This window comes from Hymenobacter sublimis (assembly GCF_023101345.1).
GTDB classification, from domain to species: Bacteria; Bacteroidota; Bacteroidia; order Cytophagales; family Hymenobacteraceae; genus Hymenobacter; species Hymenobacter sublimis.
This window is the reverse complement of sequence record NZ_CP095848.1, coordinates 4488612-4544982: the sequence shown is the minus strand read 5'-3', so window position 1 is coordinate 4544982 and position 56371 is coordinate 4488612. Positions and strand designations below refer to the sequence as shown.

Here is a 56371-nt window from a genome sequence, read left to right as displayed (position 1 = left end):
CGGAGCAGGCCGTGCGCCTGACCCCGCTGGCCAAGGTAGCCGAGGAAGACGAGCGCCACGAGCGGTTTGCCAACGGACAAGCTCCTCGCCCCGCGCTGCGTATCTCGCGCACCGAGCAGAAACTCCGCGCCTTCTGGAACAGCCACCGCGCCACCATGATGGTAGCCGCTTCAGTGGCAGTAATGGCTGTGTTTGCTACCCTTCTGGGGTTGGAGTGGTGGCGGGCTTCTCAAAAGTCGTCCCTGTACGGCTACACGGTCCTGCGCCGCGAGGTAGAGCGCATCAAGCGTACCCAACGGTCTATGAACCGGACGCTCACCCAGATTGAGTCGCAGCCGGAGCGCAGCAACCCCGGCAAGTTCAGCGGCACGGGCTTCGCCCTGACGGCCGACGGCTACTTGGTAACCAGTTACCACGTTATTCAGGGAGCTGACTCCTTACTGATAGAAGGCCACGACCGGCAGCGTTTCCGGGCCGAGCCGGTATTTACTGATGTGGCCCACGATTTGGCCATTCTGCAGATCAAGGATAAGGGGTTCAAGGGCTTTGGCCGTTTGCCCTACGCCTTCAAGCGGGGCCAGTCGGATTTGGGCGAGAAGGTGTATACCCTGGGCTACCCCCGCGAGGACCTAGTATTTAACGACGGTTCCTTGAGCGCCCGCTCCGGGTTTGAAGGCGACACAGGTTTTTATCAAATCAGCATTCCAGTAAACCCAGGCAACTCGGGCGGCCCACTCCTGGATGATAAGGGTAACCTGATTGGGGTTATTAGCGGCCGGCAGATGGACGTGCAAAGTGCTGCTTTTGCCACTAAATCATCGTATTTGATGCGGTTGGTTGACTCGTTGGGTGCTGCCGGTGCGGGTGAGCCTTACAATATGCCCCGCACTAATCAACTCACCGGTACCTCGCGGCCCCAGCAAATCCGGAAGCTGCAAGACTACGTGTTTGTAGTTAAGGTGTACGAATAAGCAGTTACCTCCTGATAAGGTGTTCCAAGGCCTCGCCAAACTGGCGAGGCCTTTTTTGTGGCCTTCAGAGGTAGGTATATATTGCGGGCAGGGGCGATGAAAAGCTTGCGCAGGAAATTACGGGCTATAACTAGCTCACTGGCTTTGCGTTACTACCGAACTCCTAACGGGGTAAGCTGCTATTGTTGGCTCAGCTATATCAAAAATGCACGGTCTTGCGTACAGATTTTTCGGTGGTCACCCCACTGCTCTCCAAGCTTCTTCCTTAACCCGTTTCCTACTTGCCCGCTATGAGCACTCAACTCGCCAAAGACATCGAAAAAATTGCCCCCGAAGATATCATCAACACCCTGCAGAGCGCTTACAAGGTGTTTCAAGGGGAACATGACCAACTAGACGACCTGCTCAAGCACGGTGGACAGCTCATGCGCAAAGTAACGCAACGCTTCACTCCCACGCAGCTAATTGTAGGCATTGCCGTGGTAGCCAGCATCGCCGTTGTTGCCGTGGCAAAAGCTACTGAGCCAGACGAGCACGCCGAATAAGCTTACGCATCTCTATTTTGAAAGCTCCCTACCTAGTAGGGAGCTTTTTTTGTCTTATCTATTTATATGGTTTTTTAAATAAATAATTCAACATATACTTGCAACACGTCAACCAAACATTTCTTTCGTTATGAAAATCTCTACTTTCGCCGTGTTGGGAGCCGTGTTGCTGCTGGGTACTGATGTGGTAGCTGCTACTGCCCCGCTGGAAGAAACTGTCACACCCGTTACCATTATTCCTTCCCTGAGCTCGAGCACCGATGCTGCCTCGCACAGAGGCTGGATTAAGCGCAAGAAGCGCCGCGTTACGCCGGCCTACCGGCGGACTATGCGTCGGCGGTAACGCACGCCAATTGCTAGTAGCGTAGCCTGGAAACCAGAAAAGCCCTGAGTTACCCCTACTGGTAGTAGTGGATGGCTCAGGGCTTTTTATGGATTCAGCATTTAAATGGCACTGATAAGCCCGTTTGCGCTGGGAGCAGTATACAACTCCGTGAGAAGCTGAACAGTTACTTGAGCGTGCAACTTTTCAAGCTTAGATAGTAGCGGTGCATTACATCATTATATTTTATATGGTATAAATAAAATATTTTATTTACCATTGCATATAAGTTCAACTTTATACCTGCAAAGTTCCATGAGAAACCTGTTTACTTCGCTCGTCGTTCTGGTGACCTTTAGCATCATCGCCCCCGATGCAGCCCAAGCAGCGCCGGCTAGGCCTACTCCGGGCGGTGGACAGCGCGTAAGAACTGGTTTATTTGGCAAGGCACTGAAAAAACGCCGTCCGCCAGTCTTGCCTTACGAGCGGGCTTTGCGCCGGAACGAGCTGTTCCGCTAGCCACTGCCTTTTACCTGGTTAGTTCAACCAGTAGCGTTATTGGTCTTAGGCAGCGGGCTCCAATACGGCAGGCTCGTTGTGGGCCGGAGAGTTTACCAGGGTGCTTACCACGTATTCCCGCATGGCCTCAGGAGCGTACGGGCGTAGTAGTTCCTGGTGCGCGGCTACCCCTGCTCCATCGTCGAGCCAAGCTAGCTCCGCCGAGCGGTCCGGCAGCAACACAGGCATACGGTTATGAATCGGCTCCATTAGGCTGTTGGGCGCCGTGGTGATGATAGTGAAAGTAGGTAGTACTTCTCCCGTCTGCCGATCCAGCCACTCATCCCAGAGGCCGGCGAATGCAAAGGGCTCCTGGGAGGTAAGCAGGATGCGGTGCGGCACCTTACCATGGTCGGTTACCTGCCATTCATAAAAGCTATCAGCTAGCACCAGGGCCCGCCGACGTTGCAGCAGCGTCCGGAAGGACGGCTTCTCGCTGAGCGTTTCGGCGCGAGCATTAATGGGCCGGGGAGCTTTCTTTACATCCTTCACCCAGCCCGGTAGCAAACCCCACTGCATCAGCTGAATGCGGCCAGGGTCGGTGTTCAGAATTACGGGTAGCTGTTGGGAGGGCGCCGCGTTGTAAGTGGGTGCCGAAGGACCGGCAAAAGTGGCTTCGAAACGGGCTTCCAGCGCCGCTGCGGGCGGGGTGACAGTATAACGACCGCACATACACTACGTTGGGGTTGGTGAAACCTGTTTTACGTAGGCCGCCCCGCAATAGCCATCAAAAAGCCCCGGCTAACCCAAAGCCGACGGTTTGCATAGAAAATCCGGGTTTTGCTAGGCGTTTACGTCGCGTAGCGGGCGAGCAGGCTAGGCCGACTCCTGCCGGGGCAAGCGGATGAAGAAGGTGGTTCCTTTCCCCTCCTCGCTCTCAAACCAAATGTGGCCCCGGTGTAGCTCCACAATCACCTTGATAATGGACATGCCCAGGCCCGTGGTCTTCTCCCCGCGCAGGCCCGGCCGCCGGGCCGGCGTGAACCGCTCGAACAGCCGGTCCTGAAACTTCTGCGGAATTCCGATACCAGTATCTACCACCGTAAGCAGTACCTCACTACCCTGATCCTGAAGCCGGACGTGGATGTGGCCGCCATCGGGCGTGAACTTCAAAGAGTTGCTAAGCAAGTTGTTAACCACCTGCATAAACTTGTTACGGTCGAGGTGGAGGTAGCAGGTTTCCGGGCTTTCAAAGGAAACGTGCTTATTTATCTCGGCTTCGGATTTCTGAAACTCTTGCACTATCTCCCCAACCTCAGCGGCCAAGTCTACGCGTTCCAGCTTTAGATTGACACCCGAGGACTCCAAAAATTCATTGTCTACGAAGTCCCGAATCAAGTTTACGCTGTCCTGGCAGGTAGTCTGCATGGTGAGCAGTAGTTCAGAGAGCTGCTCGTCGTGCAGGGTTTCAATCCGCTCACTGACGTAGCCCGCGACCTGCTTTATCATGATGAAGGGACCGGCCAGGTCGTGAGACAGGATTTCGAGGGTAGTGTTCTTCTTCTTGTTGAAACGGTCGGCGTTGTCCATGTACTCGCGGGTGCGGGTGGTATCCTGCACGGTGCCGCTGAGGTAGGTTTGGCCCGGAGCCTGCTCCACGCGGCCCACCGTCAGGCAAAGCCACTGGGGCCGGCCTTCAGTACCGGGCGGGGGTAGCAGGCGCACCTCCACGTCTTCCACAAACTTGCCGTTGAGCAAATGATTCAGCCGGGCGGCGGCGTACTCCTGGTCCTCGGGGTGCAGGCGGGCCAGTAGCTGCGGCAGTTCTTCATTAACGGCCTCGGGCTGGTGCCCCAGGATGGCTTCGTAGGCCGCACTCACGTACTCTACCTTTTTCGCCTCCACGTGGTATACGAAGTATAGCGACTGGCTACGCTCAAACAACGGACGAAATAGAGCAACAAAATCAAGCATAGCTTTGCGGGAATATTTAATTACACATACGCAGGCGGAAGCGGGGCGTTTCCAACGGTTCTCCAGGTCGGCTACATCCTACTAAACCCTGCTTGCGTGCGCATGATCCAAGAAGGGAGGGCTCGGTTTCTTGCTCCGGGCCCAGGCGAAGGTACTCGGCTTGGGGTAAAGCAGTTCTCACGCTTCCTTCAGCCCCTGATAGTGCCATCACACACCATTCAGCAGGTAGCGTGACCAGGGCAAGGGTAGGTAGGGAAATGAGTAGGGGCAGCACAGAGTCAGCAGCAGAAAAAACTAGCGCCGCTTGGGCACAGCCCAGCGTATGCGCCTGCTGGTTAGTACGGCGAAAAGCGCCTGGGGGCTGCTGTTGAGCTAGCTTAGGGGCCTACGGACTGCCTCTCTTCGGCATCTATCAAGAGCCGTGTCCCGTACTCAAATGAGCTGGCTTTTCAGCTTACGCTTGCTGCCTTTGCTTACGATGAAAAACCGTTCCGTAGTTTTCCTGGCCGGCCTGGCCCTGGTAGTAGTTGGCAGTGCGTACCTGCTGCCCCACCTAGCAGCGGCTCCGCGCCAGACAAGCCCCCTTATTGCCCCGCAGGCCACGCCGCGACTGGTAGCCAAGCAGTTCAAGTTTACGGAAGGCCCCGCCGTGGACAAGGCAGGCAACGTGTTCTTCACCGACCAGCCCAACAACAAAATCTGGAAGTACGGCACCGATGGGAAGCTGTCGGTTTTTTTGGAGCCGGCCGGACGTGCCAACGGTCTTTATTTCGACAAGCAGGGCAACTTGCTGGCCTGTGCCGATGAGAACAACCAGCTCTGGTCCATCAATCCGCAGGGCCAGGCCACGGTGCTACTGCAAGACGTGCACGGCCACCGCCTCAACGGCCCGAATGACTTGTGGATCAGCCCCCAGAGTGAGGGTATTTACTTCACGGACCCGTACTACCAGCGCACATATTGGGCCCGTACTACCCCGGATGCCGGCCTGGGCGGGCAGAACGTGTACTACCTAGCCAAAGGCCAGCGCCAGCCCGTGGTGGTAGACGACCAACTACAAAAACCCAACGGTATTATTGGCACGCCCGACGGCAAACAGCTATACGTGGCTGACATTGACGCCAACAAAACCTACCGTTACCAAATCGGACCCGATGGGAAACTGACCAACCGCCAGCTATTCGTGGAGCAGGGTTCCGATGGTATGACCATTGATAACCAGGGCAACATCTACCTGACGGGCAAGGGTGTAACGGTGTACAGTCCGGCCGGGCAGCAGCTCACGCACATTCCTATTCCGGCCGAGTGGACCGGCAACGTGTGCTTCGGGGGCCCGGACCGCCGCACCTTGTTTATTACAGCATCCGAGGCAGTATATACCCTGGCCATGCGCGTGCAAGGCGTGCAGTAACCCGAGCACGTAAACGAAAGCGGCCCCGCAGGTAGTAGCTAGCCGCATCCAGCCTAGCACCGCTAGGGGTTTCGGGCTGGCACGCGGGGTTTCTCAGCAGTACGTTACCCGGCATTCCGCCAGCCACGCCATAGCGGGCTGCTCATCCGCGAAGCGACGGATATGATACGGTAGGTTGTCGAAGTAGGTGAGAGGCGGCACGGAAGCATCGGCTTCCAACTCTGCCAGATGATTGGGCACGAACAGATAAGCCATAAATACTTGGCCTCCCAGGCGCGCCATTACCAGGGGCAAAAATGTTTCCATCATCCAGGCCACGCCCTGCTGGTTGGCATTGGTACGGCGGCGCCCATCTACCAGCCAGTAGCGACAACCCGGCTGCTGGGCTATGGCTAGCACGGCGCGGTAGCCTTCGTGCAGTTCCTGGGAGGTAGGCTGCCGGAGCCAGCGCACAATAAGCACGTCCAGGTCAACACGGTGCGTCACCTGCAGGTAATCGGAAATAGCCGGAGACACCATAGGACAGAAGCAAGTGAGGACCAGACAAGATAACCTATCAGCCGGCGCTTTGCAACCGCCCGGCTAGGCACCAACGCGGTGCCTAGCCGGGCGGGCCACGTAGCATTGCACGCACGAAACCACACGCAGCAACCTTCTCGCCTTCAACAAGAACTGAGCTTAACTGAGTAGATCTACTGACCGGGCCAGGCGTAGGGCCGCTTGTCCGGCCTCATAGTCGAGGGCATCAATGCGCAGCTCCAGCAGGGCCTGCGCGGCCGGCCCGCTCCGCTCAATTTCCCGCAAAGATTCTTCCTCCCGCAACGCCAGCCACGCCGCATCTTTAGGCGCACCGCTGGCTGCTGCCAGTGGGCGCAACAGCGGTAGCAGCTCCCCTAGCACCGCCTGATGCCGGACAGCGCGGGCCCGCAGCTGTACCAGCTCCTGCCGCAGCCGAGTTGCCTCGTGCGTGCAGTCGCGCAAGCGGCCTTGCAGGGCCACCCGACTGGTTGCATCAAGGGCAGTAGCAGCCGCGGTGGCGGCAGCTGGGTTCTCCAGCACAGCCATAAGAGGTAGTAGCTTGGCCCACATGGCGGCGGGCAATACCCGGCGGCCCTGCTCAGCCATGGAAACCTGGGCGCGGGAAACCGAAAGATATTCCGCTAATTGCGCCTGCGACAGGCCATAGCGCGCCCGCAATGCTTGCAGCGTAAGTGGAGTAGGATCAGAAGCCATAAACTGGCTAACGAGAATAAGGCTTGTTTTGTGTCACACAATTATAAATTACAGCAAAATGACACGAGCATTTGTGTCGCATGCTGGTAATTATTTTAAGTTTGACACAAACTCGATTGTCATTGATATCCAGGTTTTTAGTCCTGTGTCATTAATAAGGCAGCAAGTAAGTTGGCTGGAGTCCACTGCATTTCACTTATCATACCAGAGTATATTCGCAAGGGCACTGCCTATCTGGCCAGGGGCTAAGTAAAAGGATGACGGCGGTGGTAGTGGAATGCAGGCGCCCGCATAGCAAAGCGTTTCGGCTAGGCCTTTTGCACTAGCGGCTGCTTTCCGTGTGCTATTTAGGAGGCCAACGTGGGTTAGTCGGGTAGGCAGGGGTAGGGGCATAAAAAAGCCGCTGCCCGAGGCAGCGGCCTTTTCCGTCGCATTGGCCGGCAATTATCATTCATCCACCCTACTCCTTTTGCCGGAGCCAACACTACGCGGTACGAGTCTTCCTTTCCATAAACCCTACGCGCGCTGAATACTTAATGAGTCAAAGGTATGGCTGTGTCCAGGCCCGCGCTGTAGTATTGGACCAATGGAGTCTGCGCCCAGGCCAACGCACTGATCTACACGGCGGAAGCGAAAAACTACAGCATAGCGTCATGAGTTGCGGGTGCAGAGCAAGGCGGTCCGTAACGCAATGAAAATGAAACAGCGCAGATTCTGAGCAGCATTCGTGTTATTCACTTTCTTCTTAAGCTTAAAGCAAGCTTCTGTGCCGAGCTACGCTGCTTCACTTACACGATAAAAGCCCTTAGGGTATGCTGGTTGGCTGCGTTCAAACAGTTTTATAACTGCCCGTCCTAACTCATTATAAGTTGTCATTCGCACGCTACTCAGTATAGTTCGCAGGTCGGCCTGTTTCGGGCTGGCTCTGACTAGCGCTTTGAGTTTACTGGAACACTACCTGATATGTGAAGTAGCAGAACGTCTATCCCGCTATACGCGCACCTGAGTGTGCGGCTAGTTACGGCTAGGAATAGTGCTGTTTCATTTGCTCACATACCATAAGATATGGCTATATAAACGGTATTGTTCAACTCATTAACTATAACCTTCTACTTTTGCGTAGCAATCCGGCTAGGTAATGAGCCAATTTGCTTAGAAGGCAGTTTTCAAATTTTTACCAAACATTGCACTAATTCTACTTTTTTTTAACTATATTCAACTTTCCTCGTTTAATACCACACGTTCTATTACGTCACTACCCATACCCACCGCTTATGCGCTCTACCTTACTCTTCTCTTCCCTTGTTGCCCTGCTAACCTTTTCCTTTACCGCATCGGCTCAGACCACGGAGCCTGCAACGGAGCGCTTAGCCCTGGCAACAACCACTGCCACCGCTGCACCGGCTGCCCGGCTGGAATGCACCCAGTTTACCGGCCAAGTGCTCAACGACGAGGGCAAGCCTCTGATTGGAGCTACCGTGCAGCTGGTGGGCAGCCGCATTCCGCAGATTACGAACTCAGAAGGCAGATTTGTAATTAAGGACCCCGTTTATCGGGGCCAGGTGCTGCATGTGGCCGCCGCTGGTTACGTCGACCGGGACTTCCCGCTTACTACCTGCGAAGCGCCGGTAGTAGGATTGGAGCTGGCTGAAGGCACCCGTATTAAGCGTAACGGCAAGCATGCGGGTCAGATTATTCGCTCGGGCCAAGCATACCGTCAGTAGCCCAACGCCCCAACTATTGTGCTGTTGGTGCAGCCGAAATTAGCGGAATAGCTACCTCTTCCAGAATTCTACCTGGCTCACGGAATAAGGTGAGTTTATAAAGTCGAAAAGCCGCCTTAGCCTGGGCGGCTTTTTGCGTTCTTCACAAGACTTACTATACTTTATATAGAAAGCTGTTCCTCAGAACTTTGACTTAGGCTGCCAGGCTGAGTGAGATTAGACAGTCGGGGTAATTGCCACTAGGCAAACGTAGTTCTCCTACCCTACTCAGGATGCTAGCCCAAAGCGCTACTAAGCGCGGGCCGTCTGAACCATAAGCTTCGCGGTTTTGGCTTGTTACGCCCAATCAAGCGAGCGAGCCGGACGCTTTGTGGCGGGGCCGCAATTCGGTAGCAAGCATTCTTATAAGAAGGATGTGATATTGCTGCTGCATTCATACCTGCTCTTTCATGCACGACAACGCACTACACGGAAATATTCTGCTGGTTCTGGGGTTGCTGTTTGCCATGCTGCTGCTCGTTATGCTGGGCCAGAAGCTGCGCATCTCCTACCCTATTTTTCTGGTGCTGGCCGGGCTAGCGCTCAGCTTTGTGCCCGGACTGCCGATCATTGTTATCAATCCGGACCTGATTTTTCTGATTTTTCTGCCGCCTCTGCTCTACCAGGCCGCCTGGGATACTTCGTGGCAGGATTTCTGGCGGTGGAAACGACCCATCGGACTATTGGCCTTCGGGCTGGTGTTTTTCACTTCTACTATTGTTGCCTACGTGTCCAGGGCCATGATTCCGGGCTTCACCCTACCGCTGGGGTTCCTGCTGGGTGGCATCATCTCGCCCCCCGACGCGGTAGCGGCTACTTCCGTGCTGAAAGGTATCAAAGTGCCGCGCCGCGTAACCAGCATTCTGGAGGGAGAAAGCCTGATTAATGACGCCAGCAGCCTGATTGTGTTTCGGTTTGCACTGGCTGCTGTGGTCTCGGGGACGTTTTCCTGGCACGAGGCCGTTGCCAGCTTTGTGTTGGTCAGCGGTATGGGCCTGGTGGTGGGGCTGGCCGTAGCCTACGGCTTCTACCTGATTCACCGCTACCTACCCACTACGCCTAGCATCAATACGCTGCTCACCTTTCTGGCGCCCTACGTTATGTACTTGCTGGCCGAGGAGTTTCACTTCTCGGGGGTGCTGGCTGTGGTCAGTGGCGGGCTGCTGCTTTCTCACCTCTCTCACCGCGTATTCGATGCCGACACCCGCCTGCAGGCCACCAGCGTGTGGGCCAGCGTGGGTTTTGCCCTCAATGGGCTGGTGTTTATTCTCATTGGTCTGGAGCTGCCCGTGGCCGTGGAAGGTCTGGGCTCCTACTCCTTGCAGCAAGCCATCACTTACGGACTGATTATCAGCGTCATGGTAATTATCATTCGACTAGTGTGGATGTATCCGGCGGCCTTTATTCCGCGTTGGCTTAGCCCCCGCATCCGCGCCACAGAAACCAGTCCGGGCTGGCAGGGGACGCTTATTTTGGGGTGGGCGGGCATGCGGGGGGTAGTATCCCTGGCCTCAGCCCTATCGGTGCCGCTGCTGCTAAACAACGGGCAGGCCTTTCCCCAGCGCAACCTGATCCTGTTCATCACCTTCGTGGTTATTCTGGTGACCCTGGTGTTTCAGGGCCTGACCCTGCCGGCTCTTATTCGCTTTACGGGGGTAGCGGAGCAGGAGGAGCGCATGCCGCCCGAAGAGCAGGAAGCTGGCATTCGGCTGCGCCTGCGGCGGGTAGCCCTGGCCCACCTGGCCCAGCAGTACGCCCCCGATATCGAGAACAACGAGCTCATCAGTGCCCTGCAGCACCGCATGCAGGCCGAAGCCCAGCGCACCGGCAACCTGCTCGAAGCCCTCGACTACGACGAGACAAAGCGCCGGGCCCTGCAGCGCTACCACCAAGTGCTGCTGGATGTGCTGCACGTGCAGCGGGAGGAGCTATTTGTGCTGCGCCGCGAGGATGTATTTGAGGAAGAAATGCTGCGGCACCAGGAGGCCCAGCTAGACCTGGACGAGGCCAAGATCAGTCACATGCCGCACTAGGCGCGACCCTGCTCATCAGGTCCATTCTTGGTACTCCCGGCCACCAAGCTCAGTAGCACGAAACACACGATGCGTGAAGCTGATCAGTGCGGCTGAGGTATTTAATCGGAAGAAATTGGAAGTGGCCCGAAAGACTGCTCAACCATTAACTACCTGGCTTACAACCCGTATAGACAAACTGGTTTTTCCTTTCCGCTTCTTCACCTACCCTCTTGCTATGGATCAGAACGAGCATAACCGCACCCAGGCCCAGGCTGCCAACGACGGCACCGCTGCCTCCCGCCCCGAAAACGCGCACGGCGTAAGCGGCCAGCAGCAGGGCGCTGCCAATCAAAACACGGACAAGCCCAACGATACCAGCGGCCGCCACGGCGGAAACCACGGCGGAAACCACGGCAACGACGGCGGCGAAACTGTTCGGGATGCCAAAGGCAGCAGCCACCGCGGCGACGAGCCCAACGCCGAATCGGAAAACACGGGCGGCGGCGACGATAACCAGGGCAAGCACCACACCCAGCATAATACCAAGGACCAAACCAGCTACGGCACCGGCAACGCCGCTCCCAGCACCGCCAACGACGGCGGCAAAATAGACGACGCAAACAACCAGTAGCCCAGCCAACTCGCTTTTTAGCTCATTACATACCCCGGCCCCACGGATACGTATTCGTGGGGCCGGGGCGGTTTTATTAGGGTGCGTCTCCGAACAAAAAAGTCCGTTCTGCCGCGTGTAAGGAGGCATTTCGCTCGAATCATTGGGCAGGAACTTCAACGTCAGCACGCGAGATACTGCATTGCGCTCAGCATGACGAGCAGCTAGCCTACTGTCTGCGTAACTGCGAACTTGGGGCGCCGCGTTGCTTACCCCGCCACGCTCGTTTCGCGGTGGTACTTGCTGCGGTATTGCTTGGGTGAGAGGCCGGTTACGCGCTTAAAGGTGAGACGGAAGGCTTTCGGATCGGTGTAGCCCACGTTGTACATCACCTCGTTCACGTTTTCCCGCGTCGATTCCAGGCTGCTTTTGGCAACTTCTATTTTCACCCGCTGAATATACTCGACCACGGAGTTTGAAGTAGCTTTCTTGAACCGGCGCTCCAGGTTGCGCCGGCCCAGCGCCAGCATAGACGCCAGCTGATCCACGGTTATTTTCTCGCGGTAATTTTCCTCGATGTAAGTCTGGGCTCTTTTGATGGGCTCATCTTCGTGCGCCTTCTGCCCATTGAACACCACGAAGGCGGACTGGCTAACCCGTTCAATATCAATCTGAAACACTTTAGCGCAGAACACGGCCATTTCCCGGCCGGCGTACTTCTCAATCAGGTACAGCACCAAGTTGAGGTAGGAGAAAGCGCCCCCGCTAGAATAGATGCCGTGCTCGTCGGTAATCAGCCGGTCTTCCCGCAGCTCCACTTCCGGAAACATGCGCCGAAACTCGTTGGCAGCCGCCCAGTGAGTGGTGCACTGCCGCCCCGCCAGCAGGAAAGCGCCCATGCACAGGCTGGCTACTTCCGCGCCGCGTTGGTACTGCTGCACAATCCAGGGCAGGAACTCTCGGTTCATTTCCAGGGCCTGGGCTAGGTCCCCATCCACGGCCGGAATAACAACCAGATCAGTACGGGCAACTTCCGATAGGAGCAGATCAGCCGCTACGGTGTAGCGGCCGCCGCATACGCGCGTATCGTGGCTGAGCCCCACTAGTTGAATTTGGAACAGCGCCGGCCGGCCCATGCGCTGTAGTAGCGCATTTACCTCGGCAAACACCAGTCGGGGCCCCTCAATGCTGCCCAGAATGGCCCCTTGAGGAACCAGAATTGAGATGTGCTTCATGGTAGGGAAAGCTAAGAAAACGGGATGTCGCAATCAACCCTGAATTAGTCGGAATCAGCCCTGCTAAAGCAAACGCGGCTTTGCTAATTTTGTTGGCGAACAAAGATAGCCAGGGGCCAATATTACTACATTCATTAGTAGCAACACCCCGCTAGCTAGCCCGCTTTTTCTCACTTTTTTCTTACTACCTACTCATGAGCACGTTCCACCTCACCCCCTACCTTACCTTTCCCGGCACCTGCCGCGAAGCCATGACCTTTTACCAAGCCTGCCTGGGCGGCGAGCTAATGATTCAGCCGTTTGCCGGCTCGCCCGCCGCCGAGCACGTAGGCGAGGAAGCCCAAAATGGTGTTCTGCATTCCAGCCTAACCCGCGAAGGTTTCACGCTGATGGCCTCCGATGAGGGCATGCATAAGGTGGTGAAAGGCACTATGGTGTCGCTGTCCTTGAATTGCACCAGCGAGGAAGAAATCCGGCAGTACTTTGATCGGCTTTCCGAAGGCGGTACCGTCACAATGCCCTTGCAAGACACTTTCTGGGGCGCCACCTTCGGCATGTTCACCGACCGGTTCAGCATCGACTGGCTACTCAACTACGACAAGCAACCCCAGCAATAACCGCCTCATCCCTACCCGAATAGCGCATGAGTAAGCTAACAGTTGCCATGTACCTGACCCTGGACGGCGTGATGGAAAACCCGGCCTGGACTAGCCCCTATTTCAACGAGGAAGTGGGCCAATTGCAGCAAGAGTTGCTTTTCGCTAGCGACGCCCTGCTGCTGGGTCGCGTAACCTATCAGGGCTTTGCCGCCGCCTGGCCCACCATGCAGGACGAGGATGGCTTCGCCGACCGCATGAACCGCTTGCCCAAATTTGTGGCCTCTACTACCCTGGAAACGGCGGCGTGGAACGCTACCTTGCTGCGGGGCGACGTCGTGCAAGAGGTAGCCAACCTAAAGCAGCAGCCTAACCAGAACCTGCTGCTGTATGGCAGCGCCGAGTTGGTGCGCACGCTGCTACCTCATCACCTGATAGACGAGTTTCGGCTGATGGTGCACCCCGTGGTACTAGGCCAGGGCAAAAAGCTTTTCACCGAAGAAAGCCAGGCCACCCTTACCCTCATTGACAGCACAACTACCCGCTCCGGCGTGCTGCTGCTCACCTACCGGCCCGTCCGTTCCTGAGCCCACCGCCGGGGTAGCGTCCGGGCAGGCGTAATTCACTGCCAGCAAGTCGATTGTCATTTTTTAGCACGCCTGCGTCATGGTCGAAGTGTTTAAAACCAACGTCAGAGCCCGGCGTCACGCCCGGCTGATTCTGGATCAGATTCACCAGAACTTTCAGGACTACCACGCGAATTTCGACCTAGAGGACTGCGACAATATTCTGCGGGTAGAATGCCGGGGCAGTTTTATTCAGCCTTCCCTCCTGATTCAGCTGCTGGCTGCAGCTGGTTTTCGGGCGGAAGTGCTGGCCGACGAAGCGTAACCAGCGCCCACCAACACGCCCCAAGCCCCACCTTCAGAAGCGGCTCTGAAGGTGGGGCTTGGGGCGTGCCCCGCTGCAGATGAGGCCTGTGGTTAGTAGGGCAGTTGGCTGCCTTTGTTCTAGGGCTGTATAGGCGCGGGCGGCGGCAGATTACCCGGCCACGGACAGGGGTAACTCTATAAAAAAGGTGGTGCCTCTACCCTCCTCGCTTTCAAACCAAATGCGTCCTTGGTGCAGCTCAACAATGGTTTTGATGATGGACATGCCCAGGCCCGTGCTCTTCTCCCCGCGCAGGCCCGGCCGCCGGGCCGGCGTGAACCGCTCAAATAGCTCCGGCTGCACATCCCGGGGAATTCCGATGCCGGTATCAGTAACGGTAATTACTAAGCGCGTGGGCTGCTGACGTAGCGTCACGCGCAGCAAGCCACCATCGGGCGTGAACTTCAGCGAGTTACTGAGCAGGTTGTTGATGGCCTGCAGAAACTTGTTTTCATCAATTTCGGCGTAGATGCTCGGGTGGGAAGTCTCGAAGGAAAAGTGCCGGGCCGTGGCCTGCTCCCGCTCCTGGTAGTTTGCAACCAGTATGCGTAAGCGCTCCGCTAAATCAATGCGGGTTAGGTGCAGATCTACCTGGCTGGACTCCATAAACTCCTGATCCACAAAATCCCGAATCAGGTTTACACCCTGCTGGCAAATGAGGTGCATCTCCTCCAGCATCACGTTAAGTTGCTCATCGTGCAGGCCCTCCACCTTCTCCTTAATGTAGCCCGACATTTGCTGCACCAGCACCATGGGCGCGGCCAGGTCGTGAGACAGGATTTCGAGCATGGAGTTTTTCTTGACCTGGTAGCGGTTGGCTAGTTCTACCATGGCACGGGCAGCCGTTACGTCGCGCAGGTGGCCACTAATGAGCATCCCGCCCGTTGCGTTGCCGCCTCCGGGCAGGTAGCCAACTGCCGTCAGGCACAGCCACTGCGTTTTGTTGTCGGAAGTATGTAGCCGCAGCTCCAGATCCTGCACCAGCTGACCGGTAGCCGCGTGGCACAATTGCTCTGTTAAGTAGGTATAGTCGTCGGGGTGCAGGCGGGCCAGCCACCCGGGTAATTCTTCATTAACGGCCGCCACCTGGCCGCCCAACTCTCGTTCATAGGCTTCACTCACGTATAGCACCCGCTGCTGGGTAGGGCAATAGCAAAAGTAGACCACGGAATCGTGCGCGGCCAGAGGCGCGAACAGGTGGGCATAATCAATCATGGAGAGAGTACAGAAAAACGTAGTGTTCAGCTATACAACGACTAGTTCTATTTCGTTGCAAGGAACAACTACCCGAATACAGCATTAGAACTTTGCCCAACGCAAAAGCGCCGCCAGAAGAATTTCCGGCGGCGCCACTTAGCTGAAATACACCAACTTCAGAAGTACTTACCCCAGGCTGCGGTAGCGCACGCGCTTGGGCTCCACGTCGCCGAGACGCTTGCGCTTGGCTTCCTCGTAGTCGGTGAAGTTGCCCTCGAACCACACTACTTGCGAGTCGCCTTCAAAAGCCAGAATGTGGGTAGCGAGGCGGTCGAGGAACCACCGGTCGTGGCTGATGATAACGGCGCAACCAGCGAAGTTCTCCAAGGCGTCTTCCAGGGCCCGGATGGCATTCACGTCCAGGTCGTTGGTCGGTTCGTCGAGCAGGAGCAGGTTGGCACCCTGCTTGAGGGTAGTGGCCAGGTGCACGCGGTTCCGCTCCCCACCGGAGAGGCTACCGACTTTCTTTTCCTGGTCGCCGCCGCGGAAGTTGAAGTTGCTCACGAAGGCGCGGGAGTTTACCTGTCGGCCGGCCAGCAGCATGGTTTCCGTACCGCCCGAAATGGTTTCGAACACCGTTTTGTTGGGCTCCAGCGTATCGTGCTGCTGGTCTACGTAGGCGGTTTGCACCGTGGGGCCCACCACAAAGGTGCCCGCATCAGGCTGCAGCTGATCGGTGATGAGGCGGAACAGGGTGGTTTTACCGGCGCCGTTCGGACCGATAATGCCCACGATACCGCCCTGAGGTAGGCTGAACGAGAGATTCTCAAACAACAGCTTGTCGCCGAAGGCCTTGGTCAGCCCCTCAGCCTCAATCACTTGGGAACCCAGGCGCGGCCCGTCCGGAATGAACAGTTCCAGCTTCTGCTCCTTCTCGCGGGAGTCTTCGTTCACCATTTTGTCGTAGCCGGCCAGGCGGGCCTTGCTCTTGGCCTGGCGGGCTTTCGGGGCCATGCGCACCCATTCCAGCTCGCGCTGCAGGGTTTTCTGGCGCTTGCTCTCAGTTTTCTCTTCCTGGGCCAGGCGCGACGCTTTCTGCTCTAGCCACGAGCTATAGTTGCCTTTCCACGGAATGCCTTCACCGCGGTCCAGCTCCAGAATCCAGCCGGCTACGTTGTCGAGGAAGTACCGGTCGTGGGTTACGGCAATGACGGTGCCTTTGTACTGCTGCAGGTGCTGCTCCAGCCACAGCACGCTTTCGGCATCCAAGTGGTTGGTAGGTTCGTCCAGGAGTAGTACGTCGGGCTCTTGCAGCAGCAGGCGGCAGAGGGCCACGCGGCGCTTTTCCCCACCCGACAGGTTGCCAATGATGGCGTCGGCCGGGGGCGTGCGCAGGGCGTCCATGGCGCGCTCCAGCTTGCTGTCTAGGTTCCAGGCGTCGAGCTGGTCGAGGCGCTCCTGCACGGTGCCCTGGCGTTCCAGCAGCTTGTCAAAGTCAGCATCTTCGGCCCCGAAGGCTTCATTGATTTCGTCGAATTCCTTGAGCAGGGCTACCGTTTCGGCGGTACCTTCCTGCACTACCTCCAGTACGGTTTTGGTAGCATCAAGCTGGGGCTCCTGCTCCAGGTAGCCCACGGAGTAGCCCGGCGACCACACCACGTCGCCCTGAATCTGCTTATCAACGCCGGCAATAATCTTGAGCAACGACGATTTGCCCGAGCCGTTGAGACCGAGCACGCCAATTTTGGCTCCGTAGAAAAACGAGAGGTAGATGTTCTTAAGAACCTGCTTCTGGGGAGGGTATACCTTGGTTACCCCCGCCATGGAGAAGATGATAGTGGGTTGGTCGCTCATGGTTGAGTTAGAGTAGGGCAGAATCATGATGGGCCGGAGCCCGTGAGAAGAGCGCAGAGGCCGGCCGCTTGCCAAGCTGCTTGCTAGTTCAGCAGAGGTTTCTATTTTGCGCAACAATACGGCAGCGGGCCGTATAGGCAGCTCGGGCCCAGTAGGACCCTGCTCCCTGTTGATTTTCACGCGTAATAACCACGCTGGCTGTCCGTTCGTAGCATCTCCCGGCGAGCTGCTACCGCTCGGTTCCGGCCAGTAACACGTGCGTTGCCGACCGGAGTGCCAAAGGTAGGCAGCTCCCGCAAACATTCCGCAGCCTGAGCCGGGCGGCGGAATTAGTCAGCAACCCGTAAACTTGTACAGTCTTTTGGCCTAAATTCCGACCTTTCCACCTATTCGCTCCCCGCTATCTGATTATGGAACAACAAGACCACTTGCTGGCCGAAGCCCGCCGTTATGGCTACATTGAGGGCGACCAGGTGTGGCTTCGCCCGCTATTAGACCTGCCCGCCCGCCACGTGGGCCAGGTCAAGGAATCCGCCGATGCTTCGCTGCTTTATTTCGCCCAACGCTTTACCTTATTCCGCACCAAAGTAGAAGACCTGCTCCAGAAAATTGAGGAGTCGGACAACAAAGGCTCTTTCCTGATGAAGGCCCTGCACCTCAAAGAGCAGGTAGGCAGCTACGACGCCCTCGGCGACTTTGAGAGCCTCTACCGCCGCCTGACGGAGGCGGAGGAATCCATTAAAGTAACGATTAACCGCAACCGCGAGAAAAATCTGGCCACCAAAATCAGCCTGATTCAGGAAGCGGAGGCCCTCCACGATACCATTGACTGGCAGGCTGGCAGCGAAAAGCTGAAAGACCTGCGCCAGGGTTGGATTAAAACCGGCCCGGTAGAAAAGCACCTCACCGACGAGCTGGAAGTGCGCTTCCAGGCTGCCGTGGACGCTTTCTTTGCTCGCAAGAAGGACTTCCTGGCCGAGAAGAAGGCCATGACCAATCGGGTGTACGACCAATACAAAGACCTGATTCACAAGTCGGAAGCTCTGCAGAATTCCAACGACTTCGAGGAAACTACCCGCAAGCTCAAGCAGCTGCAGCAGGCCTGGAAGGAAATTGAGGGCACCCTACCCCGCAAGCAGGCCAACGACCTGTGGACGCGCTTCCGGGCCGCCCACAACCACTTCTTTGAGCGCCTGAAGGTGCACATTGAAAGCAAGCGCCAGGAGCCGGCCGTTTCCACCGGCGGCGAGGACAACCTGAGCCGCAAACGCGCCCTGGTAGCCGAGGCCCAAGCCCTACTCAGCCAGCCCATGTCGCAGGCTGTGGCCCGGGCCAAGGAGCTGCAGGCCGCCTGGAAAAAGGTGGGCCCCGTGCGCGGTGAGGAATCGGATAGGGTGTGGGAGCAGTTTATCCTGGCCTGCGACAAGGTGTTCGAAATGAGCGCCTTAGAGCACTATGTGCGCAAGCGCCAACCCACCGGCCCGGAGGCCAACTCCCCCCGCGACCAAGCCAATGTGCGGATTCAGGCCCTGCGCGACTTTATCAAGTATGACAAGCAGGAGCAGGAAGTGCTGGAAGAAAACCTGGGCAAGCTCAACGACTCGCCCGGCAACGACGCCTTTCGTACCATGCTGCAGGGCAAGATCCGGGCGTTTGAGCGGAAAATCCGGACCAAGAACGAGCTGATTGCCATGTTTCAGCAGCGCGTAACGGGCTAGCCCAACTTTACTGCCTATTTTACGTTGTCGTCAGCAAAGTGCAACCCCGGGCCGGTAATGGTGTCATGCCCCCACCATCGGCCGGGTTTTTGCTGCCGCGAACTTACTTTTCGACCACTTTTTTTCAGTAGCACACACGACTATGTATTGGACCCTGGAACTTGCTTCGTACCTGGAAGATGCACCCTGGCCTGCCACCAAGGATGAGCTGATTGATTACTCTATCCGCTCGGGTGCCCCGATGGAGGTAGTAGAAAACCTGCAGGCTCTGGAGGATGATGGTCAGCCCTACGAGAACATCGAAGAAGTATGGCCGGACTACCCGACCAAGGAAGACTTCATGTTCAACGAAGACGAGTATTAAAAAAGAAGCTAGAAGATTGGAGGTGGAATAAAGCTGATGCCGAACAAATCTGCAGAACGGCCTACTTTAGTTTCTAGCTCTCAGCCTCTGGCTCCTTTGCTGATAAACAACCTAATTGCGGGGTATGGACAGCGCGTCCTGCTCCGCAATTTGTGTTTTACGGTACCTGAACCCGCCTTTGTAGCTGTGGTAGGCCACAACGGTTGCGGCAAAACTACCCTGTTTCGGGCCCTAACGGGGCAGTTGGCCTACCAGGGCCAAGCTCAGGTGCTAGGGCAGGATTTGCGCACCATTCGGCGGCCGGCGGCTAGTGGCCTGCTGGCTCACCTACCCCAGCGCGGCAGCGTGGAGTTTGCCATTCCCGTGCGGGAGCTAGTGGTGATGGGGCGCTTTCGGCACCACCGTTTTCTGGGCGCTTATTCAACCCAGGATTACGCCCTAGCAGAAGCGGCCTTGGCCCGCGTGGGGGCGGCTCATCTGGCCCAGCAAGACTTCACGCTTCTTTCCGGCGGGGAGCAGCAGTTGGTCTGGTTGGCCCAACTTAGCCTCCAGGATGCGGCCCTCTACTTACTTGATGAGCCCACTCAGCAGTTGGATGTGTACTACCGTCGTCGAGTGTTCGACTTGCTGCACGCCTGGGTCACGGAGCAGCGCAAAACCATTCTCTGTATCACCCACGACCTCGACAACCTAACCACCTTGCCCGGCTATCTGCTCAACCTTTCCGCTCCTACCCCCACGTTAGAGCCGTTAACAGCAGATACCGTGCGCAAGGCAAGAGAGTACTTGGAAAGTGAGGAAAGCCTGACGGTGAAGTGGTGATTGAGAAATTTAGCTCACCAGTTCATTACTTCACCGCTTTCCCGGCCGGTCCCGGAGTACGTGCCCGATGGAACGCAGGAAGGGCCAGGGCGACACGGAATTCATGATTTGCAGGTTTTCCCAGGGCGAAGTTCGCTCGTCCAGAAAATCGAAGATGCGTTCTACCGGATTATGACGAAACAGGTCCGTGAAAATGTCGCGGGTGATTTCGCCTTGTCGCTGCATTATGTCGAGCAGCAGCGTGTCGAACAAGCCAAACTGCCACCGGTCGCCGGTCAGGTCCTGGGGCAGGTGACCCGTAGCAGCCAAACCCTGAACCAGCCGGGCTGAGTGCGCCTGGATGCGCTTGAAGGCGTAGCCCGTGCTAGGCTTGGCCCGCCCCGCCCGGGTGCCCAGGTTGATAATGTGCTGTCCGGCGCGGGCGGGCAATGGGTGGTCAGTCATAGGAATAGCCCCGACCTCTTCCGCTTCCACCCGAAATTCCCGCACTCCTAACCGCTGCCGCAGGTACTGCCGGATTTCAGTTTCGTATGCTTCCTTAGGCAGCACTTCGGCCGAAAAGAGCGTGTACTCCACCAGGGCCCGACGGGTGCTAAAGGGTAGCACGTATATAAAGCGCGCTTCCTGGTGCTGCTCGCCCCGAAAATCCATGAACTCCACCGTGCTAGGGTCGAACACATCCTGGTCCGTGACTACCTCCCACCCAACGAAGTGCTGAAGCAAGTAGCGGTGCTTTTCTGGTTGCCGGAGCTGCTGCAGCTCCGGCGGCCGACTATCAAAGGCGTAACGAGCCGTGAACGAGCCGACCGGCGTACTAGCTTTTACGCCGCCTTGGGGCATGTTTTCCAGCGCATCCACGGTGGTTTGCACCCTAGTGAACTGCGGATTCTGATGCAGAGCCGCGTGCACGAACTGGTAGAAGTCCAGGCCCCGAATCATCTTGTAGCGGTGACGGGTCAAATTGAACACCCGCTCAAACCCCGGGCTGCGAAAGGCCAGCCGGTCCCACTCGTGGGCAACAATACTGTCGAACAGCGAAGGCTCATCAGCCCAAAACGACCAGGTACGGTCGTTTTGATCTTTGGCGGCCGGCTCCAGCACCAGCACCCGCTTGCCAGCCAAGCGCGGCTCCTGGCTGATATGGTAGGCCAGGCTTAGCCCCGCTGCCCCGCCGCCCGCAATGAGGTAGTCGAAATCGGGAAGTGTATTCATAAAAAGCGGCGGCCCGAGAGGAGCCGCCGCCACAAGATAGGACCTGAAGTCTGATTACTGCTTAGTAGCTGGCCATGGGCGAGAGGGCACCGGCCAAGTCGCGCACGGCATCGCGCACGTCAAAGTCGAGCTGGGCGCTGAAGTGCTGGCGGCCCGGCAGAATACTTACGCGGGAGCGTAGGCGCTCTACCCACAGCCGCTCGTTGTCTTGGTAGCCAGAGGTGTACGGATCATCATCGGAAAGCAACACAATGAGCTTGTCCTCCGGAATTAGACGACGGGCGGCTTCGTAATTAATGGGAGCATCCATCCAGTTTAGGATATCCTGCCACGGGCTATCTACTGAAAACCAGCCGGCTACGCACAGCACTCCACCTACCGGCTTGGCTTCCGGGTGTTGTTCGGCTAGCCGGGCTAGGTAGTGCAGAATAGCCAGGCAGCCTACGCTGTGCCCCACCAAGTACACGTCAGGTCCCACTTTCTCGGGCGGCAGTATGGTCATCAAATAGTCTACTGCTCGCTCAATAACTGGCAGGTCCCAGGCGGGCATGGCCAGCGTGTGCACGTTATAGGTGTGGCCATCTTCCTGGGCTACGGCACGCAGCTGCTCCCCTAACCAGGGGTACCAATCGTCGTGGGGGGCACCGGCCCAGCGGGGTACAATAAAGATTTGCTTTTCCTGAAGGTGGGGTAGGGCTGCGTGCATATTTCAATGGTTATCTTGAACTGTATCCAATGTACAGCGCCTCTTTTGGATATATCAATGATTCTTTAACTATTTTTCTAAGCTCAACCATAGAAAAGCCCCTGACCTCTCCTCTTAAAGGAGGTAGCCAGGGGCCAATCAAGTATTTATCAGCGCCTTAGAAGTTGGGCGAAAGCAGATATTTGCTGTAGAAGTCGTCAATAATTTTTACCGCTGACTCGGCATCATCCACCAGCTGCACCAGGTTCATATCCTCGGGCGAAATGTTCTTCTCGTCTTCCAGCATTACCTGCTGAATCCAGTCGAACATGCCCTGCCAGTAGCGCGTGCCCACCAGCACGATGGGGAAACGGCCGATTTTCTTGGTCTGAATCAGGGTAATAGCTTCGAATAGCTCGTCGAGGGTGCCAAAGCCGCCGGGCATGCCAATGAAACCCTGGGCGTACTTCACGAACATCACCTTCCGCACGAAGAAGTAGTCGAAGTTGATGATCTTATCGGGGTCGATGTAGATGTTGTTGAATTGCTCGAAGGGTAGCTCAATGTTGAGGCCCACGGAGCGGCCCCCCTCGGAGTGGGCGCCTTTGTTACCGGCTTCCATAATGCCGGGACCACCGCCCGTAATGACACCGTAGCCGTGGCGCACCAGCTTGGCCGCAATTTCCTCGGCCATTTGGTAGTAGGGGTTATCGGGCTTGGTGCGGGCCGAGCCGAAGATGGACACGCAGGGCCCAATCTTGCTCATCTTCTCGAAGCCCTCCACAAACTCAGCCATTACTTTAAAGATCTGCCAGGAGTCGGCAATCTTGATTTCATTCCAGTCCTTATCCACAAAGGCGCGCCGGATGCGCTGCTCGTCGTCGAGCTGCACGGTCCGCTCCCCGTGGGTCTGCTCGCGGATATCACTGATGGTCTTGACCTTGTTATCGTTGATGTTAGGCTGAACGATGGTTTGGCCGCTGCCGGCGTTCAAGACTTCATCGGCAACTTTGGTGCGACTGGTTTTTTTAAGCTTTGACATAACAAGCTACGCTAGAAATGGGCGCGGATAGCCGGCTGACCCGCGGGCCGCCGACCAAGGTGGGAATCATCCGCACCCGGGTAAAAAATTAAGAAAAGGGCAAAAAGAAAGCCGCCCTCACGGAAGGAAGGGCGACCCAAGGTAGCGACCGGCAAGTTAACAATTTGTTAACATTACGCTAAGAATATAATGTAACTGAAGCGTAGGGCGGAGTTACTGCTTACCTTCTCGTCTTCTTTCCTACTTCGCCCGAATGGCAATAACTGGATCGAGGTTAGCAGCCAGCACGGCCGGAATGATACCGGCTAGGACACCAATTACCACCGACACGGTGAGGCCCAAGGAAATATTGCCCCAAGATAGGAACAGCGGCAAGGCATCCTGCGGAATGAAAGCAATTAACCACACCAGGAAAATACCGGCGGCTCCGCCCAACAGGCACAGAAACACGGCCTCAAACAAAAACTGAAACAGGATAAAGTAGTTTTTGGCCCCCAATGACTTCTGAATGCCGATGATGTTGGTGCGCTCTTTCACGGACACGAACATGATGTTGGCAATGCCAAAGCCACCCACGAGCATGGCAAAGGAGCCGATAACCGCTCCGGCAATGCCAATCACGGAGAACAGCTGCGTAATGGCATTGGCCAGCATTTCGGGGCGGTTCAGCGCAAAGTTGTCCTCGTCGCGGGGTTTTAACCCCCGGATGTTCCGCATGGTGCCCTTTAGCTCATACTCTAGGTCCAGCAAGCCGGGGTCCTCGTCGGTGCCCTTCACGGCAATAGTGGGCGATACGCCGCCCATGCCGTTGGTGCTCAAGGCAAACATCTTGGTAAACATCCCGAAGGGAATCAGACAGTTGGTGTCGTTGCTGGGAGTGTCCAGCAGCTTCTTGCCTTCTTTCTGCATCACCCCAATCACCACAAACTTTTGGCCACGGGTTTTAAACTCCTGCCCCAGTGCCGAACCGTTTGGGAACAGGTTTTCGGCTATGTCAGCCCCAATAATGGCTACGTTGCGGGAGGCGTCTATTTCCTGGGAAGTGAAGTAGCGGCCTTGCACTACTGGCACGTCCGATACCTGGCGAAAATCAAAGCTCACCCCCTGCAGGTTGCAGCCTTCCATGCTGTTATTGGCCGCCTGAAACAGGTTGCCGCTGGTATTAGCGAAAATGGCAATGCCGTTGTTGTTAGGCCCCAGGTTGCGCTGCAACTCCCGAAACTCGCGTACCGTGGGTACCGGCCGCTTGAAGTATTTCCACCAGGCAAAATCTCGCTCAAACACCCAGGGCCACTTATTTACATAAATCACCTTATCGCCCACAAAGCTCATGCTTTGGCGCACGTTGGCTTCCAGGGAGTCAACAACCGTGAATACGGCAATAATGGCAAAGATGCCTACCGTCACGCCCAGCAGCGAGAGAATAGTACGGAGGAGGTTGGCTTTCAGGGCTTGCCACGCAAAGCGAAAACTCTCCAGGGTCAAACGCAGCGCTTTCATGCGGAAGGGGGTTCAGCGAGGGACGTAGCAGGGGCAATAAGCAGATTTCAGGCGAAAAGTAAGGATTAATCCGGCGGTAATACGTACTTTTGCGGTTCGATTTTTTACACTAGGTTACCCTCCTACTGCCCTGTCTGGCCCATGAAACTGTCTGAGTTCAAATTTGACTTGCCCGAAAGCCTGCTGGCGCAGCACCCTGCCAAGAACCGCGACGAGTCGCGCCTGATGGTGCTGCACCGCGACAGCGGCAAGATTGAGCACCGCGTGTTCAAGGACATCATCGAGTATTTCAACGACGGCGACGTGTTCGTGGTCAACGACACGAAAGTATTTCCGGCCCGCCTCTATGGTAACAAAGAAAAGACTGGCGCTCAGATTGAAGTGTTTCTGCTGCGGGAGCTAAACAAGGAAATTCACCTGTGGGATGTGCTCGTGGATCCCGCCCGTAAGATTCGGGTAGGCAACAAGCTCTACTTCGGCGAGTCGGATATGGTAGCGGAGGTAATTGATAACACGACCTCCCGGGGCCGTACTATCAAATTCCTGTTTGATGGCTCCGACGAGGAGTTCTACAAGGCTCTGCACGATTTGGGCGAAACTCCCATTCCGAAGGAGTTTATTTCCCGCGAAACCGAGGCCGCTGATAAGGAGCGGTACCAGACGATTTATGCCAAGCACACAGGTGCCGTGGCCGCCCCTTCGGCCGGCCTGCACTTCACGCGCGAGGTAATGAAGCGCCTGGAAATCAAAGGAGTAGACGTGGTACCAGTAACCCTGCACGTAGGTTTGGGCACGTTCCGGCCGGTAGACGTAGAGGACCTGACCAAGCACAAAATGGACTCGGAGAACTTCATTGTGCCGGCTGACTCCGCAACGGTAGTAAACCGGGCCCTGGACGCTAAAAAGCGGGTATGCGCCATCGGTACTACCTCCATGCGTGCCATGGAATCGTCGGTGTCGGCTCACGCCCGCCTGAAGCCTACTGAGGGCTGGACCGACAAGTTTATTTTCCCTCCCTACGAGTTCAAAATCTCCAACGCTCTGCTGACCAACTTCCACACGCCGGAAAGCACGTTGATGATGATGGCTTCCGCCTTTGCTGGTCACGAGCTTCTAATTGAAGCCTACCAACTGGCTATTAAGGAGAAGTATAAGTTTTTCAGCTACGGCGACGCCATGCTGATTCTCTAAGCTAATTCAGCCCGTCAACAGGCTGCCTATATTCTTGGAAGTCCGGCCGTTTTTAAACGGCCGGACTTTTATTTTTGCCCGCGTCTTTCCCTTCAATCCGTTTGCTTATGTCAGCTGCTGCGTCGTCCTCTGTTTCCCGGTTTGTTATTCTCGTGGCGGGCGGTAGCGGCACGCGCATGGGCACCGACCGGCCCAAGCAGTTCCTGCCCCTGGCCGGCGAGCCAGTGCTGTTGCATACCCTGCGCCGCTTCGCCGAGCCAGCCTTACGCGTGCAGGAATGCATTCTGGTGCTGCCGCCGGATCAGTTGGAAGCCTGGCAACAGTTGTGCGCGCAGTACGCCATAACCCTGCCCCATACGGTAGTGATAGGGGGCGCTACCCGGTGGGCTTCCGTGCGCAATGGGTTGGCCGCCCTGGCCGCTCACCCCGCGGGAGTAGTAGCCGTGCACGATGGCGTCCGGCCACTTACCCCAGCTAGCGTCATCGAAGCTACGTACCAAGCGGCCTACAACCATGGCGCGGCGGTAGCGGCAGTGGTGCCCAAGGACTCCGTTCGGAACTTGAGTCAGCAAGGCTCCTACGCCCTAAACCGGTCACGGCTGCGGCTAGTACAAACGCCTCAGTGCTTTGAAATTGAGTTGCTACGCCGGGCCTACCAATTGCCCGAGCTTTCCACTTTCACGGACGACGCCAGCGTAGTTGAAGACCTGCACCCCATTCACTTGGTGGAAGGTGACTACCGCAACCTGAAAATCACGACTCCGGAAGATCTGCTGGTTGCCGAGGCCATTCTGACTACCTTCCCTACGTAGCGAGAAGGCAGTCAGAACACGCCGGCAACCAACCCCACCCCCTTGCTTACAGCCTACAAGCCGCGGCCTACGCGAATGGTGCGGGTGGCACCGTTGATGGTAATAGAGGCGAAGTTGTCGCAGGCTTGGGTGCCCGTGGGGTCGTAGTTCAGTAGCAGTTCCTTTTCCTTGGCAGTCTTGATCCGGACGGTTCCAGCCACGAACGTGCGGGCGCAGCCAGCCTGAATCTTCTTAAGCAAAGGCTGCTCGATGGTAGCGGTATAGCTCACGTTTTTACGGTTCGTGCCGCTGGCCTGGCCTGTCACGGTGTACTCGTCGTCGAGGATGGTGCGGGTGCCGAAGCCGGCGGTACGGGTGTACTGGCGCTGGGCAACCCAGGAATGCGTACCCGCGGCCGTGGTGACACTAGCGTTCTGGACCTCTAGCTTCCAGGAGCCACTCCCTAAGTTGGTAATGGTGCGGGTGCCAGTGTGCAGATTATCGTTGCGGTGATAGTTTACTAGCGTAATGGTTACGGTGGCGCCTGCCTGCCGGTACGGGCCACTGAACACGGCCACGATTTTACCCCGGCGCGCTACTCCATTGGAACCCACGCAATTCGTTGGTCCGAAGTCGAGGGTGAGCGTGCGGGTAGCCGCCTCATATGTGCGGGTAAAGCAGGCCCCGGCTATTCGGGCTAGGTCGGCGGACTCGGCCGCGGGGCTTCCTGTTACGCTAGCATCCGTTGGGGACCCGGCTTCTACTAGGTCAGCAACGGTAGCGTTTTCATCTTCCGCGAGGCTCTGGTCTTCAGCAGATACGGCCACTTCCGTGGCAGCCTGCGGATCGGCATTTTTGGTGCAGGCGGCGGAGAGCAAAGCAGCGCCCACAACGGCAGTGACACCTAAAGTGCGCAGTACATGAGTTTTCATGGGAAGATGAAGTAGTGGTGGGTAGAAGTTTTCGGCGGTTAGAGCTCCACAATAAAAGATAGTTTAATCAGACGGGGAACTTTTTTCCGAAATGGTAATCCAAACCTGAACCACTGCTGCGCGTATAGCCCAGCACCCCCTTCCAATTAACTGATCCTATGTTGTTTCCTACCCGGTTCTTTGCGCCGTTGCTTCTGCTCCTGACAGCAGCCTGCTCATCGGGTGAAAGCAACAAAGACCCCATCTTCAGCGCCAAGTTTCAAAATGAAAAGCGCATTGACGAAGAGGCCGTTACCAAGCGCCAACTGCGCGACGCGGAGTTTCTGGTGGATGCGGCCAGCCGGAAGATGCAGCTACTGGAAATCAGCCAGATTGCCCAGCGCAAAGCCGCTTCGCCCGATACCCGCTTCGTAGCTCAAAATTTGGCGGCCACCACGGCCCCGCTGCTGCGGGAACTGCAAGCCTTGGCCCAACAGAAAGAGCTAGTGCTGCCCACTGGCCTGGGCGAGGAACAGGGCAAGCAGGTAGGCGAGCTAACTGCCCTAAACGGTGCAGCCTTCGACCAGAAGTTCGTGGACTTGCTTGGCAGCATCAGCAACGAAGATGCTGAGGCGTATGATGATATGGGCGAAGAGGCCTACGATGGCGACATCCGGGCCTTGGCCGCTCGGCAGCTTCCCATCCTGAAAGACCAACACACCGCGGGAGAAACACTGCAAGACAAGCTCAAGCCATAGCCCCGTTCCTATTCTTTCCATTCTTTCCTACCACCAATGAAAACCCGATTCCTTCCCTTCCTGACCTTAGGCGCCGCGCTGCTCTTGGCCAGCTGCAACAACGCAGAAACGCGCACCGATGGCACTGCCGGCGAGGCCGTAAGCGACATGGATAAAGCTGCTGACGAAGGCGGCGTAAAAGCCGACGCGGTGGTTATTGATAACAATGCCGGCCCAACTGTAACTGCCGATGCCGATTCGGCAATGGCTGCTGACTCCGCCGGTACTACTCGCTAGCCGAGGGCTGGCTAGCCCAATTGTAGCTTCGGCTACTTATCTGTTCCATTCTCACAACCCTTCTCCTATGAAACGTATTCTGTTTTCCGTCTCCTGTCTGGGCCTCTTGAGCCTGGGCTCCTGTGGTAATTCCTCAACCGAAAATGCGGCAGCCGATGGCGGCGCTACCGGTACTGAGGCAACGGGCGCTAACACCGCCGATACAGAAATGGCCTCGGCTTCTACCATGCCTTCCTCCGACACGTCGGCCGCTATGGCTACGGATGGCCCCACGGCTCCTCACTCCACCGACCCTGAGTTTATGATGTCGGCCGCGCACAGCGACCAGAACGAAATTCAACTCAGCAAAATGGCGCTGGAAAAAGGCGTGACGGGCATGGCGAAAGACCACGCCAACCAGATGATTACCGACCACACCAAGTCGACGGCTGACCTGAAGCCGATTGCGCAGAAAAAAGGCGTGACTCTACCTACCGACATGGACGCCGAGCACAAAGCCATTGCCGCGCAAATGAAAAACCTGTCGGGTAAGGAATTCGAAACCAAGTACATGGCTCAAATGCTGCTGGACCACCAGAAAACGGTTAATACCATGATGGCCCACAAGCAAATGACTCAGGACGCTGACCTGCAAGGCTTCATCACCAAAACTACCCCCGTGGTACAGGCTCACTTGGCTATGTTCAAGCAGCACGCCGGATCGGCTGCTGGCAACATGTAAACCATTTGTTCCAGCAACACAAAAGGCCGCTCCGGTTTCGGGGCGGCCTTTTGTGTTGTTTGGTTACAGAAGCTTCATAATAAGAGGCGTAGGAAATTCTGGCAGACTACTTACGGTTGCGCTGAAGTAGGGAGCTTTTGCCAGCCCGCCACAAACTGGTATCAGGCGGCATCCTTACTACCCGGCGTTTCTTCAGCGTACTTGCTAGTGCGCAGCTCCTCGGCTAGGAAACGGCTGGTGTGTCCCTTCCCCGATTTGGCTACCTGCTCGGGCGTGCCCTGGGCCACAATGGTACCGCCACCGGCCCCACCTTCCGGCCCAATATCAATCAGGTGGTCGGCTACTTTAATCAGGTCGAGGTTGTGCTCGATGATGAGGACGGTGTTGCCCTTGTCGGCTAGTTTGTGCAGGACTACGGCCAGGTGGTTGATGTCCTCGAAGTGCAAGCCAGTAGTAGGCTCGTCGAGGATGTAGAAGGTCTTGCCGGTGTCCTTTTTGCTGAGCTCCGTAGCCAGCTTCACGCGCTGAGCCTCACCGCCCGAAAGCGTAGTGGCTTGCTGCCCTAGAGTGAGGTAGCCCAGCCCTACCTCGTTCAGGGTCTGTATCTTACGCAAGATGCGGGGCTGAAACTCGAAGAACTCCACGGCCTTTTCTACCGTCATGTCCAGCACATCGGTGATGGATTTGCCTTTGAAGCGCACTTCCAGCGTCTCGCGGTTGTAGCGGCGGCCTTTGCAAGTTTCGCAGGGCACGTGCACATCGGGCAGGAAGTTCATTTCGATGGTGCGCATGCCAGCGCCCTCGCAGGTTTCGCAGCGCCCGCCCTTCACGTTGAAGGAGAAGCGCCCCGGCCCGTACCCGCGGATTTTTGCCTCCGGCAACGACGAAAACAGCTGGCGAATTTCAGTAAACACGCCCGTGTAGGTAGCCGGATTGGAACGCGGCGTGCGCCCAATCGGCGACTGGTCAACCTCAATTACTTTATCAATGAACTCCAATCCTTCGATGGTGCCGTAGGGTAAGGGCTCACGCTTGGCGTTAAAGAAGTGTTGGTTCAAAATGGGGTACAACGTGTCGTGGATGAGCGACGACTTGCCCGAGCCCGATACGCCCGTCACGGCAATGAGCTTGCCCAGCGGAAACTTAGCGGTTACATTTTTGAGGTTGTGGCCCTTGGCGCCTTTCAGCACTAGCTCATTGCCTTCACCGGCGCGCTTCTTCTTGCGCAGCTCAATGTGCTTCTGCCCGCTGAGGTATTGCGAGGTAAGGGAGCCAGAGTTGAAAATTTCCGTGGGCGTGCCTTCGGCCACAATTTGCCCGCCGTGGATGCCCGCGCCGGGGCCGATATCCAGCACGTGGTCGGCGTGCATAATCATGTCCTTGTCGTGCTCTACCACAATCACGGAGTTACCTAGGTCGCGCAGGTGCTGCAAGGCCTTGATTAGCCGTTCATTGTCGCGCTGGTGCAGGCCAATACTGGGCTCATCCATGATATAGAGCACACCTACTAGCTGGGTACCAATCTGGGTGGCTAGGCGGATGCGTTGCGACTCACCGCCCGAAAGCGTACGCACGGAGCGGTGCAGGTTCAGGTAGTCCAGCCCCACTTCCAGCAGGAAGCCGATGCGCTTGCGAATTTCCTTGAGCAGCTCCCGGGCAATTAGGTTCTGACGCTCCGACAGGCGGGTTTCCACACCTTCAAACCAACCAGCCAGCTCGTTCAGGTCCATCACCGACAGCTCGCCGATGTGCTTGTTATCGAGTTTGAAGTGCAGGCTTTCCTTTTTGAGACGGTAGCCGTGGCACTCCGGGCACTCCTGGGCCTGGGTGTACTGCTGAATCCACTCCCGGATGTTTTCCGAATCGGACTCCATCTGCCGGCGCAGGAAGGGAATAATGCCCTCGAAGGGCTCCGTGTAATTCGCTTTTTTCGGGTCGGCGTCCTCATCCTCGGGCACGCCGTGAAGCAGGCGCTCCACCAGCTCCGCGGGCAGCTTCTCGATGGGCGTGCTCAGGCTGGCCTTGTTCTTCTTGACAATGAGACTGAGCTGCTGAAAAATCCAGATGTCGCGGTACTCACCCAGAGGCGCAATACCGCCCCGACTGATGCTCAGCTTCTTATCCGGCATCACCGAGTCCTCGGTTATTTCCTGCACCTCGCCCAGGCCGTTGCAGGTAGGGCAAGCACCGTAGGGTGAGTTGAAGGAGAAAGTGTTGGGCGCCGGGTCGTCGTAGGCAATGCCGGTGGCCGGGTCCATGAGGAAGCGGGAGAAGAACTGGGTGTTGTCCTTCTTCTTGTCGGGGTCGAGCACGAGCATGGTGCCCTTGCCCTGGGTCAAGGCATTCTGCACCGAACCGGAGAGGCGGAACCGGTCTTCCTCCTTCACCACCAGCCGGTCAATTACGATTTCGATGTCGTGGATTTTGTAACGGTCCACCTGCATCTTGGGCGTGATGTCAAGCAGCTCCCCATCGACACGCACTTTAGTAAAGCCCAGCTTGGCAATCTGCTGAAACAGCTCCCGGTAGTGACCTTTGCGGCCCTTTACTACCGGCGCCAACACAATAAGCTTGCGGCCGTCGTACTCTTTTAGGATATAATTGATAATCTGGTCGTCCGACTGCCGGATCATCTTCTGGCCCGTGGCGTAGCTGAACGCCTCGGCGGTGCGGGCGTAGAGCAGGCGCAGAAAGTCGTAAATCTCGGTGATGGTGCCCACGGTGGAGCGGGGGTTGCGCGAGGTGGTTTTCTGCTCGATGCTGATAACCGGCGACAGGCCCTCAATCTTGTCCACGTCGGGCCGCTCCAGGCCGCCCATAAACGAGCGGGCGTAGGCCGAAAACGTCTCCATGTAGCGGCGCTGACCCTCGGCATAAATCGTATCGAAAGCAAGCGACGACTTGCCCGAGCCTGAAATGCCGGTAAACACCACCAGCCGCCCGCGCGGAATCTGAATGGATACATTCTTGAGGTTGTGCTCCCGGGCCCCATACACCTCAATGTAAGGCGCTTCCAGGTCGGCGGGGCCGGTAAGCTGGCCGGTTACCCGGCTTTCTGCCACGGCCTCCGCTACTTCTCCCAAGCGAGGTACGGCCTGCACGGCAGCGGTAGTATGCTGATTAGCGTTATCGGCCACGGCAGCAGCAGTGGAGCGTGGGATCTTCTTTGGTTTGGCTGGGATAATAGCCGGAGCCGCTGCGGCCTGCTTCGTCGCTTTGGCCGGTCGAGTGGCTTTGGCAGTTGGGGCGGCAGATTTATCAGCAGGAGAAGAAACGGAAGCGGCAGTTGTTTTTTTAGCCATGCAGCAGCGAAGCGAATAAGTCTGCAAAGGTACGCAAATCAGGCCCCAACGGCTACCCCGAATAGCTTATTTGCCAAGCATAATAGCGGAGTGAGGTAAGGGCTGAACAACGGGCAGATGGGCTACAACACGCACTGCCGGGGAAATGTCCCGACCAGCCTTAAACTTCTTTTAAACCTAGGGGCGCATTTCCGTCTAACTCGCAAATTATGGTGCGGCTTTTGCCTTACGTCCAGCCTCTCCCTTTTGCTTTCCTTCTATATGAAAACGTTGTTTAAATCAGGCTTGGTGCTGGCCCTCGGACTGCTACTCTACAGCAGCCGCGCGCAGGCGCAGGTGCAGATCAATGTGCAGGTTCCGGCCTGGGGCCCCGCCGTAGGACCGAACGTGCAGTACTACTACCTCCCGGAAATTGATGGCTACTACGACTTGTACACGCAGTCGTACCTGTTCTTCGACCCGGTGTATGGGGCGTGGGTTAGCTCGCCGGTGCTACCGCGCGCCTACGCCGGCTATGATCCGCGCTTCTTCCACCCGGTGGTGGTGCAGTACGTGGGCCGGCAGCCCTGGGGCTATCTGCGCGACCACCGCGCCTACTGCGACCGGTGGGGCGTGCAGCCCGGCCGCTACTACGGCTCGAACTGGCCCGGCCACGGCTACGTGGTAGCGCCGCGCCCAAACTACGGTCCGGGCGGCTACTACGATAACCGCCCTTACAACCAAGGCGGCTACGCCCGCGGTAATTACCGGGACAGCCGAGACTACCGCGGCAATTACGGTGGCGGCTATGACGGCCGTTACGATGGTCGCCGCGACGATAACCGCTCCAACCAGAACCCGGGCGGCTACTACGGCCGCAACGACAACCGCGGTGCTTACGACCGTAACGGCCAGGGTAGCATCAGTAGCCCCAGCAACCCAGGCGTTCAGCAAGGTAGCCAACCAAGCCCAGGTGGTTACACCGGAGGCCGGGGACGTGGCCGCGGCATGTAAGAGTTCTTAGGTTACCGCTCTCAAAAAGGCCTTCTGCTACTAGCAGAAGGCCTTTTTCGGTTTAGGAGCTTACTGCTTTAACACAAGCCTACCTCCTGCCGTAAGCTCGACACTATGCAGGCGGGCTCCTACGCCTTGTTTCGTTTGGCCCCGTTCTTGCCACTAGTTTCTTGTTCCCATCATTTCACCTACCTATTCAGCCATGAAACTGCTCCCTAAAGTCGCTTTATCGGGCCTGTTGGCTCTTTCATTGTCCGGGCTCACCCATTCGGCCCAGGCTCAGGTTACCATCAACGTGAACCCGCCTTCCTGGGGGCCGGCCGCTCCAGCAGGCACCCAGTACTACTACATTCCGGAAGTAGGCGGCTACTACGACCTGCGCGACCAGCGCTACCTTGTGCAGCGGGACGGCCGCTGGGCTCGGGTAGCTACCGTCAGCGGCTATTCGCCTAGCTCCTTCCACCCCGTGGTTATCGACTACGTAGGCGCTCAGCCCTGGACCCAGATTGGCCGGCACCGGCAGCAGTACCCAGCCAGCCTGCCCCCAGGCCAGGTGAAACGTCTGGAAAGCGGCAAGGGCTTGCCGCCCGGCCAGGCCAAAAAGCTGGGCTATGGTGGTCCCGGCGGCAATGGCAAGAGCCACGGCAAAGGCAAACACTAAGACATCTCAACCCCAGCTACATACTACCCCCAGCTTCCTACTAGAGTAAGCTGGGGGCTTTGTTATAAATTGTGAGTAATCCAGACAGTAGTTTTTTCTTAACATACTCTTACTACCTGGCCGCATCTTTTTATAGTTCAATCCGTTCAGGTCGCTATGCCTACGACCCAACATCTATTTCACCGCGGTCTGCCCCTTGAGCTGCAAGCGCTGATTGGGGAAGGCCGGCGGTGCCTGCTGGTGTACCGCACCCCGGGCACTTCCGCCGAGTTTTGCGTGCGGGGAGTGTTGCTGGGGGTACTGCGGCGTGGTCAGGTTGATTACCTGTGCTTGGCCAACGGGTGCGAGCTGCGTCTTGACTGGTTGATATCCGTAAATGGGCACCGACTAGCCGCTTAGCGCCCCATCTATGGGCGGTGGTTTTTCGTAGGTGAGAAACGCACTTTTTCCACCCTCCAATGTCCAACTCCACGTACCGCCCCATCAGCTGCTCCTTCTACGATGAACTGGAAGCCCGGGCAACCACCGGCCAAGTCTGCAGCCTCACCTACCGCACCCAGCCCGACACGCCTCCTAGCACCTACCACGGCACCATCCAGGATTTATTTATCCGCGACAAAGTGGAATACCTGCGGCTGGCCGATGGCTTTGAGCTGCGCCTGGACGCCCTAGTAGCAGTCGACGATAAAGAGCTGCGCAACTACTGCTAATACTGCTAACCCCGCTACCTTCCAAAGCCCTTGTGCACTGGCGCTTCGCCAGCGAGGAGCTTGTAAACCTAACTCGCGGGCGCTTTCCAGAATACTGGCGGGCTTGCTACCTTGTGCTGAATTCTTACGTTGCCGCGCATGGTTTTTAGCAGTACGCTGTTTCTATTCTATTTTCTACCGGGTTTTCTGCTACTCTATTTCCTGGCTCCAGCCCGGTTTAAGAACGTGGTGGCACTGGTAGCCAGCTTATTATTCTATGCCTGGGGCGGGCTTAACTTCCTCGCCTTATTTCTGGCTTCCGTGGTTATCAACTTCGTGTTGATCCGGTTCATGGACAAGGCCCAGAACTGGCAGAAGCGCATTTACTTGATTCTGAGCATTGTCCTGAACGTGGCCATGCTCTTTTACTTTAAGTACGCTAACTTCTTTCTCGAAAACGTGAGTGCCCTGGGCGAAGCAGCGGGCAGTTCCCCACTCACCTGGGAAAAGGTGGTACTACCTATTGGCATTTCGTTTTTTACCTTCGAAAAGCTCACGTACACCATCGACGTGTACCGTGGCGTGAATAAGCCGCTGCGGAGCTTCTGGGACTTCATGCTCTACATCATGCTGTTTCCCAAAATGATAGCTGGGCCCATTGTCCGTTTTCACGAAATAGCCGATCAGCTGACGGACCGCACCGCCTTTGATACCGTTGATCAAAAGTTGGCTGGCCTGTTCCGCTTCATGATTGGCCTAGCCAAGAAGGTACTGATAGCCAACGTACTGGGCGAACAGGCGGATGCTATTTTTAGCCTGTCGCCCGCTGAGCTGCCGGTAGCTCAGGCCTGGCTCGGGGCCGTAGCGTACACGTTCCAGATTTACTTCGACTTTTCGGGCTACTCCGATATGGCCATCGGGCTGGGGCGACTGATGGGCTTTCAGTTCCCGGAAAACTTCAATAATCCGTACATCTCGCGCAGCATCACCGAGTTTTGGCAGCGCTGGCACATCACGCTGGGTCGCTGGATGCGCGACTACCTCTACATTCCGCTGGGCGGCAACCGCGTGAAGCCGGCCCGGCTCTACGTGAACCTCTGGACGGTGTTTATTTTGTCGGGCTTCTGGCACGGGGCGGCCTGGAACTTCATTGCCTGGGGGGCGTACCACGGCCTGTTTCTGGTTCTAGATCGGCTTTTTTTACTACGGCTTTACCGCAAGCTCGGCGCCCTGAGCATCCTACCCACTTTTGTTATCACGGTAGTAGGCTGGGTGCTGTTTCGGGCCGAGACCCTGGCTGGTGCGCTGGCCTACGTCAGCCGCATGCTGGGCCTGGGAGTCAATATTACCGCAGCTCTGCCCTACTACACCCGCGAGTTCTGGTTTACGCTAGTCCTGGCGGCCGTCTTCTCCTTTATGGCCGCCTTGCCCCGCATTGAGCGCTGGGAAATACGTACGCTGGCGGCGTCTCATTTCTCCGTGCGGGCGGCCGCGGGCATCACGGCGGTAACTGCTTTGTTGCTGCTGCTGAGCATGGGCTACATCGTGGGCAGCTCGTTTAACCCCTTTATCTACTTCCGCTTTTAGCTCTCTTTCGTTAGCCTTCCTTGTAAAGCGCTATTCCTTTTCTGTGACGACGTTGTTCAAGAGACTTCTGCTCGGGCTGCTGGTGCTCCTACTGCTGTTGCCCGCCTTGCAAGCGCGGCTGCGCTTCTATCCGGAAGGGGAGCTGGCGGGCGCTTTCACCCGGGCCCCGCACCCCGAGTTTAGCTGGGAAGGCCTACAAAGCACCGCCTACCAAGAAGCCTTGGGGCGGTACGTAGAAGACCGCCTGGGCTTCCGCACCCTGGCAATCCGGCTGCACAATCAGCTTTCTTTCTCGTTGTTCCGGGTAGCCGGCCTCACCGACCTGACGGTGGGCGAGCACGAAGTATTGTTCCAGCCCGGCCCCATTGCAACCTATGCCGGCCAAGACCTGCTGGACGAGGCCGAAGTACGCTTCCGGGTGCGACGCCTCCGCATAGTGCAGCAGGAACTGGCCCGGCGCGGCGTCAAACTCCTATTCGTGCTGGCGCCTAACAAGGCTCGTTTTCAGCCCGAAGACCTCCCGCTCCGCCTACGGCCCGCTCCCGGCATCCTCACCAACTACGACCTGTTCACGCGGGCCATGCGCGCCGATAGTCTGGCCCTGCTGGATCTGGTGCCCGTATTTGCCCGCTGGAAAACCACTAAGCCCTACCCTCTTTTCCCGCGGGCCGGCACGCACTGGAGCGGGTACGGCGCCACCCTAGCCGCCGACACGCTGCTGCGGCATCTGGAGCAGCTGGGCGGCCTGCGCTTTCCGCAGGTGCGCACTGTAGGCTCGCCCCGCATCATCAGCTCCTCCGACTCGCTTCTAGCTACGGATAATGATCTGGGCTGGCCCCTGAACTTACTGTGGCAGCGCGAGGCAACTCCGCTGGCTTACCGGCGCTTGGCGTTCCTACCCCCGCAAGCCGGCCAAACCCGTCCTTCGGCCTTGTTTATCGGCGACAGTTTCACCTGGGGCCTGATGCAGTTTAGCCCCTACATCCAGCGCGAGTTTTCCGAGGATACCCGCTTCTGGTATTACAACAACGAGGTGCACCTGCCCGACAGCACCTACCACGATACGGGCGAGCGAGTAGCCAAACTCAACCTGCAGCAACAGCTAGAAAGCCGCCGCTTCGTCATCCTCCTGTTCACTGAACACAACCTGAAGGACCGGGAATACGGCTTCACCGACCAAGTGTACCGCCTGTACCATCCGCTTACGGCCACCGACCAGGCAGCTATTGACCAACTCGCGCAGAAGCTAACCCGCGAGGCTTCCTGGGAAGAGCAAACCAAGGACCTCGAAGGCTTTCAGCAACGCATCCGCGCTAAAGCCCAGGACCTCTACGAGCGGCAACTACTGCAATAACCAAGCGTCGCAAAACGGCCAGCACGCAAACGGCAGCCCCATCTGAGGCTGCCGTTTGTCTTATACAAATCCGTGCAATCCGGAAAATCCGGCTACGTCAGTGATTAAAATTCTGCGCTTTTGGGGAAGCGGGGGAAGGGAATGACGTCGCGGATGTTGGCCATGCCGGTAATGAACAGGATGAGGCGCTCGAAGCCCAGGCCGAAGCCGGCGTGGGGAGCGGTGCCGTACTTGCGCAACTCCAGGTACCACCACAGTTCGTGCTCAGGCACGTGCATGGCGGCCATGCGAGCCTGCAGTTTGGTCAGGTCCTCCTCGCGCTGGGAGCCGCCGATGATTTCGCCGATGCCGGGGAACAGCACGTCCATGGCTCGCACGGTTTTGTCGTCGTCGTTGAGCTTCATGTAGAAGGCCTTGATGTCCTTGGGGTAGTCCGTCAGGATAACCGGCTTTTTGAAGTGCTTCTCCACCAGATAGCGCTCATGCTCGCTCTGCAAATCGGTGCCCCAATCCACGGGAAACTCGAACTTCTGCTTGGCAACTTTCAGAATTTCCACGGCCTCGGTGTAGGTAAGGCGCTGGAAATCATTGTCGACCACAAACTGCAGGCGGCTCAGCAACTCCTTGTCGTACTGCTCGTTGAGGAACTGCAGGTCGTCCTGGCAATGCTCCAGGGCGTAGCGCACTAGGCTCTTGAGGAAGTCCTCGGCTAGGTCCATGTTGTCCTGCAGGTCGTTGAAGGCCACTTCGGGCTCAATCATCCAGAACTCAGCCAGATGGCGGGCCGTGTTGGAGTTTTCGGCCCGGAATGTGGGACCGAACGTGTACACCTTGCCCAGGGCCATGGCCGCTACCTCGGCCTCCAGCTGCCCGGAAACCGTGAGGTTGGTTTGCTTACCGAAAAAGTCCTGCTTGTAATCCACCGCCGACCTGTCCTCCGTTAGAGGTGGGTTTTGGTCGGGCAGGGTAGTCACGCGGAACATCTGGCCCGCGCCCTCGGCGTCGGAGCCGGTTACGATGGGCGTATGGACGTAGTAGAAGCCTTTGCTGTTGAAGTAGTTGTGCACGGCAAACGCCATGGCGTGCCGAATGCGCAGCACCGCCCCGAACGTGTTCGTGCGGGGGCGCAAATGGGCAATTTCGCGCAGGAACTCCAGGGAGTGCCCCTTCTTCTGCAGGGGGTAGGTAGTCGTGTCGGCCGAGCCGTACACCGTAATTTCCGAAGCTTGAATTTCTACGGTTTGGCCTTTGCCCTGCGAGGCTACCAGCTTACCGCGTACCTGCACCGCGGCCCCGTTTTCTACCCCGTCCGCCTTTAGCTTTTCCTCCGGAAACTGCTCGGCATTAGCCACCACCTGAATGGAATTAAAGCCGGAGCCGTCATTCACGGCAATGAACTGCACGTATTTGTTGCCGCGGCGGGTGCGTACCCAGCCTTTCACCAGCACTTCACGGTCCAGGTCGGTGCTGCGGAGCAGCTCCTGCACGCTGGTTTTTCGGAGGTCGGACATCGGGAGGTTGTTCTTCTGAAAAGGTAAATCACTAAGAACGGCAAAGGTAGAAGTTTTCAGGGGCGCGAAAACCGCTATTTGTTGATCAGAACAAAGCGCAGCCCCTCTCCTGCCCGAAACCGCCAGCCGCCGGCGCCCTACCCCTGGTACGGCAGCGGCACTTTGCGTCGTCCAAGCCAACAAGGAAAGCCAACATTTTCGCCCCAACTCCAGTACAGAAAGGGCTATATTTGGCCTAACCACCCCGTTTCCAAACCGGCGGGGCGTACGCGTTTTTGGAGTATGCAACGACTGGACATGAAACAGCTTCTCTCGCAGAAGCTGAGCCCCCAACAGATTCAATTTATTAAGCTCCTGCAAATCCCGACGGCAGAGCTAGAGGCCCGCATCAAGGAAGAGCTGGAAGTGAATCCGGCCCTGGAAGAAGGCGACGAGCCCGAAGATGAGTTTGAGGACCAGGACCGTGACGACTCCAGCGACTCGGACGAGGACTTCGACAACGACCCCGACGCGGAGTTTGATAACCCGGATAATACCCTCGACGAGGATTTTGACAGCGGCCAGAGCGAAGAGCAACCCGAAATAGAGCTGCCTACCAAGGAGGAGCCCGCCGATAACAAGGAATCAGCGGACAACGACGACCTGGACCTAAGCGACTACCTTCACGACGACGAAATAGCGGGCTACAAGATGCAGGGCGATGGCCCGGGCGAGGACGAGGACGACCGGGAAATGCCCCTGGCCGATACCAGCGGCTCCCTGATGGACAACCTGCTGGACCAACTAGGCTTTGCCAACCTCGACGAGAAACAGGAAGCCATTGGCCGCCAGCTGATTGGCTCTATCGACGGGGACGGCTACATCCGCCGCGACTTGTCGGCCATTGCCAACGACCTGGCATTTTCCCAGAACATCGAGGCCACGGTGCCGGAAATTGAGGGCGTGCTGCACGTTATCCAGTCGTTTGACCCGCCCGGCATTGGGGCCCGCGACCTGCAGGAGTGTTTGCTGCTGCAGCTGGAGCGCCGCCCCCAGGACGAGGCCACGGAGCACGCCGAGCAAATCCTGAACGAAACCTTCGACGAATTTACCAAGAAGCACTATCCCCGCATTCAGCAGAAGCTGGACCTGGAAGACGACGAGCTTAAGGAAGCCATTGCCCTGATTCTCAAGCTCAACCCCAAGCCCGGCGGTACCGGACCAGTGGGCATGGGCAAGGTGCAGTACATCATCCCCGACTTCATTCTGACCCACGACAACGGGCAGTTCAACCTGACTTTGAACTCGCGCAACGCCCCCGACCTGCGCGTGTCGCCGGCCTACACGGATATGTTCCGGGCTTACGACAAGGCCTCGAAGAAGGACAAGAAGATGAAGGAAGCCGTGACCTTCGTGAAGCAGAAGCTGGATTCGGCCAAGTGGTTTATTGACGCCATTCGGCAGCGCCAGAACACCCTGCTGCGCACCATGGACGCCATTGTGCGCTACCAAAGCGAGTTCTTCGCCGAGGGCGACGAGAGCAAGCTCCGCCCCATGATTCTGAAGGACATAGCCCAGGAAATTGGCATGGACATCAGCACCGTGAGCCGAGTCGCCAACTCCAAATCGGTCCAGACCGAATTCGGCATTTATCCACTCAAGTACTTCTTCTCCGAAGGCATTGCCACCGACTCGGGCGAGGATGCCTCCAGCCGGGAAGTAAAGCACATCCTGAAGGAAATCATTGAGGGCGAGCAGAAAAACAAGCCCCTCTCCGATGACAAGCTGGAGAAAATGCTCAACGCCCGTGGCTACAACATTGCCCGCCGCACGGTGGCCAAGTACCGCGAGCAGCTGAACATTCCGGTGGCCCGCCTGCGGAAGGAACTGTAAGCCGCCTGCCGTCCGGCAAACCAAACGAGCCCCTGTTAGCGTAGCTACGGGGCTCGTTTGGTTTTACGGGGTAGCTGGGCCGCTGCCCTGTAACCGCCGGCCATTGTACCTTCGTTTGCTTCTGCCCTAGCTCTGCCTATTCGTGACGCGTGGTTTTGCCACGGCCCTGTCGGCGGTGTTTCATCCGCTGCTGGTGCCGTTTTACCTGTTCTACATCGTCTGCTACCAGCTGCCGGAGGTAGTGATGCTGCCGCCCCTGCCCGACCGGTGGCTGGTGCTGGCCGTGGTGTGGGGCTTCACGTTTGTGCTACCCTCCCTAGGCACAGTGGTACTCATTAAGTTTGGGCTGGTTGATTCCTTGCAGATGCCCGAGCGGGAACAGCGGGCGTGGCCTTTGCTGCTGGCTGCCAGCAGCTTCGGGGCAGCGGCTTGGCTGCTGCACCGGCCGGGCCTGTTCGATCCGCTGCTACCCCGCATGATGACCGGCATGACGGTAGCCGTGCTGCTTACCTTCCTGATTACGCTACGCTGGAAGATATCGGCCCACGGCGTGGGTATGGGCGGGGCCGCCGGGCTGCTGGCAGTGCTGCACCTGAGTGGGGCCGACGGTGGGCCTACTGCGTGGTGGCTGGCTGGTACTATTCTGGCGGCCGGGGCCGTGGGTAGCGCCCGGCTGGCTCTCAATGCCCACACCGAAGCCCAGGTGTGGGCTGGCCTAGCCTTGGGGGCCGGGCTGGTGCTGGGCGTAAGTGCGGGGCTGGCCTTGGGCTAGCCCAGAATCATTCCTATCTTTCCTATACCAACCGGCATTCTCCCTGGTCGGCCCTACTACCTTACCAGCCACTGGTCAGCGCCTTTGGGGTTGCTGCCTGATTCCGCCGATTTTTATGTCTTCCTCTGATTCAACTATTGACGCGGGTACTCTGGCTGAGCAGTTGGCCCAGGAGCGGCGGGAACGGCTGGCGGCCGAGCGGCAGGTGCAGTCATTGCGCCGCCACCTAACGGCTACCCAACGGGTTGTCGGCCGCCTGACGGGCAGCATCACCCGTCTCACCCAGAACCTGCGGGTAGCGGTGCTGGTGGCCCACCAGAATGGCAAAGTAGTGCTGCTAAATCAGGAGTTCTGCGACTTGTTCGGGCTGGAAGACGCCTCGCCGGGCATGCAGGAGCAGCCCGCGGAGCCCTTGCTGGAAGCCCTGATTAACCAGGCAGCCCGGCCCGAGGCTATGCACCAGCGCCTGGAGGCCATGCGCGCCGTTAATCAGCGGGTACTGGGCGAAGACCTGGAACTGGCCGACAGCACGGTGCTAGAAATGGACTTTATTCCGCTCAGCGGCCAGGATGACCTAGTGCCGGCGGGCTACATGCTTTCCTTCCGCGACGTAACCCAGGCTCGTCGCGCCGAGCAGTACCTGAATTCCCTGTCGCGGATTCCGGGCCAGAACCCCAACCCCGTGCTGCGCCTACACGCCAACGGGCGCGTGCTGTACGCCAACCCCGCCGCCGAAGAGCTGCGACAAGAGTACATGGACCCGCGGGAGGAACCGGCCTTCTCGCAGAACCTATACCAAGCAGCTACCCAGGCCCTGGCGGCGGGCGTGCCTACCCAGGCCGAAATTGGCTTTGCCGACCACTGCTTTCAACTGGCCATTGTACCCTTCGTGCACGACCAGTACGTGAACCTCTACTTCACTGATATTACCCAGGTAAAGGATGCCGAAAAGCGCCTGGTGGAGCAGCAGGAGTTCTACGAAACGGTCCTTAACCAGCTGCCCGCCGACGTGGCCGTTCTCGATGCCGAGCAACGGTACCGCTTCGTGAACCCCTCGGCCATCCGGGATGCGGCACTACGCGAATGGATTATCGGGCACAACGACTTTGAGTACTTTGAGTACCGGCAGCGCCCCCTGGAGCTAGCTTACCAACGGCGAGCTATTTTCGAGCGGGCCATTCAGCAGCGCGGGGCCATGGCCTGGGAAGAAACCCTGGATACGCCTGAGGGCCAGCGCTTATCGTTGCGCCATATGCAGCCCGTCTTTGGCCCGGAAGGAGAATTGCGCATGGTCATCGGCTACGGGCTTGACATCACGGAGCGCCACGAAGCCGAGGAAAAAGTACGGCGTAGCGAGGCCCGCCTGCAGGAGCAGCAAAACTTTGTGCAGCAGGTAGTTAATACCACTCCTATTATTATTTGGGTGTGCGATGCGGACGGAAAAACGCAGTTTTCTAACCAGGCCTTCGAGGACCTGATGCGCACCGGCCGCCACCGCGTTACCAGCTCAGCCAGCCCCGAAGACCCGGTGGCTACCGAGAATTGGGCTCACGAGCAGAGCATCCGGCAAGTGCTGAAAACGGGCCAGGAAATAGCCTACGAAAGCTCCTTTACCCAGCTCAGTGGAGCGGTTCGGTGGTTCCAAACCGTTATTCGGCCCCTGCCCCGGGCCGATGGCAGCCTGAACGTCATGGGCGTGAGCACCGACATCACGGAGATAAAGCAGGCCGGCACCACCCTGGAGCGCACGGCCAAGCAGTACCGCGACCTGATGCACTACTCCCAGGCCCTGATCTGCACCCATGACCTGGAGGGCGTGCTGCTGTCCGTGAATCCGGCGGCGGCTCAGCTGGTGGGCGTGGTGCCGGAGCTGCTAGTGGGCCGCACCCTGCACCACGTGCTAAAGCCCGAGCTGCACCCCAACCTGGAACTGTACCTGGAGCAGGCCCGCCAGCAGCAGGAACTCATGGGCCTAATGACCTTGCACGGCGCCGACGGCCGCCCCCACCACCTGATTTACAACAATTATCGTGTAGAGGAGCCCGGCGAGCTGCCCTACGTTATTGCCTACGGCCAAGAAATAACTGAGCGAATTCAGGCCGAGCAGGAGTTGCTGCGCGCCAAGGAGGAAGCCGAGAATACGGCGCGAGCCAAGGAAAACTTCCTGGCCAACATGAGCCACGAAATTCGTACGCCCATTAACGGCATCCTGGGTATGGCTGGGCTGCTGGCCAAAACCCCACTCGACCCCGCCCAGCAGGAGCACCTGCGCATTCTGCGCAACTCGGGCCGCCACCTGCTCACCGTTATCAACGACGTGCTGGACGTGGCCAAAATTGAGGCCGGCAAGCTGGAGTTGGAGCAGTTGGCCTTCGATATCAACCAGTCGATTCAGGATGCGGTGCAGAGCCTGGCGTTTCGGGCCGAGGAAAAGGGCATTGGCTTCCGGCTGGAGCTGCTGCCGCTACCGCACCCCGTCGTTATCGGCGACCCGGGCCGCATCAATCAGATCCTGCTTAACCTGCTCAGCAACGCCGTAAAGTTCACAACCCGCGGCGAGGTAGCCCTTACCTCCCGCCTGCTGCACGAAACCCCGGCGGAGCTAACCCTGGAGTTTGAAGTGCGGGATACGGGCATCGGTATTTCGCCAGACAAGCAGGACACCATTTTCGAGAGTTTTTCGCAGGCCTACGCCGATATTTCGCGCCGCTTTGGCGGTACGGGCCTGGGCCTGACCATCAGCCGCAGCCTGGTGCAGCAGCTAGGCGGGCAGATGCGGGTGGAAAGCGAACTGGACAAAGGCAGCTCGTTTTTCCTGTCCCTGACCTTGCCTCGCGCCCAGCACGCCCTGCCCGAGCCCACCCGCCTACCCCCGCCCGACTACGGCAAGCTGCGTGGCAAACGTGTGCTGCTGGTAGAAGACCACCCAGTAAACCAGCAGTTAGCCACGCTGATTCTGGAAGGCTGGGAAGTGGAAACCCACGTGGCCTCCGATGGCAACGAAGCCCTGGACCAGTTGGAGGCTCGCCTCTACGATGTGGTGCTCATGGACATTCAGATGCCCGGCATGAGCGGCCTCGACGTAACCCACCGCCTGCGCCAGCACCCCGACCGGCTGCGCGCCTCTACCCCCGTTATTGCCCTCACAGCCAACGTAATGCGCTCCGACAACGAGACGTACCGGGCCGCCGGGCTAGACTACCTTTCGAAGCCTTTCGAAGAGGACGATTTATTCCGTAAGCTGGAAATTAACCTGCGGCCCGTTTCGGTGGCGGTGCTGGAAGAGCAGCCGGCGCCCCCTGCGGCGGCCGCACCGGTACTGGCCGAATCCGCAACCGAGACGCCATCAGAAGTTACGGCCCCGCTGTTTGACCTCACCCGCCTGCGCGATACGGCCCACGGCAGCACCATTTTCATGCAGAAAATAGTCGGCTCCTTCCGGACCCACACGCCGGCTGCCGTAACCCAACTGCGGGAGGCCGGGGCCGCCGCCAATTGGCCGGCCGTGGGTGCCGTAGTGCACAAGCTGCGGCCGTCTTTGCAGTTGCTGGGCATTGAGGCCGCCCAGGAGCTAGTAGCCACGCTGGAGCCGCTGTCTAGGCCCAACGCGCCTGTCCTGGCTACCCCTGAGCTGCTCCCAGGCCTTGCTGAGCAACTTGCGGATTTGCTGGAAGTCGCCGTGGAGCAGCTCGGCAACGCCCATATAGAGTAAGAAATAGTACTGCTTAAAAGCGTCAAGCGGGCTACTTTTCCAACTGTTGTGGGAAAGTAGCCCGCTTGACGCTTTCAGGTTCAGAAGGGAAGCCGAAAAGTATTAAATACGGTTCAGCTTGCGGAAAAAGGCTTCCTGATAGGATTTTCCAATGGGTACGTGGTGCCCGCCCGGTACTACGGCGGCCCCGTCCTCAATGGCCTCAATCCGGCGCATGTTCAGGATGTAGGAGCGGTGCACGCGCACGAAGTGGTCGAAGGGCAGCCGAGCATCCAGGGCCTTCATGGTGGTGTACACAATGTACTTCTGCTTGTCCGTGACGATAATAACGTAGTCCGAGAGGGCTTCAATGTAGAGCACCTCGTCGAAGTTAATACGCACCATCTTGTTGTTGACCTTCACGAACAAGTCGTTGTCGGGGGGCGTGGGAGCGGCTACGGGGCTGACAGCGGCGGGCACCGGGGCAGTGTGCTGCTGCAGAGCCCGCTGCACGGCCCGGCTGAAGCGGGCGTAATCAAAGGGCTTCACCAGGTAGTCGGTCACGCGCAGGTCAAAGGCATCAACGGCGAAGTCCTCGTGGGCCGTTGTCAGGATGACGATGGGCGGATCGGAGAGCACGCGCAGCAAATCCAGGCCGTTAAGCTGGGGCATCTGAATGTCAAGAAAGAGCACATCGACCCGATTACCGGCCCGGAAGTAGTTTAGGCCCTGCAACGCATCGTCCAGAGAAGTAACGAGTTGCAGCGAATCGGTGAGGGAAATGTAGTGCTCCAGCGTCAGCCGATTGATTTCTTCGTCATCAATAATAGCACAGGTCAGAACGGGGGCAGTAGCCATAAGGAGCGGGGAAAGGAAACCAGAGCGTGTACCACCTCCCTACCCATTGACACGCAAGATGTACCTGTCAGACAAGCGGTTCGGTGCTGTTTTGAATAGCTAAACTACTCTACTTCGAGTAGTCAATCAAATTAATTGTATTTCTTCTGTCCTATTATCTCATTCTTGGACACACCAGGAGTTAGGTAAGGGGCAAAAGAGCCTTTAGAAGCCGTTGTACCGGTTCAGCTTGTCCAACCTACTACCGTATTTTCCCGGATTGGGCTGCCCCTACCAACGAATTGTCCAATGATTTGGATTGCCGGCAGGGAGTCAGAATCCTGTGTTTATTCAATCTCATGCTAGCGGCGCTCCATCTCCGCCGCCACCAAAGCCTGCACCTCGGGCCGCTGGTAGTCCTCTTCTGACTGAATATGGGGCATGAGCCGCTGCATGATCTGCTCCTGTTGCTGGCCGTTGGCCCAGGCCTCGGCGTAAGGCAGGTGGGAAAAGGTTACCTGCGAGTACAGCGGTAGCCACTTGCTGGGATACTGGGCGGAAATTTTGCTCTCGATTTTTTTCTGGAGCAGAAACCGCGGGTCGGCCACCCGGTCGCGCATCTCCTCGAAATTGTACACGGCTAGGTCGGCCATGGCGTCGGCGTTGGGCTTGCGCACCTGCTGAAACTCCTGAAAAATGGCGTTCCAGTCGTGGCCATGCCGGGCGAGCAGTTCGTGCAGCACGGTGCAGTCTTCGAAGCCGGCATTCATGCCTTGCCCATAAAACGGCACAATGGCGTGGGCCGCATCGCCCAGCAGCAGTACGTCATCGTGGTAGGTCCAGGGGTAGCAGCGCACAGTTACCAGGGAACTGGTTGGGTTGTCGAAGAATTCGGTTTCCAACTCCGGCATCAGCGGCACGGCATCAGGAAATTCTTGCTCGAAAAAGGCGCGCACCTGCGCGGGCGTTTGCAAGGCAGCAAAGGAAGCGGGGCCTTCAAACGGGAAAAACAGCGTGCAGTTAAACGAGCCGTCAAGGTTGGGCAGGGCAATCATCATGTACTGCCCGCGGGGCCAGATGTGCAGGGCGTGCTTTTCTAGGGCCCAGCTGCCCCCGGGCGCCGCCGCAATGGTCAGCTCCTTGTAGCCGTAGTCGAGGTAGTGCTGGGAGTAGTTGAAGCGGTCCGTGCGCTGCAGGGCGGCCCGCACGGCCGAGTAGGCGCCGTCGACCCCAAACAGACGACGAAAAGAAACGGTCCGGCTCTGGTTTAGCTCCGTATCGAGTACATCCATGGTTTGCTGGCGTAAGTCAACGCGCTGGCACTGCTGGTTAAAGGCCACCCGAATGCGCGGGTTCTGCTCTACTAGGTCCAACATGCGGCGGTTGAGGCCCGCCCGCGACACCGAATAGATTGATTGGCCTTCCTGCCCGTAGGGCTGGTACGTGAGCTGGCCCTGCACGCTGTGCATGATGCGCCCGTGCATGGCCACCGCCACATCCCGCACCGACTCGGCAATGCCTACCCCTTCCAGGGCCCGCCACCCCCGGTCGGAAAGGGCCAGGTTAATGGAGCGAGCCTCCACGGGCCCGGCCCGCCGGATGTCGGGCCGCCGCTCGAACATCTCCACCGAGTGCCCGTGCTGGGCCAGATAAAGCGCCAGCAGAGAGCCGACCAAGCCGCCGCCCATTACGGTAAGGGTTTCAGTTTCAGGGGCAGTAGATGCAAATTCGGCCATGGGGCGCACAGGAGTAAGCGGAACAGGAAGGAGCGGATAGACAAACGAAAGTAACCGATTCTGCTGGTATCGATTGGCCGAGAATCCAAGGGGGTTGAACGGGCAGAATACCAGGGTTGAACGGGAGAGGGAAAATCGGGGCCGGCAAGCTCGCTTCCTTTGAATTATTAAACGATTTAATATTCATTAACACGGACACCATGCCAGCCAAACCTGCTACCTCTCGCCTGTTGACTGGGGCAGTCTGCTACCATCATCGGCCGGCAACGCCCCGCTACATTCGCCTGGTCCGAAACGCGGCTGCGCGCACCGGCACCGAGCCCGGCGGTGTTGGCCCCCGCAAGCCACTCACCCGCTCCGTAGATACTACCCCACAAAAGCCACCGGTGTTGCGCCTCGGCGACTATGCCATTGGCGACGAGGACTGCCCTTTTCTGTACGGCCCAACTGATTTACGGTACTAAGCTTAGAATCAGGCTTTAATCAGGCCTCATTAAAGTGGGGTATAACAATGCTGGAATACAATTGTGCAAAAACAACAACTACAAGGTTATCAATTCATTACCATAGGATATTCTCTCCCCACCCGATACATTTGTAGCCCTTTCTGAGTAGGAAGGGCTTTTTTCATTTTTGTAATTTTTCTTGATATGGGAAAACCTTACCGTTTTCTACTTCTTATTTTGGGAATACTACTGGGGGCAACCCCAGCAGCTTTTGCGCAGGAATTGGGGACTGTGGCTGGTTTGGTACAGGACCAGGCCGGGGAACCGATGCCCGGAGCAACGATATTTATTCGGGGTACTTTTGTTGGCACCAGCACAAACCGGGAAGGCAAGTTTTTGCTGCGCACCGACTTTAACCAGGGCCCCGTGGTGCTGTCTGTTTCATTTGTGGGCTACGAAAGCCGGGAGGTAACCCTACCCCAGCCCGACAACGCGGTAGTTGTGCAGCTTAAGGTGAACCCCACCCAAACCAACGAGGTAATTGCCTCTGCCTCACGGGTAGAGGAAGGCATTTTGCAGGCGCCCGTGACGGTAGAGAAAGTAACCTCCCAGCAGATCCTGCGGCTGCCGCCGCCCGATGTGCAGGTGGGCCTTAACCAGTTCAAGGGCATCGACGTGAACAGCACCAGCATGCTGATGAACTCCCTGAGCACCCGGGGCTTCAACTCGGCCAAGTCGGAGCGCCTGATTCAGCTGACAGATTATTTCGATACCCAGTCGCCTTCGCTGAACATCAACGCCGGTAACCTCACGGGCCTGCCCGAGCTGGACATTGAAAGCATCGAAATCATTCACGGTCCGGCATCGGCTCTGTACGGCGCCAACGCTTTTAACGGGGTGTTGCTGCAAAACTCCAAAGACCCCTTCGTAAGTGAGGGGCTGAGCCTGCGGGTACGGGGTGGTGAGCGGAGCTTCTTTGACGGACAGCTGCGCTACGCCAAGAAAATCGGAGATAAGCTGGCGTTTAAAATTACGGGCGCCTACCTCACAGCCAACGACTGGCTGGCCAGCAACTACGCCGCCACCAGCACCCGGGTGCAGCAAAACAACAACGCCCAGGGCTCTACGCTGGGCTACGACGCCGTGAACCGCTACGGCGACGTGGGTGTCACGTATGGTCCCACTGGCGGACTGCTGAACGGTCGGACCGCTTTTATGCCGGGCTTCGAGGAGAAAATTCTGGTGGGCGACGACAACAAGGCTACGTCGCTGAAAATACATCCTTCGCTTTCCTACCTGCTTACCAGCACCATCAAAGCGACCGTGGGGGTGAACTACAACCGAGGCGATGCTAGCTACCAGAGCACCAGCCGCTACCGGCTCAAGGACTTCGGCACCAACCAGTACCACGGCGAGGTAAAGGGCGAGCGGTGGTTTGTGCGGGGCCAGTCGGTGCAGGACTTTGGCGGCACTACCTACGATTTGAGCTTCCTGGGGCTCTTTATCCAGAACTCCCCGGTACCCGGCCTACTCGACGCCAACGGCAAGCCCGTTACGTACGCTCAGCGTTATTTCAGCGAGTATGCCAGGGTATACAACACGGCCCGCCTGCGCGATGGTAAAGCTGATGCCGATGCCCAAGCCCTAGCGCTGGCCGCCGCCCAGCCCTTGCAGCTTTCGCCCGCCAGTGCTGAGTTTACGGCCCTGCGCGAGCAAATTGTGCAGGATGCTACCCCTGGCCGCGGCGCGCGCATCAACCCCAGCTCCCTGCTCAACGAAGGCAACGCACAGTACAACGTCAACTTAGGCGAAACCACCGACCTAATTGTGGGGGCCGCCTACCGCAAGTTCCGCCTGGGCTCCCAAGGCAACCTCTACTCCGACGTGGATGGCCGGATTCAGAACCACGAGGTAGGCGGTTACGCGCAATTCACGATAAAGCTGCTGGACGAGCGCCTGAAGCTGGCCCTAGCCGGCCGCCTAGACGCCTTCAAGAACTTTAAGCCAGCGTTTTCGCCCCGGGCTTCGGCCGTGTACTCGGCCGGCAACCAGCGCCAACATAACTTCCGCGCCAGCTACGGCCGCGCCTTCCGCTCCCCCACCCAGCTCGATCAGTACATCCGCCTAGACCTGGGCCCAGTGCTACTGCTGGGTAACGTTGGTAATGGTTTCCAGGGCTACAGCCTCACCAATGGTCAGGCCGTGAACGTGGCAGCTCTGGAACTGGAGCGCCTGAGCAGCTATGAGGTAGGTTACAAAGGTGCCTTGAGCGAGAAGCTGGTGCTGGACGTGAACTACTACCGCAACTACTACAACGACTTTATTGGGGCGCAGCGCTTTGTGGGCAGCGCCGATGGCAGCCGTCCTGCCACGCCGGCTGCCGGCCGCATGCTGCAGGTATGGACCAACGCCAACCAGGAGGTACGCACCCAGGGTGCTGCCGTGGGCCTAAACTACGCCTTCGCGCCCTTCCTGAACGTAGCGGCCAACTACTCCCTCAACGTGCAGGACCGCAGCGACGTGCAGGACGCGGAGTTCCAGACCTACTTTAACACGCCCAAGCACAAGTACAATGTGGGCGCTAACGGCATTGTTGTTTCGCACCTGAGCTACGCCCTGAACTACCGGTGGGCCCAGGGCCACGAATACGGCCTACCCTTCGCCGTGGGTCAGCTCTCCGATTACAGCTCCATGGATGCCTACTTGGGCTACAGCTTCTCTAAAATGGGCCTCACGCTGCAGGGTGGCGCCTCTAACCTGCTCAATGCCAACAACATTCAAGTATACGGCGGCCCTCAAATTGGGCGGTTGGTGTACGTAGGCGTACAGCTGGATATCAAATAAGATCTGCCATACGCAACGCAAAAAGCGCGGCCTTCCGGGTAGGAAGACCGCGCTTTTTGCGTTGGCTTACGGGACTTGGCTGCTACCTCACTTCCTCGCTGCCTGCTCGTGCGGTTAGGTAAGAAGACAAGACGATACATCATCACCTTACTGCCTCCCTATTTCACCGCCACCTGCCGAAACGTAAGGTTCAGCCGAGGGCCGACCGGGCGGGTGGTTTTCGGCAGGGCGTGCAGCCAGTGCTGTTGGGTGGGGCCGCGCATAAGTAGCAGGCTACCCGACGTGAGCGGGATACTCAGGGGCGCGTGCGGCGTGTGCTGGGGATGGCGGGGCTTAAGTCGAAAAGTGCGGGTAGCGCCCAGCGTGACGGAGGCAATAACGGGTTCGGGGCCAAGCTCCGGCTCATCGTCGGCGTGCCAGCCCATACTGTCTTGGCCAGTACGGTAAAGATTGAGCAGCACGCTATTAAAGGAAGCGCCGGCGGCAGCTTCTACCCGCTGGCGCAGGTTACGTAGCGCCGGGCTCCAGGGCTGGGGTTGTAGCTGCAAGCCGGAGTACTGGTAGGCGGCGCCCGGGTCGCCGTGCCAGGCCGTGAGCCGGGGCTGCAGCACCTCGCGGCCGAAAAGCCTAATAGTTTCGTGCCGCCAGGGGGTGGTATTCGTTAGCTCCGTCAGCAAGGCGTTTGCCTGCGCTAGGGGTAGGAAAGCCGGATCAAAAAGTAAATCGGCGGCGGGCAGCGGAATAGAGGTTAACCCGTGCTTCACGCCTTACTACAGGGTAGGATTCAGGCCAAAGCGCACGTACAGAATGGCGTAAACCAGCGTAATCAGACCGCATACCAGCAGCGCCCCGCCCCACGGACGGCTTCGGTACGGCGTCAGCCCGATGTAGCGGGGCCAGAAAACCACGTTATATAAGACGATGGCCACAATGTTAAACACCGAGCCCAGCCACATGTATTGGTTGCCATATTGCTGCTGCAGCCACTGCAACGCAAAGTGAGTGCCCGCCACGTAAGCCACCACAAAGCCAATCACCAGCCACGATTTTCCGAAGCGGCGCAGGGCCCGCAGGTTCAGAGCCAGCAGCACGCCGCCGGCCGCCATGCTGAACAACACGGAAAAAATGGTGATGGTGCTGGGCGAATACAGGGCCGGACCAGTTTCTTCGGCTTCCTCGGGGTAGTCGCCGCGCATGCGCCGCCGGGCCAGCTCGTTCTCGGCTTCCCGCTCCCGGGCTGCCTGCTCCCGCTCGTTGGTTACCTGCTGGCTAACCTGCAATTCCTGAATGATGGAGGCCGCGCCCGGTTCGGGCATACCGCGCTGGGCCAGCTCCTCCAGGGCGGCCAGCACGGCTTCCTCCCGATACTGGTAGCGGTTTGCCACGTAGTCGCGCAGCTCGGCGTCGGTTTTACGGCTCATTTTCGCCGCGAAGTCTTCGGCCATGATTGGGTAGTGCTTAATTCAGAAACTAGAACAGCTGGAAAGCTTTTCCCTCTACGGATAACAACGCCTACCAGTGAAAAACTTCCCCGCCGGCACCAAATTGTGTTATTAGTTGCGGCCGGCCCACTCGGCCAGCACCACCCCTACCCGGTACACATCCTCGAAGGTATTGTAGAGCGGCACGGGCGCCAGCCGAATCACGTTGGGCTCCCGCCAGTCGCCGATAACGCCTACGGCCATCAGGTGCTCAAATAGGTCGCGGCCGCCCTGGTGTACTAGCAAGGAAAGCTGACAACCGCGCTGGGCAGGGTCCTGGGGGGTAATGATTTCGAGGCGGGTTTTGGGTAAGTTGAGGCGGGTGATGAGAAACTCTAGGTAGCCCGTCAGCAGCTCGCTTTTGCGGCGCAGAGCCTCCATGCCACCAGCGGCTTCGTGAATGGCTAGGGCCGCTTCGTGCACGGCCATCGTCAGGATGGCCCCGTTGGAAAGCTGCCAGCCGGCTGCCCCACGCATGGGCCGGAAGCCCTTTTTCATCTTGAAGCGCTCCTTCTCATCGTAGCCCCACCAGCCAGCCAGGCGCACCAGCTCGGGCTGGTCGGCAAACCGCTCGTGCACAAACGCCCCGGACACGCCCCCGGGGCCGGAGTTCAGGTACTTATAGGAACACCAGCAGGCGAAATCCACGTCCCAGTCGTGCAGGTGCAGCGGGATGTTGCCAGCGGCGTGGGCCAGGTCGAAGCCCACCATAGCCCCCACGGCGTGGCCGGCCCGGGTAATGGCAGCCATGTCGTACACCTGACCGGTGTAGTAGTTGATGCCGCCCATGAGCACGGTAGCCAGCGAATCGCCCAGCTCCTCGATTTTGGCCAGAATGTCCTCGGTACGCAGGGTATGCTCGCCGGGGCGGGGCGTTAGCTCCACCAGGGCTTCGTCGGGGTCGAGGCCGCGCATGCGCACCTGAGTTTCCAGGGCGTATTGGTCGGAGGGAAAAGCGCCGCCTTCCATCAGCACCTTGTAGCGGGTAGCCGTGGGCTGGTAGAAGGATATCAGCAGCAGGTGCAGGTTGGTAGTAAGGTTGTTCATCACGACCACCTCCACGGGCTTGGCCCCCACAATGCGAGCCGAAGCGGCCTCCAGGCGCTGATGAAAGTGCATCCAGGGCGTTTCGCCCTTGAAGTGCCCTTCCACGGCCAGCTGCTGCCAGTTCTGAAACTGTTGCTCGGCGGCGGCGCGGGCCGTACGCGGCTGCAGGCCCAGGGAGTTGCCACAGAAATACAGGCACTCCTCCCCGTTGGGCGCGGGCGGAATCAGAAACTGCTGACGAAAATCGCGCAACGGGTCCTGCGCATCAAGTTGGCGGGCAAAGTCGAGGGTGGGTTCGAAGGTCATCGGCAGTAAAGATACCAGCGGTGAAGTTGTGAAGTGGTGAAATTGTGAGTAGGTGCCAATGGCGAGCAGTGCGACACCATCCGTCCTGAAACAGGACAAGCCCTCGACGCAACTATACATCAAGGGCTTGTCACTTTACTACGCTGGTTACATAGAGTGGACAGGTGGCTTCGTCGTGCCTCCTCGCCATAACAACTCAGTCAATAACTCGCTAAATCACTCAACCAACTCACCGCTTAAAGCGTGAGGCTTCCAGACCCAGCCAGTCCAGGGCGTTCTGGCCCAGCATGCGAGCTTTCACATCGTTGGGGTAAGGCAAGGAGCGAATCAGCTCACCCGGCACGGCTTCGCCCAGGGGGAAAGGGTAGTCGGTGCCGAGCGTGATTTTGTCGGGTCCGATGGTTTGGGCCAGGTAGTCGAGCAGACGCGGGTCGTGGACCAGGGAATCGACCCAGAAGCGGCCGAGGTAGTGGCTCGGGTGTACTGGGTTGTCGACAGCGCACAAGTCGGGGCGCACCTCGAAGCCGTGGCCGATGCGCCCAATGGTGGTGGCGAAAGTGCCACCGCCGTGGGCCACGGCCACCCGTAGGCGCGGCAGCCGCTCCAGCACGCCCCCAAAAATCAGGGAGCAGAGGGCGCGGGTACTTTCGGCAGGCATGCCCACCAGCCAGGGCAGCCAGTACTTGGGCATCTGCTGCTGGCCCATCATGTCCCAGGGATGAATAAACACGCAGGCGCCCAACTCCTCAGCGGCCTGAAACACCGGGAATAGCTCCGGGTCATCCAGGTTCCAGTCGTTAACGTGGGAGCCGATCTGTACGCCGGCCAGCCCAATTTTCATGCAGCGCTCCAGTTCTCGCACGGCTAGGTCGGGAGCCTGCATCGGTAGGGTACCCAGCCCCACGAAGCGGGTAGGGTAGCGCCGCACTACGTCGGCAATGTGGTCATTGAGCAGCTGGCTCAGGTCCAGCGTATCAAGGGGGCGGGCCCAGTAGCTAAACATGACGGGCACGGTGCTAAGCACTTGTACTTGAGTACCCAACTGGTCGTACTCGCGCAGGCGCACCTCGGGGTCCCAGCAGTTATCCTGTACTTCGCGGAAAAACCGGTCGTCCTGCATCATGCGGGCGCAGCAAGGCCGGTGGTGTTCCAGCCGAATAAAGCCGCCGTACCCATACCGCTCCCGCAGGTCAGGCCACCGCTCGGGCAGAATATGGGTGTGGATGTCTATTGTTAATGAGGAATGAGGAATGAGGAGAGAAGAATTCTGCTGCGGGTTCATAGCTAGTGGCGCTGGGCAAGCGGGTTCAGGATGGTTCGGTATCCTGTTCTTTCTCCTTTTTGATGCGGGTGGTGTTCAGAATGGCACGTAGAATACGACAGAGTTCTTCGCAATCCGTTTGAATGCTGGTAAACGCTGCGGGGGTCAGTGTATTAGTGGCTGCTAATAACTTCAACCAATAGTTTGTTTCGCGGGCTTCTTTATAAGCAATGCTGATTTTATGGGAGAAATCAGCTTTAGAAATGCCACCAATGGCTTCCTCTACGTTGGCCCCAATAGAGGTACCAGAACGCAGTAATTGCTTAATCAAGACATATTCGTGCTGATCGGTCCGCAAATGCCTGCACAGCCGCACGATTCTAACAGCAAAAGCAAACGACTTGGCGGCCACTACATTCTCCGCCTCCATAGGTAGTTAGCGTTTACAGCAAGCTTATTCTTCATTCTTCATTACAGAGCCGGGCGCTTCCATGTAGGTGCCGCATACCGGGCAAGTGCGCAGCGCATCGGAGGCCCAGAAGCGGTTCATGATGGGCGGCAGCTGGGCCACGATGTCGGTGATTTCAGCGAATTCTTCGTGGAGCTTGTGGCCGCAATTTTCGCAGTACCACTGGAAGCCATCCAGCTCGCCGGGGGTGCGGTAGCGCTCCAGCACCAGCCCCACGGAGCCGGCCGGGCGGCGCGGGGAGTGGGGCACGCCGGCGGGCAGCAGGAACATGCTGCCGGCTTTAATTTCGATGTCGACGGGCTGACCGTCTTCAATGATTTTCACCACTATGTCGCCCTCCAGCTGCAGAAACAGCTCCTCGCCCTCG

The 56371-nt window shown here is 57.9% G+C and carries 52 protein-coding genes (2 of these 52 only partly in view); 30 read left to right on the top strand and 22 right to left on the bottom strand.

Annotated elements, in window-relative coordinates; translation table 11 throughout:
- The 4 genes from MWH26_RS19060 to MWH26_RS19045 form a co-directional block, all read left to right on the top strand.
- Positions 1 to 971 carry the 3' portion of a trypsin-like peptidase domain-containing protein gene (locus tag MWH26_RS19060; RefSeq protein WP_244694469.1) on the top strand. 217 nt of this gene lie to the left of the window's left edge, so 971 of the gene's 1188 nt are visible here — the last part of the coding sequence; its start codon lies off the left edge, out of view; it ends in the stop codon at positions 969 to 971.
- A 290-nt stretch (positions 972 to 1261) separates the two neighbouring features.
- A complete protein-coding gene (locus MWH26_RS19055) occupies positions 1262 to 1516 on the top strand; it encodes a hypothetical protein (protein ID WP_247975508.1) in 255 nt (84 codons plus the stop codon).
- Positions 1517 to 1646: 130 nt separating this feature from the next.
- Complete coding sequence (locus MWH26_RS19050; protein WP_247975507.1) at positions 1647 to 1859, top strand: hypothetical protein; 213 nt, start codon at positions 1647 to 1649, stop codon at positions 1857 to 1859.
- A 294-nt stretch (positions 1860 to 2153) separates the two neighbouring features.
- Entirely contained in the window at positions 2154 to 2357 is a 204-nt protein-coding gene (locus MWH26_RS19045) for a hypothetical protein (RefSeq protein WP_247975506.1), read from the top strand.
- Between the two features lie 45 nt (positions 2358 to 2402).
- Here the strand turns inward: MWH26_RS19045 and MWH26_RS19040 are convergent, their stop codons facing one another.
- Both MWH26_RS19040 and MWH26_RS19035 read right to left on the bottom strand, forming a co-directional pair.
- Positions 2403 to 3068, bottom strand: a complete 666-nt coding sequence (locus MWH26_RS19040; protein ID WP_247975505.1) for an SOS response-associated peptidase — start codon at positions 3066 to 3068, stop codon at positions 2403 to 2405.
- Positions 3069 to 3212: 144 nt separating this feature from the next.
- A complete protein-coding gene (locus MWH26_RS19035) occupies positions 3213 to 4310 on the bottom strand; it encodes a PAS domain-containing sensor histidine kinase (RefSeq protein ID WP_247975504.1) in 1098 nt (365 codons plus the stop codon).
- 478 nt (positions 4311 to 4788) lie between these two features.
- Here MWH26_RS19035 and MWH26_RS19030 point away from each other — a divergent pair, with 478 nt between their 5' ends.
- Positions 4789 to 5721, top strand: a complete 933-nt coding sequence (locus MWH26_RS19030; RefSeq protein WP_247975503.1) for an SMP-30/gluconolactonase/LRE family protein — start codon at positions 4789 to 4791, stop codon at positions 5719 to 5721.
- A 93-nt stretch (positions 5722 to 5814) separates the two neighbouring features.
- Here MWH26_RS19030 and MWH26_RS19025 read toward each other — a convergent pair whose 3' ends face one another.
- Both MWH26_RS19025 and MWH26_RS19020 read right to left on the bottom strand, forming a co-directional pair.
- On the bottom strand, positions 5815 to 6240 hold the full coding sequence (locus MWH26_RS19025) for a hypothetical protein (RefSeq protein WP_247975502.1): 426 nt from the start codon (positions 6238 to 6240) through the stop codon (positions 5815 to 5817).
- 159 nt (positions 6241 to 6399) lie between these two features.
- Positions 6400 to 6954, bottom strand: coding sequence for a helix-turn-helix domain-containing protein (locus MWH26_RS19020; RefSeq protein WP_247975501.1), 555 nt, complete (start codon positions 6952 to 6954; stop codon positions 6400 to 6402).
- Positions 6955 to 8228: 1274 nt separating this feature from the next.
- On the opposite strand from MWH26_RS19020, the gene MWH26_RS19015 reads away from it, so the two are divergent.
- From MWH26_RS19015 to MWH26_RS19005, 3 genes are all read left to right on the top strand, one after another.
- Positions 8229 to 8678: a carboxypeptidase-like regulatory domain-containing protein gene (locus MWH26_RS19015; RefSeq protein WP_247975500.1), complete on the top strand. Its 450-nt coding sequence runs from the start codon at positions 8229 to 8231 to the stop codon at positions 8676 to 8678.
- 449 nt (positions 8679 to 9127) lie between these two features.
- Positions 9128 to 10750 (top strand): Na+/H+ antiporter, encoded by a 1623-nt coding sequence (locus MWH26_RS19010; RefSeq protein ID WP_247975499.1) that lies wholly within the window; start codon positions 9128 to 9130, stop codon positions 10748 to 10750.
- A gap of 217 nt (positions 10751 to 10967) precedes the next feature.
- Positions 10968 to 11363 (top strand): hypothetical protein, encoded by a 396-nt coding sequence (locus tag MWH26_RS19005; protein ID WP_247975498.1) that lies wholly within the window; start codon positions 10968 to 10970, stop codon positions 11361 to 11363.
- Positions 11364 to 11611: 248 nt separating this feature from the next.
- Here MWH26_RS19005 and MWH26_RS19000 read toward each other — a convergent pair whose 3' ends face one another.
- On the bottom strand, positions 11612 to 12577 hold the full coding sequence (locus MWH26_RS19000) for a GlxA family transcriptional regulator (protein ID WP_247975497.1): 966 nt from the start codon (positions 12575 to 12577) through the stop codon (positions 11612 to 11614).
- Between the two features lie 194 nt (positions 12578 to 12771).
- On the opposite strand from MWH26_RS19000, the gene MWH26_RS18995 reads away from it, so the two are divergent.
- The 3 genes from MWH26_RS18995 to MWH26_RS18985 all read left to right on the top strand — a co-directional run bounded on the left by MWH26_RS18995 (position 12772) and on the right by MWH26_RS18985 (position 14064).
- On the top strand, positions 12772 to 13194 hold the full coding sequence (locus MWH26_RS18995) for a VOC family protein (protein ID WP_244694457.1): 423 nt from the start codon (positions 12772 to 12774) through the stop codon (positions 13192 to 13194).
- 26 nt (positions 13195 to 13220) lie between these two features.
- Positions 13221 to 13760 (top strand): dihydrofolate reductase family protein, encoded by a 540-nt coding sequence (locus MWH26_RS18990; RefSeq protein ID WP_244694456.1) that lies wholly within the window; start codon positions 13221 to 13223, stop codon positions 13758 to 13760.
- 79 nt (positions 13761 to 13839) lie between these two features.
- Positions 13840 to 14064 (top strand): hypothetical protein, encoded by a 225-nt coding sequence (locus tag MWH26_RS18985; protein WP_247975496.1) that lies wholly within the window; start codon positions 13840 to 13842, stop codon positions 14062 to 14064.
- Between the two features lie 150 nt (positions 14065 to 14214).
- Here the strand turns inward: MWH26_RS18985 and MWH26_RS18980 are convergent, their stop codons facing one another.
- On the bottom strand, positions 14215 to 15318 hold the full coding sequence (locus MWH26_RS18980; protein ID WP_247975495.1) for a PAS domain-containing sensor histidine kinase: 1104 nt from the start codon (positions 15316 to 15318) through the stop codon (positions 14215 to 14217).
- A gap of 168 nt (positions 15319 to 15486) precedes the next feature.
- Positions 15487 to 17154 (bottom strand): energy-dependent translational throttle protein EttA, encoded by a 1668-nt coding sequence (gene ettA / locus MWH26_RS18975; RefSeq protein WP_244698871.1) that lies wholly within the window; start codon positions 17152 to 17154, stop codon positions 15487 to 15489.
- Between the two features lie 410 nt (positions 17155 to 17564).
- Here ettA and MWH26_RS18970 point away from each other — a divergent pair, with 410 nt between their 5' ends.
- From MWH26_RS18970 to MWH26_RS18960, 3 genes are all read left to right on the top strand, one after another.
- The gene (locus MWH26_RS18970) at positions 17565 to 18872 is read left to right on the top strand and encodes a DUF349 domain-containing protein (RefSeq protein WP_247975494.1); all 1308 of its coding nucleotides are present in this window, start codon (positions 17565 to 17567) and stop codon (positions 18870 to 18872) included.
- 142 nt (positions 18873 to 19014) lie between these two features.
- Positions 19015 to 19236, top strand: a complete 222-nt coding sequence (locus MWH26_RS18965) for a DUF2795 domain-containing protein (protein WP_019948259.1) — start codon at positions 19015 to 19017, stop codon at positions 19234 to 19236.
- Positions 19237 to 19332: 96 nt separating this feature from the next.
- Positions 19333 to 20058: an ABC transporter ATP-binding protein gene (locus MWH26_RS18960; RefSeq protein ID WP_247975493.1), complete on the top strand. Its 726-nt coding sequence runs from the start codon at positions 19333 to 19335 to the stop codon at positions 20056 to 20058.
- A 30-nt stretch (positions 20059 to 20088) separates the two neighbouring features.
- Here MWH26_RS18960 and MWH26_RS18955 read toward each other — a convergent pair whose 3' ends face one another.
- The 4 genes from MWH26_RS18955 to MWH26_RS18940 form a co-directional block, all read right to left on the bottom strand.
- Positions 20089 to 21270: a lycopene cyclase family protein gene (locus MWH26_RS18955; RefSeq protein WP_247975492.1), complete on the bottom strand. Its 1182-nt coding sequence runs from the start codon at positions 21268 to 21270 to the stop codon at positions 20089 to 20091.
- Between the two features lie 61 nt (positions 21271 to 21331).
- Positions 21332 to 21976, bottom strand: a complete 645-nt coding sequence (locus MWH26_RS18950) for an RBBP9/YdeN family alpha/beta hydrolase (RefSeq protein WP_247975491.1) — start codon at positions 21974 to 21976, stop codon at positions 21332 to 21334.
- Between the two features lie 157 nt (positions 21977 to 22133).
- Positions 22134 to 22997 (bottom strand): LOG family protein, encoded by an 864-nt coding sequence (locus MWH26_RS18945; protein ID WP_247975490.1) that lies wholly within the window; start codon positions 22995 to 22997, stop codon positions 22134 to 22136.
- A 240-nt stretch (positions 22998 to 23237) separates the two neighbouring features.
- Entirely contained in the window at positions 23238 to 24497 is a 1260-nt protein-coding gene (locus tag MWH26_RS18940; protein ID WP_247975489.1) for an ABC transporter permease, read from the bottom strand.
- A 141-nt stretch (positions 24498 to 24638) separates the two neighbouring features.
- Between MWH26_RS18940 and queA the strand changes: the two genes are divergently transcribed.
- Both queA and MWH26_RS18930 read left to right on the top strand, forming a co-directional pair.
- The gene (gene queA / locus MWH26_RS18935; protein ID WP_247975488.1) at positions 24639 to 25688 is read left to right on the top strand and encodes a tRNA preQ1(34) S-adenosylmethionine ribosyltransferase-isomerase QueA; all 1050 of its coding nucleotides are present in this window, start codon (positions 24639 to 24641) and stop codon (positions 25686 to 25688) included.
- A gap of 107 nt (positions 25689 to 25795) precedes the next feature.
- Positions 25796 to 26500: a 2-C-methyl-D-erythritol 4-phosphate cytidylyltransferase gene (locus tag MWH26_RS18930; protein ID WP_247975487.1), complete on the top strand. Its 705-nt coding sequence runs from the start codon at positions 25796 to 25798 to the stop codon at positions 26498 to 26500.
- A gap of 53 nt (positions 26501 to 26553) precedes the next feature.
- On the opposite strand, the gene MWH26_RS18925 is transcribed toward MWH26_RS18930, so the two are convergent.
- The gene (locus MWH26_RS18925; RefSeq protein ID WP_247975486.1) at positions 26554 to 27411 is read right to left on the bottom strand and encodes a hypothetical protein; all 858 of its coding nucleotides are present in this window, start codon (positions 27409 to 27411) and stop codon (positions 26554 to 26556) included.
- A gap of 158 nt (positions 27412 to 27569) precedes the next feature.
- Here MWH26_RS18925 and MWH26_RS18920 point away from each other — a divergent pair, with 158 nt between their 5' ends.
- The 3 genes from MWH26_RS18920 (at position 27570) to MWH26_RS18910 (ending at position 29145) form a co-directional block, all read left to right on the top strand.
- The gene (locus MWH26_RS18920) at positions 27570 to 28148 is read left to right on the top strand and encodes a DUF4142 domain-containing protein (protein ID WP_247975485.1); all 579 of its coding nucleotides are present in this window, start codon (positions 27570 to 27572) and stop codon (positions 28146 to 28148) included.
- Positions 28149 to 28184: 36 nt separating this feature from the next.
- On the top strand, positions 28185 to 28424 hold the full coding sequence (locus tag MWH26_RS18915) for a hypothetical protein (RefSeq protein WP_244694443.1): 240 nt from the start codon (positions 28185 to 28187) through the stop codon (positions 28422 to 28424).
- 67 nt (positions 28425 to 28491) lie between these two features.
- Positions 28492 to 29145: a DUF4142 domain-containing protein gene (locus MWH26_RS18910; RefSeq protein ID WP_244694442.1), complete on the top strand. Its 654-nt coding sequence runs from the start codon at positions 28492 to 28494 to the stop codon at positions 29143 to 29145.
- Between the two features lie 161 nt (positions 29146 to 29306).
- On the opposite strand, the gene uvrA is transcribed toward MWH26_RS18910, so the two are convergent.
- Positions 29307 to 32447, bottom strand: coding sequence for an excinuclease ABC subunit UvrA (uvrA, locus tag MWH26_RS18905; RefSeq protein ID WP_247975484.1), 3141 nt, complete (start codon positions 32445 to 32447; stop codon positions 29307 to 29309).
- A gap of 261 nt (positions 32448 to 32708) precedes the next feature.
- Between uvrA and MWH26_RS18900 the strand changes: the two genes are divergently transcribed.
- From MWH26_RS18900 to MWH26_RS18875, 6 genes are all read left to right on the top strand, one after another.
- Entirely contained in the window at positions 32709 to 33440 is a 732-nt protein-coding gene (locus MWH26_RS18900) for a hypothetical protein (RefSeq protein ID WP_244694440.1), read from the top strand.
- 202 nt (positions 33441 to 33642) lie between these two features.
- Positions 33643 to 34101 (top strand): hypothetical protein, encoded by a 459-nt coding sequence (locus tag MWH26_RS18895; RefSeq protein ID WP_247975483.1) that lies wholly within the window; start codon positions 33643 to 33645, stop codon positions 34099 to 34101.
- A gap of 156 nt (positions 34102 to 34257) precedes the next feature.
- A complete protein-coding gene (locus MWH26_RS18890) occupies positions 34258 to 34500 on the top strand; it encodes a hypothetical protein (protein WP_244694437.1) in 243 nt (80 codons plus the stop codon).
- Between the two features lie 59 nt (positions 34501 to 34559).
- Positions 34560 to 34811 carry a hypothetical protein gene (locus tag MWH26_RS18885; protein ID WP_244694436.1) on the top strand — a complete coding sequence of 84 codons (252 nt, stop codon included), beginning with the start codon at positions 34560 to 34562 and terminating at the stop codon, positions 34809 to 34811.
- Between the two features lie 138 nt (positions 34812 to 34949).
- Positions 34950 to 36377 carry an MBOAT family O-acyltransferase gene (locus MWH26_RS18880; protein ID WP_247975482.1) on the top strand — a complete coding sequence of 476 codons (1428 nt, stop codon included), beginning with the start codon at positions 34950 to 34952 and terminating at the stop codon, positions 36375 to 36377.
- A gap of 52 nt (positions 36378 to 36429) precedes the next feature.
- Complete coding sequence (locus MWH26_RS18875) at positions 36430 to 37731, top strand: alginate O-acetyltransferase AlgX-related protein (RefSeq protein WP_247975481.1); 1302 nt, start codon at positions 36430 to 36432, stop codon at positions 37729 to 37731.
- Positions 37732 to 37835: 104 nt separating this feature from the next.
- Here MWH26_RS18875 and asnS read toward each other — a convergent pair whose 3' ends face one another.
- Positions 37836 to 39242 carry an asparagine--tRNA ligase gene (gene asnS / locus MWH26_RS18870; RefSeq protein ID WP_247975480.1) on the bottom strand — a complete coding sequence of 469 codons (1407 nt, stop codon included), beginning with the start codon at positions 39240 to 39242 and terminating at the stop codon, positions 37836 to 37838.
- Between the two features lie 282 nt (positions 39243 to 39524).
- Here asnS and rpoN point away from each other — a divergent pair, with 282 nt between their 5' ends.
- The 3 genes from rpoN (at position 39525) to MWH26_RS18855 (ending at position 45598) form a co-directional block, all read left to right on the top strand.
- The gene (rpoN, locus tag MWH26_RS18865) at positions 39525 to 41114 is read left to right on the top strand and encodes an RNA polymerase factor sigma-54 (RefSeq protein ID WP_244694429.1); all 1590 of its coding nucleotides are present in this window, start codon (positions 39525 to 39527) and stop codon (positions 41112 to 41114) included.
- 142 nt (positions 41115 to 41256) lie between these two features.
- Positions 41257 to 41886, top strand: a complete 630-nt coding sequence (locus tag MWH26_RS18860; RefSeq protein ID WP_247975478.1) for a hypothetical protein — start codon at positions 41257 to 41259, stop codon at positions 41884 to 41886.
- A 115-nt stretch (positions 41887 to 42001) separates the two neighbouring features.
- Entirely contained in the window at positions 42002 to 45598 is a 3597-nt protein-coding gene (locus MWH26_RS18855) for a PAS domain S-box protein (RefSeq protein WP_247975477.1), read from the top strand.
- A gap of 102 nt (positions 45599 to 45700) precedes the next feature.
- On the opposite strand, the gene MWH26_RS18850 is transcribed toward MWH26_RS18855, so the two are convergent.
- Positions 45701 to 46435 (bottom strand): LytR/AlgR family response regulator transcription factor, encoded by a 735-nt coding sequence (locus MWH26_RS18850; protein WP_247975476.1) that lies wholly within the window; start codon positions 46433 to 46435, stop codon positions 45701 to 45703.
- Positions 46436 to 46776: 341 nt separating this feature from the next.
- Entirely contained in the window at positions 46777 to 48150 is a 1374-nt protein-coding gene (locus MWH26_RS18845; protein ID WP_247975475.1) for an FAD-dependent oxidoreductase, read from the bottom strand.
- Between the two features lie 200 nt (positions 48151 to 48350).
- On the opposite strand from MWH26_RS18845, the gene MWH26_RS18840 reads away from it, so the two are divergent.
- On the top strand, positions 48351 to 48614 hold the full coding sequence (locus tag MWH26_RS18840; RefSeq protein WP_247975474.1) for a hypothetical protein: 264 nt from the start codon (positions 48351 to 48353) through the stop codon (positions 48612 to 48614).
- A 219-nt stretch (positions 48615 to 48833) separates the two neighbouring features.
- On the top strand, positions 48834 to 51440 hold the full coding sequence (locus MWH26_RS18835; RefSeq protein ID WP_247975473.1) for a TonB-dependent receptor: 2607 nt from the start codon (positions 48834 to 48836) through the stop codon (positions 51438 to 51440).
- A 158-nt stretch (positions 51441 to 51598) separates the two neighbouring features.
- Here the strand turns inward: MWH26_RS18835 and MWH26_RS18830 are convergent, their stop codons facing one another.
- The 6 genes from MWH26_RS18830 to MWH26_RS18805 form a co-directional block, all read right to left on the bottom strand.
- Entirely contained in the window at positions 51599 to 52204 is a 606-nt protein-coding gene (locus tag MWH26_RS18830) for an alpha-ketoglutarate-dependent dioxygenase AlkB family protein (RefSeq protein ID WP_247975472.1), read from the bottom strand.
- A gap of 6 nt (positions 52205 to 52210) precedes the next feature.
- Entirely contained in the window at positions 52211 to 52885 is a 675-nt protein-coding gene (locus MWH26_RS18825; protein ID WP_244694419.1) for a hypothetical protein, read from the bottom strand.
- A gap of 108 nt (positions 52886 to 52993) precedes the next feature.
- Positions 52994 to 54274: a kynureninase gene (gene kynU, locus MWH26_RS18820; RefSeq protein ID WP_244694418.1), complete on the bottom strand. Its 1281-nt coding sequence runs from the start codon at positions 54272 to 54274 to the stop codon at positions 52994 to 52996.
- Between the two features lie 229 nt (positions 54275 to 54503).
- On the bottom strand, positions 54504 to 55556 hold the full coding sequence (locus tag MWH26_RS18815) for an amidohydrolase family protein (protein ID WP_247975471.1): 1053 nt from the start codon (positions 55554 to 55556) through the stop codon (positions 54504 to 54506).
- Positions 55557 to 55581: 25 nt separating this feature from the next.
- Positions 55582 to 55965, bottom strand: coding sequence for a four helix bundle protein (locus tag MWH26_RS18810; RefSeq protein WP_244694416.1), 384 nt, complete (start codon positions 55963 to 55965; stop codon positions 55582 to 55584).
- Between the two features lie 24 nt (positions 55966 to 55989).
- Positions 55990 to 56371 carry the 3' portion of a 3-hydroxyanthranilate 3,4-dioxygenase gene (locus MWH26_RS18805; protein WP_247975470.1) on the bottom strand. The gene runs 152 nt beyond the window's last position, so the window shows 382 of its 534 coding nt (coding positions 153-534); its start codon lies beyond the right edge, outside the window; it ends in the stop codon at positions 55990 to 55992.

Bases quoted from the DNA above. Each gene is read 5' to 3' on its own strand.
- kynU (WP_244694418.1), bottom strand. From the start codon at position 54,274: ATGACCTTCGAACCCACCCTCGACTTTGCCCGCCAACTTGATGCGCAG.
- MWH26_RS19025 (WP_247975502.1), bottom strand. From the start codon at position 6,240: ATGGTGTCTCCGGCTATTTCCGATTACCTGCAGGTGACGCACCGTGTT.
- MWH26_RS18995 (WP_244694457.1), top strand. From the start codon at position 12,772: ATGAGCACGTTCCACCTCACCCCCTACCTTACCTTTCCCGGCACCTGC.
- MWH26_RS18945 (WP_247975490.1), bottom strand. From the start codon at position 22,997: ATGTCAAAGCTTAAAAAAACCAGTCGCACCAAAGTTGCCGATGAAGTC.
- uvrA (WP_247975484.1), bottom strand. From the start codon at position 32,447: ATGGCTAAAAAAACAACTGCCGCTTCCGTTTCTTCTCCTGCTGATAAA.
- MWH26_RS18990 (WP_244694456.1), top strand. From the start codon at position 13,221: ATGAGTAAGCTAACAGTTGCCATGTACCTGACCCTGGACGGCGTGATG.
- MWH26_RS18885 (WP_244694436.1), top strand. From the start codon at position 34,560: ATGTCCAACTCCACGTACCGCCCCATCAGCTGCTCCTTCTACGATGAA.
- MWH26_RS18980 (WP_247975495.1), bottom strand. From the start codon at position 15,318: ATGATTGATTATGCCCACCTGTTCGCGCCTCTGGCCGCGCACGATTCC.
- MWH26_RS18810 (WP_244694416.1), bottom strand. From the start codon at position 55,965: ATGGAGGCGGAGAATGTAGTGGCCGCCAAGTCGTTTGCTTTTGCTGTT.
- MWH26_RS18840 (WP_247975474.1), top strand. From the start codon at position 48,351: ATGCCAGCCAAACCTGCTACCTCTCGCCTGTTGACTGGGGCAGTCTGC.
- MWH26_RS18955 (WP_247975492.1), bottom strand. From the start codon at position 21,270: ATGAATACACTTCCCGATTTCGACTACCTCATTGCGGGCGGCGGGGCA.
- rpoN (WP_244694429.1), top strand. From the start codon at position 39,525: ATGCAACGACTGGACATGAAACAGCTTCTCTCGCAGAAGCTGAGCCCC.
- MWH26_RS18845 (WP_247975475.1), bottom strand. From the start codon at position 48,150: ATGGCCGAATTTGCATCTACTGCCCCTGAAACTGAAACCCTTACCGTA.
- MWH26_RS19020 (WP_247975501.1), bottom strand. From the start codon at position 6,954: ATGGCTTCTGATCCTACTCCACTTACGCTGCAAGCATTGCGGGCGCGC.
- MWH26_RS19015 (WP_247975500.1), top strand. From the start codon at position 8,229: ATGCGCTCTACCTTACTCTTCTCTTCCCTTGTTGCCCTGCTAACCTTT.
- MWH26_RS18825 (WP_244694419.1), bottom strand. From the start codon at position 52,885: ATGGCCGAAGACTTCGCGGCGAAAATGAGCCGTAAAACCGACGCCGAG.
- MWH26_RS18850 (WP_247975476.1), bottom strand. From the start codon at position 46,435: ATGGCTACTGCCCCCGTTCTGACCTGTGCTATTATTGATGACGAAGAA.
- MWH26_RS18930 (WP_247975487.1), top strand. From the start codon at position 25,796: ATGTCAGCTGCTGCGTCGTCCTCTGTTTCCCGGTTTGTTATTCTCGTG.
- asnS (WP_247975480.1), bottom strand. From the start codon at position 39,242: ATGTCCGACCTCCGAAAAACCAGCGTGCAGGAGCTGCTCCGCAGCACC.
- MWH26_RS18910 (WP_244694442.1), top strand. From the start codon at position 28,492: ATGAAACGTATTCTGTTTTCCGTCTCCTGTCTGGGCCTCTTGAGCCTG.
- MWH26_RS19000 (WP_247975497.1), bottom strand. From the start codon at position 12,577: ATGAAGCACATCTCAATTCTGGTTCCTCAAGGGGCCATTCTGGGCAGC.
- MWH26_RS19010 (WP_247975499.1), top strand. From the start codon at position 9,128: ATGCACGACAACGCACTACACGGAAATATTCTGCTGGTTCTGGGGTTG.
- MWH26_RS18880 (WP_247975482.1), top strand. From the start codon at position 34,950: ATGGTTTTTAGCAGTACGCTGTTTCTATTCTATTTTCTACCGGGTTTT.
- queA (WP_247975488.1), top strand. From the start codon at position 24,639: ATGAAACTGTCTGAGTTCAAATTTGACTTGCCCGAAAGCCTGCTGGCG.
- MWH26_RS18855 (WP_247975477.1), top strand. From the start codon at position 42,002: ATGTCTTCCTCTGATTCAACTATTGACGCGGGTACTCTGGCTGAGCAG.
- MWH26_RS19055 (WP_247975508.1), top strand. From the start codon at position 1,262: ATGAGCACTCAACTCGCCAAAGACATCGAAAAAATTGCCCCCGAAGAT.
- MWH26_RS18940 (WP_247975489.1), bottom strand. From the start codon at position 24,497: ATGAAAGCGCTGCGTTTGACCCTGGAGAGTTTTCGCTTTGCGTGGCAA.
- MWH26_RS19035 (WP_247975504.1), bottom strand. From the start codon at position 4,310: ATGCTTGATTTTGTTGCTCTATTTCGTCCGTTGTTTGAGCGTAGCCAG.
- MWH26_RS19030 (WP_247975503.1), top strand. From the start codon at position 4,789: ATGAAAAACCGTTCCGTAGTTTTCCTGGCCGGCCTGGCCCTGGTAGTA.
- MWH26_RS18815 (WP_247975471.1), bottom strand. From the start codon at position 55,556: ATGAACCCGCAGCAGAATTCTTCTCTCCTCATTCCTCATTCCTCATTA.
- MWH26_RS19040 (WP_247975505.1), bottom strand. From the start codon at position 3,068: ATGTGCGGTCGTTATACTGTCACCCCGCCCGCAGCGGCGCTGGAAGCC.
- MWH26_RS19045 (WP_247975506.1), top strand. From the start codon at position 2,154: ATGAGAAACCTGTTTACTTCGCTCGTCGTTCTGGTGACCTTTAGCATC.
- ettA (WP_244698871.1), bottom strand. From the start codon at position 17,154: ATGAGCGACCAACCCACTATCATCTTCTCCATGGCGGGGGTAACCAAG.
- MWH26_RS18985 (WP_247975496.1), top strand. From the start codon at position 13,840: ATGGTCGAAGTGTTTAAAACCAACGTCAGAGCCCGGCGTCACGCCCGG.
- MWH26_RS18965 (WP_019948259.1), top strand. From the start codon at position 19,015: ATGTATTGGACCCTGGAACTTGCTTCGTACCTGGAAGATGCACCCTGG.
- MWH26_RS18920 (WP_247975485.1), top strand. From the start codon at position 27,570: ATGTTGTTTCCTACCCGGTTCTTTGCGCCGTTGCTTCTGCTCCTGACA.
- MWH26_RS19005 (WP_247975498.1), top strand. From the start codon at position 10,968: ATGGATCAGAACGAGCATAACCGCACCCAGGCCCAGGCTGCCAACGAC.
- MWH26_RS18900 (WP_244694440.1), top strand. From the start codon at position 32,709: ATGAAAACGTTGTTTAAATCAGGCTTGGTGCTGGCCCTCGGACTGCTA.
- MWH26_RS18915 (WP_244694443.1), top strand. From the start codon at position 28,185: ATGAAAACCCGATTCCTTCCCTTCCTGACCTTAGGCGCCGCGCTGCTC.
- MWH26_RS18895 (WP_247975483.1), top strand. From the start codon at position 33,643: ATGAAACTGCTCCCTAAAGTCGCTTTATCGGGCCTGTTGGCTCTTTCA.
- MWH26_RS18890 (WP_244694437.1), top strand. From the start codon at position 34,258: ATGCCTACGACCCAACATCTATTTCACCGCGGTCTGCCCCTTGAGCTG.
- MWH26_RS19050 (WP_247975507.1), top strand. From the start codon at position 1,647: ATGAAAATCTCTACTTTCGCCGTGTTGGGAGCCGTGTTGCTGCTGGGT.
- MWH26_RS18970 (WP_247975494.1), top strand. From the start codon at position 17,565: ATGGAACAACAAGACCACTTGCTGGCCGAAGCCCGCCGTTATGGCTAC.
- MWH26_RS18925 (WP_247975486.1), bottom strand. From the start codon at position 27,411: ATGAAAACTCATGTACTGCGCACTTTAGGTGTCACTGCCGTTGTGGGC.
- MWH26_RS18950 (WP_247975491.1), bottom strand. From the start codon at position 21,976: ATGCACGCAGCCCTACCCCACCTTCAGGAAAAGCAAATCTTTATTGTA.